Origin of the sequence: Acidovorax sp. Root275 (assembly GCF_001428965.1) — a bacterium.
GTDB lineage: Bacteria > Pseudomonadota > Gammaproteobacteria > Burkholderiales > Burkholderiaceae_C > Acidovorax > Acidovorax radicis.
Genome location: NZ_LMJH01000001.1, coordinates 467,780 through 522,880 on the forward strand (window position 1 = coordinate 467,780; position 55,101 = coordinate 522,880).

Annotated in this window: 50 protein-coding genes and 3 tRNA genes (2 of these 53 only partly in view); 26 read left to right on the forward strand and 27 right to left on the reverse strand. The window is 64.5% G+C overall.

Annotated features, from left to right (window positions below; translation table 11 throughout):
- Positions 1-613, reverse strand: partial view of an iron-sulfur cluster repair protein YtfE gene (gene ytfE / locus ASE52_RS02175; RefSeq protein WP_057223450.1) — the 5' portion only. 155 nt of this gene lie to the left of the window's left edge; 613 of the gene's 768 nt are visible here — the first part of the coding sequence; its start codon is at positions 611-613; the stop codon falls past the left edge of the window.
- A gap of 90 nt (positions 614-703) precedes the next feature.
- Here ytfE and ASE52_RS02180 point away from each other — a divergent pair, with 90 nt between their 5' ends.
- Positions 704-1,246 (forward strand): Rrf2 family transcriptional regulator, encoded by a 543-nt coding sequence (locus ASE52_RS02180; protein ID WP_057223453.1) that lies wholly within the window; start codon positions 704-706, stop codon positions 1,244-1,246.
- Positions 1,247-1,298: 52 nt separating this feature from the next.
- On the opposite strand, the gene ASE52_RS02185 is transcribed toward ASE52_RS02180, so the two are convergent.
- The 6 genes from ASE52_RS02185 to phnD form a co-directional block, all read right to left on the reverse strand.
- Positions 1,299-2,327, reverse strand: a complete 1,029-nt coding sequence (locus ASE52_RS02185; RefSeq protein WP_241776897.1) for a helix-turn-helix transcriptional regulator — start codon at positions 2,325-2,327, stop codon at positions 1,299-1,301.
- 31 nt (positions 2,328-2,358) lie between these two features.
- Positions 2,359-4,464: a molybdopterin cofactor-binding domain-containing protein gene (locus ASE52_RS02190; protein ID WP_057223457.1), complete on the reverse strand. Its 2,106-nt coding sequence runs from the start codon at positions 4,462-4,464 to the stop codon at positions 2,359-2,361.
- Positions 4,461-4,925, reverse strand: coding sequence for a (2Fe-2S)-binding protein (locus tag ASE52_RS02195; protein ID WP_057223459.1), 465 nt, complete (start codon positions 4,923-4,925; stop codon positions 4,461-4,463). The genes ASE52_RS02190 and ASE52_RS02195 overlap by 4 nt, the downstream gene beginning before the upstream one ends.
- A 166-nt stretch (positions 4,926-5,091) precedes the next feature.
- Positions 5,092-5,676, reverse strand: coding sequence for a redoxin domain-containing protein (locus tag ASE52_RS02200; RefSeq protein ID WP_057223460.1), 585 nt, complete (start codon positions 5,674-5,676; stop codon positions 5,092-5,094).
- A 29-nt stretch (positions 5,677-5,705) separates the two neighbouring features.
- On the reverse strand, positions 5,706-6,419 hold the full coding sequence (gene serB / locus ASE52_RS02205) for a phosphoserine phosphatase SerB (protein WP_057223461.1): 714 nt from the start codon (positions 6,417-6,419) through the stop codon (positions 5,706-5,708).
- A 143-nt stretch (positions 6,420-6,562) separates the two neighbouring features.
- Positions 6,563-7,621 carry a phosphate/phosphite/phosphonate ABC transporter substrate-binding protein gene (phnD, locus tag ASE52_RS02210; protein WP_057223463.1) on the reverse strand — a complete coding sequence of 353 codons (1,059 nt, stop codon included), beginning with the start codon at positions 7,619-7,621 and terminating at the stop codon, positions 6,563-6,565.
- Positions 7,622-7,985: 364 nt separating this feature from the next.
- On the opposite strand from phnD, the gene ASE52_RS02215 reads away from it, so the two are divergent.
- The gene (locus ASE52_RS02215; protein WP_010460793.1) at positions 7,986-8,204 is read left to right on the forward strand and encodes a hypothetical protein; all 219 of its coding nucleotides are present in this window, start codon (positions 7,986-7,988) and stop codon (positions 8,202-8,204) included.
- A gap of 117 nt (positions 8,205-8,321) precedes the next feature.
- Here ASE52_RS02215 and ASE52_RS02220 read toward each other — a convergent pair whose 3' ends face one another.
- The 3 genes from ASE52_RS02220 to ASE52_RS02230 form a co-directional block, all read right to left on the reverse strand.
- Entirely contained in the window at positions 8,322-8,729 is a 408-nt protein-coding gene (locus ASE52_RS02220; protein WP_010460796.1) for a carboxymuconolactone decarboxylase family protein, read from the reverse strand.
- Positions 8,656-9,138, reverse strand: coding sequence for a MerR family transcriptional regulator (locus ASE52_RS02225; RefSeq protein ID WP_057223467.1), 483 nt, complete (start codon positions 9,136-9,138; stop codon positions 8,656-8,658). Before ASE52_RS02225 ends, ASE52_RS02220 begins: the two co-directional genes overlap by 74 nt.
- Positions 9,139-9,301: 163 nt before the next feature.
- The gene (locus ASE52_RS02230; protein WP_057223469.1) at positions 9,302-10,093 is read right to left on the reverse strand and encodes a sigma-70 family RNA polymerase sigma factor; all 792 of its coding nucleotides are present in this window, start codon (positions 10,091-10,093) and stop codon (positions 9,302-9,304) included.
- Positions 10,094-10,180: 87 nt separating this feature from the next.
- Here ASE52_RS02230 and ASE52_RS02235 point away from each other — a divergent pair, with 87 nt between their 5' ends.
- Positions 10,181-10,780, forward strand: a complete 600-nt coding sequence (locus ASE52_RS02235) for an ATP-dependent Clp protease proteolytic subunit (protein ID WP_057223471.1) — start codon at positions 10,181-10,183, stop codon at positions 10,778-10,780.
- 136 nt (positions 10,781-10,916) lie between these two features.
- Here ASE52_RS02235 and ASE52_RS02240 read toward each other — a convergent pair whose 3' ends face one another.
- The 3 genes from ASE52_RS02240 to mfd form a co-directional block, all read right to left on the reverse strand.
- A complete protein-coding gene (locus ASE52_RS02240) occupies positions 10,917-11,687 on the reverse strand; it encodes an alpha/beta family hydrolase (RefSeq protein ID WP_082606730.1) in 771 nt (256 codons plus the stop codon).
- Positions 11,671-12,351 (reverse strand): hypothetical protein, encoded by a 681-nt coding sequence (locus ASE52_RS02245; protein WP_057223475.1) that lies wholly within the window; start codon positions 12,349-12,351, stop codon positions 11,671-11,673. The genes ASE52_RS02240 and ASE52_RS02245 overlap by 17 nt, the downstream gene beginning before the upstream one ends.
- A 78-nt stretch (positions 12,352-12,429) precedes the next feature.
- Positions 12,430-15,906, reverse strand: coding sequence for a transcription-repair coupling factor (gene mfd / locus ASE52_RS02250; RefSeq protein WP_057225097.1), 3,477 nt, complete (start codon positions 15,904-15,906; stop codon positions 12,430-12,432).
- Between the two features lie 100 nt (positions 15,907-16,006).
- Between mfd and ASE52_RS02255 the strand changes: the two genes are divergently transcribed.
- Both ASE52_RS02255 and ispF read left to right on the forward strand, forming a co-directional pair.
- Positions 16,007-16,927: a 2-C-methyl-D-erythritol 4-phosphate cytidylyltransferase gene (locus tag ASE52_RS02255; RefSeq protein ID WP_140426119.1), complete on the forward strand. Its 921-nt coding sequence runs from the start codon at positions 16,007-16,009 to the stop codon at positions 16,925-16,927.
- A gap of 97 nt (positions 16,928-17,024) precedes the next feature.
- A complete protein-coding gene (gene ispF / locus ASE52_RS02260) occupies positions 17,025-17,504 on the forward strand; it encodes a 2-C-methyl-D-erythritol 2,4-cyclodiphosphate synthase (RefSeq protein WP_057223477.1) in 480 nt (159 codons plus the stop codon).
- 47 nt (positions 17,505-17,551) lie between these two features.
- Here ispF and ASE52_RS02265 read toward each other — a convergent pair whose 3' ends face one another.
- Both ASE52_RS02265 and ASE52_RS02270 read right to left on the reverse strand, forming a co-directional pair.
- Positions 17,552-18,595 (reverse strand): LacI family DNA-binding transcriptional regulator, encoded by a 1,044-nt coding sequence (locus ASE52_RS02265; RefSeq protein WP_057223479.1) that lies wholly within the window; start codon positions 18,593-18,595, stop codon positions 17,552-17,554.
- A 124-nt stretch (positions 18,596-18,719) separates the two neighbouring features.
- The gene (locus ASE52_RS02270; protein ID WP_140426120.1) at positions 18,720-19,274 is read right to left on the reverse strand and encodes a hypothetical protein; all 555 of its coding nucleotides are present in this window, start codon (positions 19,272-19,274) and stop codon (positions 18,720-18,722) included.
- Between the two features lie 322 nt (positions 19,275-19,596).
- On the opposite strand from ASE52_RS02270, the gene kdgD reads away from it, so the two are divergent.
- From kdgD to gudD, 3 genes are all read left to right on the forward strand, one after another.
- The gene (gene kdgD / locus ASE52_RS02275) at positions 19,597-20,508 is read left to right on the forward strand and encodes a 5-dehydro-4-deoxyglucarate dehydratase (RefSeq protein WP_057225101.1); all 912 of its coding nucleotides are present in this window, start codon (positions 19,597-19,599) and stop codon (positions 20,506-20,508) included.
- Between the two features lie 83 nt (positions 20,509-20,591).
- The gene (locus ASE52_RS02280) at positions 20,592-21,566 is read left to right on the forward strand and encodes a tripartite tricarboxylate transporter substrate binding protein (RefSeq protein WP_057223483.1); all 975 of its coding nucleotides are present in this window, start codon (positions 20,592-20,594) and stop codon (positions 21,564-21,566) included.
- 45 nt (positions 21,567-21,611) lie between these two features.
- Complete coding sequence (gene gudD / locus ASE52_RS02285) at positions 21,612-22,964, forward strand: glucarate dehydratase (protein WP_057223485.1); 1,353 nt, start codon at positions 21,612-21,614, stop codon at positions 22,962-22,964.
- Positions 22,965-23,066: 102 nt separating this feature from the next.
- On the opposite strand, the gene ASE52_RS02290 is transcribed toward gudD, so the two are convergent.
- Complete coding sequence (locus ASE52_RS02290; protein WP_082606731.1) at positions 23,067-24,605, reverse strand: ATP-binding protein; 1,539 nt, start codon at positions 24,603-24,605, stop codon at positions 23,067-23,069.
- Positions 24,606-24,624: 19 nt separating this feature from the next.
- A complete protein-coding gene (ompR, locus tag ASE52_RS02295) occupies positions 24,625-25,356 on the reverse strand; it encodes a two-component system response regulator OmpR (RefSeq protein ID WP_010460834.1) in 732 nt (243 codons plus the stop codon).
- A gap of 217 nt (positions 25,357-25,573) precedes the next feature.
- On the opposite strand from ompR, the gene ASE52_RS02300 reads away from it, so the two are divergent.
- Entirely contained in the window at positions 25,574-26,287 is a 714-nt protein-coding gene (locus ASE52_RS02300) for an SIMPL domain-containing protein (RefSeq protein ID WP_057223487.1), read from the forward strand.
- Positions 26,288-26,449: 162 nt separating this feature from the next.
- On the opposite strand, the gene ASE52_RS02305 is transcribed toward ASE52_RS02300, so the two are convergent.
- On the reverse strand, positions 26,450-27,232 hold the full coding sequence (locus ASE52_RS02305; protein WP_057223495.1) for a 3-hydroxybutyrate dehydrogenase: 783 nt from the start codon (positions 27,230-27,232) through the stop codon (positions 26,450-26,452).
- A 117-nt stretch (positions 27,233-27,349) separates the two neighbouring features.
- Between ASE52_RS02305 and ASE52_RS02310 the strand changes: the two genes are divergently transcribed.
- The 6 genes from ASE52_RS02310 (at position 27,350) to rimO (ending at position 34,071) form a co-directional block, all read left to right on the forward strand.
- Positions 27,350-28,321, forward strand: coding sequence for an alpha/beta hydrolase (locus ASE52_RS02310; RefSeq protein ID WP_057223498.1), 972 nt, complete (start codon positions 27,350-27,352; stop codon positions 28,319-28,321).
- Complete coding sequence (locus ASE52_RS02315; protein ID WP_057223499.1) at positions 28,318-30,531, forward strand: bifunctional (p)ppGpp synthetase/guanosine-3',5'-bis(diphosphate) 3'-pyrophosphohydrolase; 2,214 nt, start codon at positions 28,318-28,320, stop codon at positions 30,529-30,531. The genes ASE52_RS02310 and ASE52_RS02315 overlap by 4 nt, the downstream gene beginning before the upstream one ends.
- A gap of 112 nt (positions 30,532-30,643) precedes the next feature.
- Positions 30,644-30,720: transfer RNA gene (locus ASE52_RS02320), tRNA-Val, on the forward strand.
- Between the two features lie 642 nt (positions 30,721-31,362).
- Positions 31,363-31,515: a hypothetical protein gene (locus ASE52_RS25900; RefSeq protein ID WP_158004135.1), complete on the forward strand. Its 153-nt coding sequence runs from the start codon at positions 31,363-31,365 to the stop codon at positions 31,513-31,515.
- Between the two features lie 425 nt (positions 31,516-31,940).
- Positions 31,941-32,501 carry a polyhydroxyalkanoate synthesis repressor PhaR gene (phaR, locus tag ASE52_RS02325; protein WP_010460875.1) on the forward strand — a complete coding sequence of 187 codons (561 nt, stop codon included), beginning with the start codon at positions 31,941-31,943 and terminating at the stop codon, positions 32,499-32,501.
- A gap of 178 nt (positions 32,502-32,679) precedes the next feature.
- Positions 32,680-34,071 carry a 30S ribosomal protein S12 methylthiotransferase RimO gene (rimO, locus tag ASE52_RS02330; protein WP_057223501.1) on the forward strand — a complete coding sequence of 464 codons (1,392 nt, stop codon included), beginning with the start codon at positions 32,680-32,682 and terminating at the stop codon, positions 34,069-34,071.
- 129 nt (positions 34,072-34,200) lie between these two features.
- Here rimO and efp read toward each other — a convergent pair whose 3' ends face one another.
- The 3 genes from efp to ASE52_RS02345 form a co-directional block, all read right to left on the reverse strand.
- Positions 34,201-34,755 (reverse strand): elongation factor P, encoded by a 555-nt coding sequence (gene efp, locus ASE52_RS02335; protein WP_057223504.1) that lies wholly within the window; start codon positions 34,753-34,755, stop codon positions 34,201-34,203.
- 153 nt (positions 34,756-34,908) lie between these two features.
- On the reverse strand, positions 34,909-36,063 hold the full coding sequence (earP, locus tag ASE52_RS02340) for an elongation factor P maturation arginine rhamnosyltransferase EarP (protein ID WP_057223506.1): 1,155 nt from the start codon (positions 36,061-36,063) through the stop codon (positions 34,909-34,911).
- On the reverse strand, positions 36,060-36,962 hold the full coding sequence (locus tag ASE52_RS02345) for a LysR family transcriptional regulator (protein ID WP_057223508.1): 903 nt from the start codon (positions 36,960-36,962) through the stop codon (positions 36,060-36,062). Before ASE52_RS02345 ends, earP begins: the two co-directional genes overlap by 4 nt.
- Positions 36,963-37,098: 136 nt before the next feature.
- Between ASE52_RS02345 and ASE52_RS02350 the strand changes: the two genes are divergently transcribed.
- From ASE52_RS02350 to ASE52_RS02365, 4 genes are all read left to right on the forward strand, one after another.
- Positions 37,099-38,304: a CoA transferase gene (locus tag ASE52_RS02350; protein ID WP_057223510.1), complete on the forward strand. Its 1,206-nt coding sequence runs from the start codon at positions 37,099-37,101 to the stop codon at positions 38,302-38,304.
- Positions 38,301-39,281 (forward strand): hydroxymethylglutaryl-CoA lyase, encoded by a 981-nt coding sequence (locus tag ASE52_RS02355; RefSeq protein WP_057223513.1) that lies wholly within the window; start codon positions 38,301-38,303, stop codon positions 39,279-39,281. Before ASE52_RS02350 ends, ASE52_RS02355 begins: the two co-directional genes overlap by 4 nt.
- A gap of 46 nt (positions 39,282-39,327) precedes the next feature.
- Positions 39,328-40,308, forward strand: a complete 981-nt coding sequence (locus ASE52_RS02360; RefSeq protein ID WP_057223514.1) for a tripartite tricarboxylate transporter substrate binding protein — start codon at positions 39,328-39,330, stop codon at positions 40,306-40,308.
- An 80-nt stretch (positions 40,309-40,388) separates the two neighbouring features.
- Positions 40,389-41,372 (forward strand): tripartite tricarboxylate transporter substrate binding protein, encoded by a 984-nt coding sequence (locus tag ASE52_RS02365; protein WP_057225102.1) that lies wholly within the window; start codon positions 40,389-40,391, stop codon positions 41,370-41,372.
- Between the two features lie 223 nt (positions 41,373-41,595).
- Here ASE52_RS02365 and ASE52_RS02370 read toward each other — a convergent pair whose 3' ends face one another.
- A complete protein-coding gene (locus ASE52_RS02370; protein ID WP_057223516.1) occupies positions 41,596-42,588 on the reverse strand; it encodes a hypothetical protein in 993 nt (330 codons plus the stop codon).
- On the reverse strand, positions 42,588-44,036 hold the full coding sequence (locus ASE52_RS25985; protein ID WP_057223518.1) for a hypothetical protein: 1,449 nt from the start codon (positions 44,034-44,036) through the stop codon (positions 42,588-42,590). Before ASE52_RS25985 ends, ASE52_RS02370 begins: the two co-directional genes overlap by 1 nt.
- Positions 44,037-44,099: 63 nt before the next feature.
- Between ASE52_RS25985 and uvrC the strand changes: the two genes are divergently transcribed.
- The 7 genes from uvrC to ASE52_RS02410 all read left to right on the forward strand — a co-directional run bounded on the left by uvrC (position 44,100) and on the right by ASE52_RS02410 (position 49,986).
- Complete coding sequence (gene uvrC / locus ASE52_RS02380; RefSeq protein WP_241776898.1) at positions 44,100-46,133, forward strand: excinuclease ABC subunit UvrC; 2,034 nt, start codon at positions 44,100-44,102, stop codon at positions 46,131-46,133.
- 45 nt (positions 46,134-46,178) lie between these two features.
- Complete coding sequence (gene pgsA, locus ASE52_RS02385) at positions 46,179-46,745, forward strand: CDP-diacylglycerol--glycerol-3-phosphate 3-phosphatidyltransferase (RefSeq protein WP_010460895.1); 567 nt, start codon at positions 46,179-46,181, stop codon at positions 46,743-46,745.
- A gap of 366 nt (positions 46,746-47,111) precedes the next feature.
- Positions 47,112-47,384 (forward strand): HU family DNA-binding protein, encoded by a 273-nt coding sequence (locus ASE52_RS02390; protein WP_008906675.1) that lies wholly within the window; start codon positions 47,112-47,114, stop codon positions 47,382-47,384.
- Between the two features lie 15 nt (positions 47,385-47,399).
- A tRNA-Val gene (locus tag ASE52_RS02395) sits at positions 47,400-47,475 on the forward strand.
- 60 nt (positions 47,476-47,535) lie between these two features.
- The gene (locus ASE52_RS02400) at positions 47,536-49,467 is read left to right on the forward strand and encodes a SurA N-terminal domain-containing protein (protein ID WP_057223523.1); all 1,932 of its coding nucleotides are present in this window, start codon (positions 47,536-47,538) and stop codon (positions 49,465-49,467) included.
- Between the two features lie 49 nt (positions 49,468-49,516).
- Positions 49,517-49,592, forward strand: a tRNA-His gene (locus ASE52_RS02405).
- Between the two features lie 190 nt (positions 49,593-49,782).
- A complete protein-coding gene (locus ASE52_RS02410) occupies positions 49,783-49,986 on the forward strand; it encodes a hypothetical protein (protein WP_010460906.1) in 204 nt (67 codons plus the stop codon).
- Between the two features lie 327 nt (positions 49,987-50,313).
- Here the strand turns inward: ASE52_RS02410 and ASE52_RS02415 are convergent, their stop codons facing one another.
- From ASE52_RS02415 to ASE52_RS24880, 4 genes are all read right to left on the reverse strand, one after another.
- Entirely contained in the window at positions 50,314-50,796 is a 483-nt protein-coding gene (locus ASE52_RS02415; protein ID WP_140426121.1) for a hypothetical protein, read from the reverse strand.
- Positions 50,797-51,540: 744 nt separating this feature from the next.
- Entirely contained in the window at positions 51,541-52,233 is a 693-nt protein-coding gene (locus ASE52_RS02420; protein ID WP_057223528.1) for a hypothetical protein, read from the reverse strand.
- Positions 52,230-52,520 carry a hypothetical protein gene (locus tag ASE52_RS02425; RefSeq protein ID WP_057223530.1) on the reverse strand — a complete coding sequence of 97 codons (291 nt, stop codon included), beginning with the start codon at positions 52,518-52,520 and terminating at the stop codon, positions 52,230-52,232. The genes ASE52_RS02420 and ASE52_RS02425 overlap by 4 nt, the downstream gene beginning before the upstream one ends.
- A 191-nt stretch (positions 52,521-52,711) precedes the next feature.
- Positions 52,712-55,101, reverse strand: the 3' portion of a protein-coding gene (locus ASE52_RS24880; RefSeq protein ID WP_082606732.1) for a DUF3987 domain-containing protein. It continues 22 nt past the right edge of the window; only the last 2,390 of its 2,412 coding nucleotides appear in the window; its start codon lies beyond the right edge, outside the window; it ends in the stop codon at positions 52,712-52,714.

A 55,101-nucleotide genomic window follows, 5' to 3' on the forward strand; every position in this document is an offset into this window, starting at 1 on the left:
ACAGCGCGCGCCAGGTATTGCAGGCGCCTTGGGGGGGCGTGGCGTCGTTGGTCAAGGCGTTGAGCTTGTCCAGTGCTTCGCCGTGGTCCACATGTTCGGCGCGCATCATGCCAATGGGTTGGCCCACAAACGGGTTGCTGCCGGCCTTGAGCATGGGGAACAGCACCTGTTCTTCCTTGAGCATGTGCGACAGCAGTTCTTCGTGCATTTCTTCGAGGTGGTCGGCCAGCCCGGCCGGCACATGCGGGTTGTCGCGGTGCACGGCTTCCACGCGGCGGGCCATGCGGATCAGTTCGGGCAATTGGGCCCGGTGCACCTCGTGGTAGCGGACCAGGATGTGGTCGATGAGCGCGCTGGGCGAGGCGGCTTCGGGCACGGCATCGCTGCGTTGCAGGGCTGCCAGTTCTGCCAGCACGGCGTTGGCATCCAGCCCCTTGTCGGCAGCAGCCTTGGCTAGGCTGACCTGGCCGCCGCAGCAAAAGTCGAGCTTGAGCCGCCGGAACACGGCGGTGGCGCCCGGCAGTTGCACCGCGATCTGGCCGATCTGCTGCTCGGTGCTGAGGGGGGCGGGGGCGAGAGGGGCGGCTTCCAGATGATCAACGCGGGCGTTCATGGTGGTCCTTTAAAGATTCATTTGATGTGAATATTTTATCCAATAAAATTCCAACGAGATGCATCTTTTAATTGACCTGGGGCAAATTCCATGCGCCTGACCCAATGGACGGACTACACGCTGCGCGTGCTCATGTACTGCGCGGCCACCGAAGGCCGCGAGCAGCCGGTGACCATCACCGAGGTGGCCGAGGGCTACGGCATTTCGCGCAGCCACCTGATGAAAATCGTGCAGCAGTTGTCTGCACAGGGCCTGCTGGAGACCACCCGCGGGCGGGGCGGCGGCATGCGGCTGATGCTGCCCGCTTCCGCCATCAACATCGGTGCGGTGGTGCGCGCCACCGAAACCGATTTCAACCTGGTGGAGTGTTTTGACCCTGCCACCAACCAATGCCGCCTGAGCAGCCATTGCCGCCTCAAAGGCGTGCTCTGGCAGGCCATGCAGGCCTATCTGGCGGTGCTGGATGGCGTGACGCTGGAGGATCTGATGGCCCCCCCTGCTGGGCCTGCATCGGCGGGCGGGGGCGCTGTGCGTGCCCTGCTGCCCGCCGTGGCGCTGCCACGCAACGGCGCCACGCCGCGCCGGCGCTTGCCGGTGGCGGGGTTGCCATCGGCAGCATCAGAAATTGAATAAAAATGGCTGCTAGCGCTTGATGGGTATGGGTTTTTAGCTATTCAATTTGTAGTTATCCACCGCCGGACGCGATGACTCCTGCAAAGGCCTGCCGATAGCGCGCGGGTGTCAGGCCCACGTGGCGGGCGAACTCGCGCGTGAAGTGGGGCTGGTCGGCAAAGCCGCAGGCGAACCCGATTTCTGCCAGGCCATGTGGACTGTCCAGCAGCCACTGGGCCGCCAGACGCGCGCGTGCCTCGGTCACGATGTGGCGGCAGCTCAGGCCGCGTTCGGTCAGCGCCCGCTGCAGGCTGCGGCGGGCCAGGCCCGTGTGCTGGGCCAGTGCATCCACCGTGTGCTGCGCTGCCGGGTCCTGCAGCACATGGCGCGCCAGCTGGTGCGCCAGCGGCGGCCAGGGCAGGGCGTCGCACAGGTGGGTGGCGGGCTGGGGCTCCAGGGCGGGGGCGACGGGGGCCTTGCCTTCGTCTGTGTGCACTTCCCAACGCAAGGTCCAATGGCCCATCTGCCCTTGCGCGGCCAGCGGTGCCAGTTGCGCGTGCAGCTCGGTTGGCGCCGTGGCAGGGACTCCAATCCGCAGGTTCACGCGTTGAGCAGGGGCCTCGGGTGCACCGAGGTCCACTTGCAGCCCCCGGACGCCCATGGCGTGGCTGGCGCCCATCAGCACGCCGAGCACGGCGAGGCTTTCCGTGGGCAGGGGCGTTTCAAGCACGCCGGGGCGGGCATGGTGGTGCAGCGCCAGGGTGCCGGGTGCGCTGGCCAGGATGCTGACCTGGTGGCGCGAATGTACGTACCGCTCCAGCCGTTGCCAGCGTGTCAGCAGCTCGGGCACGCAGGTCGCGCCCAGCAGGGCGCGGTGCACGGGGTCGCCCGCGAGCAGGTCCACCTGCTGTGCCAGCTGCAGCAGTGTGCCCAGGCCGCCCTGGTGCAGCACGGCTTCGACCACGCTGCGTTTGTAGGCCAGGGGCACGTGGCTCGCGGCCAGCCCGTCGGCACCCGGTGGGGGCGGTGGCGGCACCAGCCCGTGCGCAGCCACGGCGCGCACCAGCAGGCGGACCATGGCGGCGCTGGCAAAGTCTTGCATGGGCGGATTGTGCCGTTGCTTGTTGGGACGTTCAGCCGTGCGCGCCCAGGGCACGGAGTACATCCGCGCTGCGCACCGGCAGGCGGACAAAACGCACGCCTGTGGCGTCGCGCAGCGCGTTGGCGATCGCTCCGGCCCCGGCCACCATGGCGGTTTCTCCGGCACCGGTGGGCGGCGCGCTGCTGTCGATCAGGTGCACATGCAGCGGCGGAATGTCGCCCATGCGTGGCAGCGGGTAGTCGGCAAAGCTGGCCGCTGCCACGCCCGAGCGGGCGATGGGCAACTTCTCGTGCAGCACCATGCCCAGGCACCACACGAGGTTGCCCTCGGTCTGTGCGCGCACGCCGTCGGGCTGCAGCACCAGGCCACAGTCGTGCGCGCACCACAGCGCCACCACGCGCACCTGGCCGGTGGCGCGTTGCACTTCCACATCGGCCACGGCGGCGGCGTAGCTCACGCCCTTGTAGATGCCGCCCGCGATGCCGCGCCCGCGCAAGGTGCTGGCGTCGCTGGCGGGGCGCTCTGGCCAGTGGGCCTCAGCGGCGGCGCGGCGCAGCACCTGGGCCAGGCGTGCATCGGTGGTGTGCTGCAGGCGCCAGTCCAATGGGTCTGCCTCTGCGTGGCGCGCGCATTCGTCCATGGCGCTTTCCACCACCAGGGTGTTGGGCCCCGTACCCAGTCCGCGCCAGGGGCCGGTGTGCACGGGCAGGCGCTGGGCGGTGAACTCGATGCGCTGCTGGGGCACGTCGTACGGTATTTGCGCGCCGCGCGCCACGCCGCTGTCGCCCGCCAGGTCGGCCAGGGTCTGCATCCACACCGGCATGGCGGCGGGTGTGAACAGGATGTGGCTGCTGGCCAGCGCATGCCACCAGTGGGTGATGCGCCCGCCCTGCACCCGCGCCCGCACACGGTGGCTGGAGGGCGGGCGCTGGAAGCCCTGGGCAAACTCCTGCGCGCGGCTCCACTGCACCTTGACGGGGCCGTCCACAGCCTGGGCGAGCACGGCGGCTTCCAGCTCCACCGTACAAAGCGTGCGGCCGCCAAAGCCGCCACCGATGCGGCAGGCTTGCACCTCGATGCGTTCCGCATCCAGTCCCAGCTGGCGTGCGAGCACGTCGCGCACGTAGAACAGGTCCTGCGTGCCCGCCCATACCTTCAGGGCGATGCCTTTGTCTGCGGCGGCCAGCCAGTGCGCCGTGGCGCTGCGGGGCTCGATGGGTGCGTGGGCAGCCAGGGGGATGTCCATGCGCAGGTCCAGCGTCCAGGCGGTGTCTGCGGGCAGGTCGTCCTTGCGCAGGCGATGCTGCAGCGCGCCACGGTGCAGGTGGGTGTCGATGTCGATGCGCTCGTCGATCGCGGCCTGCTCGAACGCGTTGCCATCCACCTGCCACTGGACGGCCAGGGCGGCCTCGATGCGGTCAAGTGCCGAGGGCGTGCGGGCCACGATACCCAACCCCAGGCTGCCCATCTGTTGCAGGCGCGGGTTGTGCACCACCGCCACGCAGGCGGGATCGGCGCGGGCGGCGGTTTCGTCAAACACCAAGGGCCGTGAGGCAAGTTCGGCCGACACGGGCGCGCGCAGCACGCGGCCGTAGAGCAGGCCGGGCAGGCGCGTGTCACCCGCAAACAGCGGCTGGCCGGTGACGAGGGCGTGCAGCTGGCCCGGTGCCGCAGGCGTTGTTTTGGCCGCCCCGGTGCGCGGTCGCAGGCTGCGCAGCGCATTGGCCGGGAGGTCACGCGCGGCCAGCGTGCCCGTGGTCTGGCCTTGCGCCAGGGCCTCGCGCAGCGTGGCGCAGGCGCGGGCCAGGGGCAGGGCAAAGTCCTGCACGCTGGCGCTGCCCACGGTGGCGCGCACGCGGGCGATGTGGCGGGTGCTGGGCAGTTGCAGGTGTACTTGTGCAGGCGGCACGCCCAGCTCGGCAGCGGCCAGGCCCTGCATGGCGGCGCTGATCTGCTGGCCCATTTCGGCGCTGGGCAGCCACAGGGTGTAGCGGCCGTTTTCGTGCCGTATCCAGCCCAGCGCGTCATTGGCGGTGGAAGTGGGGCGCTTGGGGATCACCGGCACCAGGCTGCAGCCCGCGAGCGTGACGGTGAGTACCCCGGCGCCTGCCGCTGCCAAAAACTGGCGGCGCTTCATGGCTTCGCACCCTCAGCAGCCTGGTGGATGGCGGCGCGCACCCGGTGCTGGGTGCCGCAGCGGCACAGGTGGGCCGACATGGCGACGTCGATCTGTGCATCGCTCGGGCGGGGCGTGGCGCGCAGCAAGGCCACGGCGCCCATGATCTGGCCGCTCTGGCAGTAGCCGCACTGGGGCACGCGCAGGTTCAGCCAGGCCTGTTGTACGGGGTGCAGCGTGCCGTCGGGTGCCGCCAGGCCTTCGACGGTGGTGATGGAGCGCCCTTGCAGCCCGCGCGCCGTCTGCAGGCAGGCGCGCTGCGCCACGCCGTCGATGAGGACGGTGCAGGCGCCACATTGGCCCATGCCGCAGCCAAAGCGGGTGCCCGTGAGGCCTAGGGGCTCGCGCAGCAGCCAGAGCAGGGGTTCGTCCTCCCAGCCGGGAGGCACCGGCTGGGCTTGTTGGTTCAGGGTGATGTGCATGGGGCCTCCGTGGGTGTGACGGGGCCAGTGTGCAAAGGACGGGGGTGGCTGGTCTTGAAGATTTGCGCCACATGCAGCGCGGGGCGCATCAGGGCATAGGGCGCCCGGTGGAGCAAAAAATAGTGGTCAAAATGGCCGTCTGCGCGCGTCCATCAAGCGCAATCAGCTATTGTTTTGGAAGCAATACTTTCCACTGCGGCATGGTCTGCGCCCACCACAGCCGCAGGCGCATCGCCCATTCGGGCGTGTAGCCCGAGGTGGCAAACCGCACCTGGCCGTGCGCGTCGATCACCACCAGCGCGGGCACGGAGCGCACGCCCCAGCTGCGCGACAGGGTGGCCTGCGGGTCCACCGCCGTGGGCCACGGCATGCCGCGCTGGCGTTGCACCTGGGCCACCCGCTCGGCGTTGCCCGACTGCATGGCCACGCCCAGCAGGGGCCAGTCGGAGGAGAGGCTGGCGATGCTGGGCTCTTCGAGCTTGCAGACTGCACACCATTCGGCCCAGAAGTGCACGGCCACGGCCTGGCCGGGGTGCTGGGCACGCCACTGGGCCAGGGTGGTGGGGGCGGTGGCGCCAGCGCTGGGGGCCATCACCAGCGCCACATCGGGCGCAGGGCCCTGGGGCAGGTCGCGCGTGCGCCAGGTGTCCACCGCCACGATGGCGATCCAGGCGAGTACAAGGGTGACCATGTGCTGCTTCCAGCCCTTGCGCAGGGACTGCGCAGCGCGGGTGATGCGGACTTTCAGCATGAATGGGTGAAGGGAGATACCGCGGGGGATCAGCGCAGCACTTCCAGCAGCCGGTCCAGCCCGCCCTGGTTGATGGCCACCTTGGCCTGCGCGCGCACGGCGGGCTTGGCGTGGTAGGCCACCGACAGGCCGGCCGCGCCCATCATGGGCAGGTCATTGGCGCCGTCGCCCACCGCAATCGCCTGCTGCGGCGAGATGCCCATGAGCGAAGCCACTTCCAGCAGCGTGCGGCGCTTTTCGGCGCCATCACAGATGTCGCCCCAGGCCTGGTCCACCATGCGGCCGGTGAGTTGGCCATCTTGCACTTCGAGCATGTTGGAGCGGGCGAAATCAATGCCCAGCCCGGCCTTCACGCGGTCGGCAAAAAAGGTGAAGCCGCCCGAGACCAGCAGCGTGGTCAGGCCTGCGGCCTTGGCCGCGGTGATCAGCTCCTTGGCGCCAGGGTTGAAGCGCAGGCGCTCGGTGAACACCTGTTCCATGTACTGCACCGTCACGCCCTTGAGCAGGGCCACGCGCTGGCGCAGGCTCTCTTTGTAATCGGTGATCACGCCCTGCATGGCCGCTTCGGTGATGGCGGCCACCTCGGCCTTGCGGCCTGCGGCGTCGGCGATTTCGTCCACGCACTCAATGTTGATGAGGGTGGAGTCCATGTCAAACGCGATGAGCTTGTAGTTCGAGAGGGACAGCGGGGGCGTGATGCCCTGGATGACGAGGCCGGGGGCGAATTCGGTAGCGTGGGTCATGGCAGAACGTGGGGTTCGTTTTTATCGGGGGTGAACAACCCGCAATGGTATCGCCCGCGCCGATTGCCACAGGCGGCGGGCGAAGGTTGGCATGTGCGTCCGGGTGCCCGCTACCTGCCCTTCGGTCTGCAATGTGTGCCCTGCTACAGCACGCTGGGCGGGAGCTTCAGGCGCAGCTCCAGGCGCGAAGCCCGTTCGCTGATGGCGCGGATGCGCTGGGCTTTCTCGGCCTCGGACAGGTCCTTGCTGCGATTGACCTGCTGCCACGCCACGAACATGTCGATGTCGCCAGCGGTGATGAGCTGGGAGTTTCGGGATTTTCTGAAGGCTGAAAGGTTGTTGACCTGTTTCAAGACTTCTTCGTCCAGCGCATTGTGCTTCCCGAAAGAAGTAATCACCTGTTGAATCCTGCGGCGCAAATCCAGCGAAAGGGCTGTTGACCAGATCAGCGGAGATTGTGGTATTACCGGCGATGTCCACAGGATATTCAGTTGACTGGCCAGGTCCGGATCTTTGGCCTTGAACATCTTGAGTTCTTCATCATTGGCGGTGGCCAGGTCCACCTTGCGTTGCGCGGCCAGGGTCAGATTGTCGATGTGGCTGCCGCGCCGCACCTCCTTGTAAAGGCTTGCCGGGTCGTTGATACCCCGCTTGACGAAGGCGTAGTACAGCGGCACCAGGTGGCCCGAGAAGCTCTTGGTCTCACCATCGGCAAAGACCAGGCCCTTGCCGGGCTGCTGGGCCGCGTCCAGGGTCTTGAGGCCGCTGTCCTTGTGCGTCACGATGATGGCGTGGTAGCCGGTACTGCCGGTGTCGGTCACCATCTGGGCAAAGACCTCGCCCACACCCCGCTCCACCACCGCCAGTGCTGCGGAGTTGCCCACCCAGGCCAGGTCGATCTCGCCGTTGGCAAATGCGTTCGCCAACGCGGCTGAGTCGGGCGATACCCATGCCTTGAGGGTGATCGGCTGCCCCAGCTCCTGCGACACCCTTTTCACAAAGGATGTCCAGGCCGCCACAGCGGCGTCGGAGCCTCTGGGGGTGATCACTGCAAACACGAGTGGCGATTTGCGCGTGTTGCCTGTCGCAGCGGTGGCAGATGGCGACGATGGAGCGGCGTGGCCCCAAGGCGGCACCAACGGCAACAGCCCGCCGGCAACCAGCCAGCGTCTGCGGCTCCAATGCGCGTCGACATGCACCATTGAAAATCTCCTCAAGATTATTTGCTGAAATCCGGCACGCCGGATAATGGCTGCTTTAAATCCGTTGATCAGGTTTTTGGCATTGGTGTGGAATATAGTGACAGTGGCGCCACGTGCGCAAATCGGTGAGAACCCTTGGGTAATGGTTATCTTTCAATTGGCTTTCAATAATGCTTGGTATAAATACTGTGGTAGAGATATTGGTGATTATGGGATTAATGATTGCCGCTCAATGCCGGCGGCGAGGGGGCTGAGCGATTCGGCCGGGCTTGAGATCGACGCTGCGGACAGCATGTTTGTCAGGTAGCCTCAGCGGTGGTCCATGGGGGCCAGCCCCTACCAACCAACAAGCTAACAAGCCCCGATGAAGACCATTGACGAAATGCTGAACCTGGATTTGCTGACGAGCGAGCAGCACGGGGAGATCAGCGCATGGATTGCACGCTCTGCCTCGCCCGAAGAGATTCTTCAGATGCCCGCGCCGCTGTGGCAGGCCGTGGAGCGTGCCAGCCGGGTGATGGGCATCGACGAAGACCTGTTGCGCCCTCCTGCGCTGGATGCCGGCAGTCTGGCGCTGGGTTGACGCAGCCCGCCCTGTCGCTGGCGGGTTGACGCGCGCGCAGCGATACCGCCTGCCACGGGGGTATTCGCTACGTGGCTGTGGCCGTTTGCGCGGTGCTTTCGGCGGCAGGGCGGAGGTTTAGGCAGCCGCCGTTTCTGCTGGGGCATCGGCCGCTGCGAACACCTCGCGCGCCGCTGCCAGCCCGTTGAGTGCCGCCGGGAAGCCCGCGTAGACAGCCATCTGCATGATGACTTCCACAATTTCCTCGCGTGTGACGCCCACGTTCAGCGCCGCCTGCAGGTGCACTTTGAGTTGGGGTGCTGCGTTGCCGAGCGCCGTGAGCGCGGCCACCACCGCGATCTCGCGGCTGCGCAGGTCCAGCCCGGGGCGGGAATAGATGTCGCCGAAGGGGAACTCGATCAGATAGCGGGCGAAGTCGGGGGCAATGTCGGCCAGGCTGGCAATGACGTGCTCACCGGCTTGTCCGTCGATCTCGCGCAACTTGGCGAGGCCCTGGAGATAACGTGGATTGGTTTCGGGGGACATGGGTGCTTCCTTGGCTGGGTGACGGTTGTGGCGTGTGGCGAAGGGAAGCTTCCAGATCCCGGTAGTGCGCGATCTTGGCTTGCAGCGCCTGTGCGGACTGCTGCATGGCACTGATCGTGGCGAGCACTTGCGCGAGATGCTGCTCCAGCAGCTCGCGCCGCTCGGGGGTGGTTGTGTTCCCTTCGCTGCGCAGCCGCGCGAAGGCCTGCATCTGCCCGATGGGCATCTGGGTCTCGCGCAGGCGCAGCAGGAATCCGATCCATTCCATGTCCGAAGCCGCATAACGGCGCTGGCCACCGGGCGCACGCGCTACGGGCGCGATCAGGCCAGCGCGCTCGTAGTAGCGCAGGGTGTGCGCGGTCAGGCCGGTGCGTTTTGCGACTTCGGCAATGGTGAGGAGGGATGCCATGGGAACATTCTGAAAGTTGGAGCGCACTCTAAGTCAAGCGCTCATTGACGGCTTGTCCCGTCGCTGTCGATCAGCGTTGAGGGGGCACGGGCCCAGGTCTTCGTGACGGTGCAGGCAGTTGGCACAGCCGCTACCCGGTGATTGCCGCCGCTACAACAGGTTCTTACCGCAGCGCGGCTTCCAGGTCGCATGTCGCCCGCACACCCAGCGGCAGCACACACAGCATGACGCCGTCGAGCGTGAGCACCAGGCCCAGCTGGCCGCCCATCTGCACCATGCCGCTGGTGGTGGTGCGCGGAGCCACCGCGGCGGGCACTGCCATCGCGTGGAACCCCGCCAGCGCGCTGATCGGCGGCTGGTTGAGCATGGCCCACAGCGTTTGTGGGTCTCGCCATTGCAGTGACTGCAGGTACCGCCGCAAAACCGTCTCTTCACCGGAGTCGATCTCGGGCTGCGGTGTGTCGCCCGACTGCCGCAGCCGCAGCAAGGCCCGCCGCAGTTGTTGGCGGCTGGCGGCCTCGGTCTTGCCGCTGGCCAGGGCGATCTCTGCATGGCTGGCCTCGAACACTTCGTGCAGCAGCACGGCGGCGCCCTCGGCCGGTGCCAGGTGGGCGGCCAGGTGGCGCAGCGCTCGGGTGGCTTCTTGCGCCAACGCTGCATCCTCTTCGGCAGAGGTGTGCGCGGGTTCAACGCCGTTGCGGGCATCGTTGGCCTCCGCCAGCCAGTGCTGCATCCACTGGCGCCGCCGCAGGCGGTCGATGGCCAGGTTGCGCACCACCGTGAGCAGCCAGGCCTGTGCGGCGTTGAGTTCAGGTGTGGCGCCCACTTCCAGTGCGCGGACATAAGCGTCCTGCACGGCATCTTCTGCCTCTGCCGGGCCCAGCAGGCGGGTGGCGGCGCGCACCAGGCGGTGGCGGTTGGCTTCGATCAGGGGACGCAGGCGGTCATCGTGCATCGGCAAATCTTGCCATAGGCCAGCGGGCTGCGTGTCACGCAAGCCGCGTCTCGTTCGTCAAGGCAGTTCAACTCCCCGGACCTTTCCATGAACACCACCCCAGACACTCCCGAGCCATCCCGCAGCACCGAGCCACGCACGTCATACCTGGAAGAAAAAGCCTTCAAGGCGCGCACCCTGTTGATCTTTGGCACCGTCACCGACGCCATGGCGGCGGATGTGACGCGCCGGCTCATTGCGCTGGACGCTGAAAGCGCCGATCCCATCGATGTTTTGGTGAGTTCGCCCGGAGGCCATCTCGAATCGGGCGATGCCATTCACGACATCCTGCGCTTTATCGCTGCGCCGGTGAACATGATCGGCACTGGCTGGGTCGGCAGCGCGGCCACCCATCTTTTTCTGGCGGCGCCCCGCGAGCGGCGGTATTGCCTGCCCAACACGCGCTTCCTGATCCACCAGCCCAGTGGTGGCACGGGTGGGCCCGCCAGTGACATCGCCATCCAGGCGCAGGAGATCGTCAAGGCCCGCGAGCGCATCGCACGCACCATCGCGCGCGAGACCGGCAAGCCGCTGGAAGTGGTGCTGGTCGATATCGAGCGGGACCGCTGGCTGCCGGCCGAGGAGGCGGTGGAGTATGGGTTGATCACGCGCATCATCGAGCGCAAGACCGAGCTGCGGGGCGCTTGAGCCCTTTGCCGCGTAGGAAATCTCTTGTCGAGGGTGTCCGCCGGCACGGTGCCATGTGGGGCCATCCGCAAGTCCCGTGTCCGTCTCGGCGGGCGTGGCCCAGGGCCGGTTTTGGCCGGGGCAGGGGCCGGGCGGCTCAGTCCTGCTCGGCCGCCGCCAGCAGGGCGGCGATGCGCTGCTGCAGCGCCAGGGCCGCCACGGGCTGGGCCTGCAGCCAGGCGTGCAGGGCGTGGCCCGCGCCGGGCAACTGGACCACATCCACGCTGCGTGCGGCGGTGGCGACCTGGCCGTAGCCTTGGATGACGGCGGGCGGGATCACCACATCCTGCGCACCCCAGACCAGCAGCAATCGGCCGCGAAAACGCCGCAATGCCGTCCAGGCCAGAGCGTCGGCGAAGTCCGTGGTGGTGCGCAGGGTTTGCTGGAAAGCCGGGCCGAAGGGCTGGTGCTCGGCCACCGGCGTGTAGGCCGCGGGGCAGAACAACACCAGGGCGCGGGGCTGCAGCGCATCCAGCAGTTGGCAGGCCGTGTGGCCACCCATGCTGGAGGCGATCAGGGCCAGGGGCGGTCGTGCGGCCCCCAGGCCCAGGTGGGCCGCCACGGCCTGCGCCTGGGCCTGGCGGTCGGCCAGGCTGGAGCCCAGCAGGCTGCCGCCCGTGGCGCCATGGCCCACGAAGTCGAAGGCTGAGCCGGCCCAGCCTTGGGCGGCCAGGGGCTGGAGCAGGTAGTCCATGCGGCGGTGGTCGGTGGCCGCACCGCCGCCGTGCAGGGACACCAGGCGCGGCACCGCAGCGGCCGTGCGGCCCCAGGTGCTGCCATGCAGCCAGTGGGCGCCATAGGCCACGGTAAAAGCCGTGCGCACGGCGGCTGGCGCAGCTGCCTCCCGGGCGTCAGTTTTTTTCGCCATGGAGGTACAGATCGTCCGACCAGGTAGCCAGCCATTCGGGCTTGAACGCCACGAACACTGCGCACAGCATGCCGGTGACCACCGCGTCCCCCCAGGCCATCAGCCAGCGCGCCACGAGCGAGAGCTGGCCACCCACGCCCGGCAGCGTGTGGCCGTTCCATTGCGACAGCGTGCCTGCCACGAACAGGCACAGCGCCGTACCCAGAAAGCCCCTCCCCAGCACATAGACGAAGGCGCGCACGCCCGCAAGCGATCGTGCACCGGCCAGGCGGCGCAGCGCCACCCCCAGCAGCAGCGCCAGCGTGGCAGGCACCACGCCCTGCCACACGGCCATGCCCAGTGCATCCCACACGCCTAGGCCGGGCGAGACCAACGCCGCGATGGCGCCCACCGCCAGCAACGTCGGCACGGCCAGCGGCCAACCCAGCATGAGCAGCACCAGGCATGCGCCCGACCACTGCAGTTGCAGCGGCATGTGGTGCAGCGTGGGCAGGGCCCACATCCAGGGCAGAAACACCAGCGTGGCCAGCAGCGGTGTCCACAACGCAGATGGCGTGCCAAAGGCCCCGGGTGCCAGGGGCTTGCGGCTGGCCAATATGCGCCAGGGCCGCGCCGCCAGGGCGGCAACCAGAGCGACGAGGGCGAGGGCGGCTTCCAGCCACATGGTTCTGTTTACTACGCTATTGATAGCTAGCAGCGCTTTATGGATAAGCGCTAGAGGCCAATTTGATCCAAAAAACCCTTAGACAGCTATCAGCGGCTGCCCCAGGCTGCGCAAGATGTCCCGCACCATCTGCGCGCGGTCCTTCGGGTCCTTCAGTTCGCGCTCGATGCGCAGCTTCTCGTTGCCTGCCAGCTTGATGTGCTTGTTCTTCTGGATCAGTTCGATGATGCGCATGGGGTCGATGGGCGGCTGGGGCTTGAAGGTGATATTGATCACCCCGGGCGCTGCATCCACCTTCACCACGCCGTAGGGCTGGCTCAGCACGCGCAGGCGGTGCACGTCGATGAGGGTCTGGGCCTGCGGCGGCAGCTTGCCGAAGCGGTCCACGATCTCTTCGAGCAGGCCGTCGATCTGGTCGGGGTTCTTGGCGGTGGCAAGCTTCTTGTAGAACGACAGGCGCAGGTGCACGTCGCCGCAGTAGTCGTCGGGCAGCAGGGCGGGGGCGTGCAGGTTGATGTCGGTGGTGACCGACAGGGGCGAGAGCAGGTCCGGCTCCTTGCCGGCCTTGAGCGCCTTGACGGCTTCGTTGAGCATCTCGTTGTACAGCTGGAAGCCCACCTCCAGCATGTTGCCGCTCTGGTTCTCGCCCAGCACTTCACCGGCACCGCGGATCTCGAGGTCGTGCATGGCCAGGTAGAAGCCGCTGCCCAGTTCTTCCATCTGCTGGATGGCATCCAGGCGCTGGGCGGCGTGTTTGGTCAGGCCCTCGGTGTCGGGCACCATGAGGTAGGCATACGCCTGGTGGTGGCTGCGGCCGACACGGCCACGCAGCTGGTGCAGCTGCGCCAGGCCGAACTTGTCGGCGCGGCTCATGATGATGGTGTTGGCCGTGGGCACGTCGATGCCGGTCTCGATGATGGTCGAGCACAAGAGGATGTTGTAGCGCTGGGCCACGAAGTCGCGCATCACGCGTTCGAGCTCGCGCTCGGGCATCTGGCCGTGGGCCACGGCGATGCGTGCCTCGGGCAATATCTCTTCGAGCTTCTGGCGGCGGTTTTCGATGGTCTCCACCTCGTTGTGCAAGAAGTAGACCTGCCCGCCGCGCTTCAGTTCGCGCAGCACCGCCTCGCGGATCACGCCCGTGCCCTCGTTGCGCACGAAGGTCTTGATCGCCAGGCGCCGCTGCGGCGCGGTGGCGATGACCGACAGGTCGCGCAGGCCTTCCAGTGCCATGCCCAGCGTGCGCGGGATGGGCGTGGCTGTCAGCGTCAGCACGTCCACTTCGGCGCGCAGGGCCTTCATCTGCTCCTTGTGGCGCACGCCGAAGCGGTGCTCCTCGTCGATGATCAAGAGGCCCAGGTTGTGGAACTTGGTGGATTCGCTCAATAGCTTGTGCGTGCCGACCACGATGTCCACCGTGCCGTCGCCAATGCCCTTGATGGCCGCAGTAATCTCCTTGCCCGAGCGAAAGCGCGACACCTCGGCCACCTTGACTGGCCACTTGGAAAAGCGGTCCACCAGCGTCTGGTAGTGCTGCTCCGCCAGCAGCGTGGTGGGCGCAAGAAAGGCCACCTGCTTGCCGCCGGTGACGGCCACAAAGGCCGCGCGCAGGGCCACCTCGGTCTTGCCGAAGCCCACGTCGCCGCAGACCAGGCGGTCCATGGGGCGGGGGCTGATCATGTCCTGGATCACCGCGTGGATGGCGGCGTTCTGGTCGGCCGTTTCTTCAAAGCCGAAGTCGTTGGCAAAGGTCTCGTAGTCCTGCGGGCTGTAGCGGAAGGCGTGGCCTTCGCGCGCCGCGCGGCGGGCATAGATGTTGAGCAGCTCGGCCGCGCTGTCGCGCACCTGCTCGGCGGCTTTGCGCTTGGCCTTTTCCCACTGGCCGCTTCCGAGCTTGTGCAGCGGCGCTTCGTCGGCGCTGACGCCGGTGTAGCGGCTGATGAGCTGCAGCTGGCTCACGGGCACGTAGAGCACGGCCTTGTCGGCGTATTCCAGGTGCAGGAACTCCTGCATGGCGGGCGTGCCGTCGGGGTTCTTGTTGCCCACGTCCATGTTGACCAGGCCCCGGTAGCGGCCGATGCCGTGCGCGCTGTGCACCACGGGGTCGCCCACGTTGAGCTCGGCCAGGTCCTTGATCAGCGCCTCGACGTCGCTCACCTGCTCCTGCTTCTTGCGCCGGCGCGTGGTGGGGCCGGCGGCGAACAGCTCGGTCTCGGTGACGAAGTCGATGCCGTCCTCGATCCAGCTGAAGCCCACTGTGAGGCCCGCGGTGGCGATGCCCACCTTTTCGTCGGCCGTGCCCTGGAACTCGGCCAGCGAGTCGAAGGCCGGCGGGTTCACCCCGCTGGCGCGCAGAAAGTCGAGCAGGCTCTCGCGCCGGCCGGCGCTCTCGGCCAGCAGCAGCACGCGGTGCTGGGTGTTGCGGATGTGGGCGTGCAGCCGGGAGAGCGGGTCTTCGGCGCCGCGCACCACCGACAGGTCGCCCAGTTTCTGGAAGTGCGGGTTGTCGGCAATGTCCTCCACCCCAGGGCGGATGGACAGCTGCGCATGCTCCTTGGCGCGCGTGTAGAACTGGTCGGCCGAGAGGAACAGCTCCTCGGGCGGCAGCACCGGGCGCTCGGGGTCGCCCTGTACCAGGCGGAAGCGGTCTTTCGTGTCCTGCCAGAAGCGCTGGAAAGCCGGCTCCAGGTCGCCGTGCAGCACCACCGTGGCCTCACCGCCCAGGTAGTCGAACACCGTGGCCGTCTCGTCGAAGAACAGCGGCAGGTAATACTCGATGCCGGCGGTGGCCACGCCCGCGCCCATGTCCTTGTAGATGCGGCTCTTGGTCGGGTCACCCTCGAGCATTTCGCGCCAGCGGCTCCTGAACTTGGCGCGCGCGTCGTCGTCCATGGGGAACTCGCGGCCGGGCAGCAGGCGCACTTCGGGCACGGGGTACAGGCTGCGCTGGCTGTCGGGGTCGAACGTGCGGATGCTGTCGATCTCGTCGTCGAACAGGTCCACGCGGTACGGCACCAGAGAGCCCATGGGGAACAGGTCGATCAGCCCGCCGCGCACCGCGTATTCGCCGGGGCTGACCACCTGCGACACATGGCTGTAGCCCGCCAGCGTGAGCTGGGCCTTGAACTTGGCCTCGTCGAGCTTTTGCTTGACCTTGAAGTGGAAGGTGTAGCCGGCCAGGAAGGACGGCGGGGCGAGGCGGTACAACGCCGTGGTGGCCGGCACCAGTACCACGTCGGCCCCGGTGTCCTTGTCTTTTTGGCTGATGCGCCAAAGCGTGGCCAGCCGCTCGCTGATCAAATCCTGGTGCGGCGAGAACGTGTCGTAGGGCAGCGTCTCCCAGTCCGGGAACAGCGCGCAGCGCAGCCCGGGCGCGAAGAACGCCATTTCCTCGATGAGGCGCTGCGCATCGGTGGCGTCGGCCGTGACGATGGCGGTGGTGCGCCCTGCGGCCTTGTCACGTTCGGCCAGGCGGGCCAGCAGCAGCGAATCGGCGCTACCCACGGGGCGGGGCAGGGTGAAGCGTTTTCCGGGGGAGAGTTTGGGCAGTTCCATGCGGACGGTGTGTGTCGTCTGGGCCCGCCGCATCCCCAGGGGCGCAAAACGCGCACGGGCTGGATGGGTAGGCAACGGGAGATTTTAGAATGAGCGATCCATGACTGCTCCCTTGTTGCACCCCCCGCTCGCTCCTTTGTCTGCCCACGGGCGATTTTGGGCGCTGGTGCCCTGCGCCGGCATGGGCTCGCGTGCTGTTCCGGCTGGCGCCGCTTTGATGGCCCCGGCGCCGGCTTCAGGCAATGCTGTGCCATTGACATCGACGTTGGCCGCTTTCTCGGCCGTGGACGCTGCGCCAACCACGGCCCCGGCACCCCTGCCCAAGCAGTACCACCTGGTGGCGGGGCAGCCCATGGTGCTGCACACGCTGGCGGCTTTTGCCGGGGTGGGGCGCCTGCTGGGCACCCTGGTTGCGGTGGCCCCGGGGGACCGGTTTCTGGATGCACATGCGCACCCAGCGTTTTTTGTGGTGGAGTGTGGTGGTCCGACACGTGCTGACACGGTGCTGGGCGGTCTGCGGGCCCTGCTGGAGCGGGGTGCGCTGCGTGATGACTGGGTGCTGGTGCACGATGCGGCGCGCTGCCTGGTGACCGCCGACCAGATCGACCACCTCATTGACCAGTGTGCTGGCGACAGCGTGGGGGGGTTGTTGGCCCACAAGCTGGCCGACACGCTCAAGACCTCCATCGACGGCCCGGGCGGTGTGCGCGTGGCTTCCACGGTGGATCGCAGTGATAAATGGCTTGCGCAGACGCCGCAGATGTTCCGCATCGGGCCGCTCATGGATGCCATGGACAAGGTGGGTTCCAACGTGACGGACGAGGCCAGCGCCATGGAGGCGATGGGCCTGCACCCGCGCCTGGTGCAGGGAGGGGCGCAAAACTTCAAGGTCACCTACCCGGACGATTTCGCGTTGGCTGCCGCCGTGCTTGCTGCGCGTGCGCACGGAACGACGCTGGAGCGTTTTGGTGGCGACCGGGGCCAGGTGACCACCGCCCCTGGCAAGAAGAATCTGTTTTAGAACCGTTTCCTCCGGTTCATCGACCCCGGCCTCACGGCGCAGTCAGGGGCGCAAGGCAACACAACGCCGTAAGGCACGCACAAACAAAGGCAAACGGATGAATTTCAGGATTGGTGAAGGCTGGGATGTGCATGCACTGGTCCCCGGCCGCCGTCTGGTGATTGGCGGCGTGGATATTGCCCACCCCATGGGACTGCTCGGCCACTCGGACGCCGACGTGCTGTTGCATGCGATTACCGACGCGCTGCTGGGCGCAGCGGCCCTGGGCGACATTGGCAGCCATTTCCCCGACACCGACGCAGCCTTTCGTGGCGCCGATTCCGGCGTCTTGCTGGCCGAGGCCGCGCGGCGCGTGCGTGCGGCCGGGTACGAAATCGGCAATATCGACAGCACTGTGGTCGCGCAGGCACCGCGCCTGGCCGCGCACATTCCCGGCATGCGGGCTGCCATTGCACGTGCCGTGGGCATCGCCGAGGGGCAGGTCAATGTGAAAGCCAAGACGGCCGAGCGCCTGGGGCCGGTGGGGCAGGGGCTGGCGATGGAGGCACGGGCTGCGGTGCTGATCTACACCGTGTGACCGTGCTCACGCTGCCGTGACTGGCGGCGAAGATCCCACAGAGGGGTTCAGGCGCTCTCGCGCTCAATGATCGAAAAACCGATGTCCACCACAGGCTCTGCCACTGGCTTGCCTTCGGCACGATCGGCAATGAAGCCTGCCGCCGTTTGGCCCATGCGGGTGCCGTCGATGCGCACGGTGGTGAGGCTCGGGATCACGGTTTGGGCGAACTCCAAGTCTCCAAAACCGACGACGGCCAATTGGTCGGGGACTGCCATTGCGCGCGCATGCGCTTCGGTGAGCGCCCCCAGGGCCAGCATGTCGGAGCTGCAGAATACAGCGTCGATATCTGGTTGCACCGCCAGCAATGCGGCCAGGCCTGCACGCCCTTCGGTATGGGATGTGGGAGACTTCTCCAGCTGTAACGCTGGCTCGCGCAGGCCCAGCCGGTCCGCTTCGGCGTAGAAACCCTTGCGCCGCCGCGCGGCGCGTTCATCGTCTCCGCTGAGCAGCGCCAGCCGGCGCCGTCCCTTGGCATGCAGGTGCTTGCACACGGCGGCGCCCAGTTGTTCGTGCGATAGCCCGACCAGCATGTCGATGGGGGTGGGGGTGAAGTCCCAGGTTTCCACCACGGGGATGCCGGAGGCCTGCAGCAGGCGCCGCCCCTCTGGGGAATGCATGATGCCGGTGAGCACAATGCCATCGGGCCTGCGGCCCACGATGGCGCGCAGCAGTTCGTCTTCACGCGAATGTGCATAGCCCACCTGGCCCAGCATCACCTGGTAGCCACGCAGCTCCAGGGCATCGGTGAGCGATTGGACCATCTCGCCGAACAGCTGCCCCGTGGTGGTGGGCACGAGGGCCGTGACCAGATGGCTGCGTGCTGAACGCAGGCCCCCTGCAATGAGATTGGGCACATATCCCAGGCTGGAGACCGCTGCCTGCACCCGGGTGCGCGTAGGCTCCGACACCTGGTTCGGCGTATTGATCGCGCGGGACACGGTGATCATCGACACCCCCGCCTGTTCTGCCACCTCGCGCAGCGTCACTACGGGCCGGTCGCGGGTGGCTGACGATGCGGGCGCGCGGGGACTGGAGGGGTTAAGCGGCATGCGTCGAGTCTATATAAGGCAAAGGCCTTCAAGACCGCGCCCCCAATCGGTGACCGAGGTCGCCGTAAAAGGCTTCCAGGTGGCCACCAGGGTGTTTCGGAAAACGCCCCCTTGCGTTGTGGAGCTACCTGACTTCGTGCAGATAGGCCTCGAACAATTGTTGGTGCAAGGCGGTCGGAGTGGGCGTGACCTGCGGATTGCCAAGGTCATAGGGGTAAGTGGGCAGGGCGGTCAGGCCCAGACGCAGGAACCACTGGCGGGTCTCGTCGAATGTCCCGCCGTAGCAGCACTGGGTCAGGATGGCGCCAGCGATGTTTGCAGTTCCGCACACCGAGAACTGCCCTTCGCTGTCCAGTTGCACCACCACGCTTTCAGCAATGGGCTTCAACGACGGCCCACGCCAGTAGCCAAAATAGTTGCCTTCATCATCGGCCACCACAAAGGCAACGTGGCGGCAGACCTCGGCAATGGCCCGGATGTTTGCCGCAATCTCGGGGTCAGCCCGCTCGGCTTCAGTCAGGTAGCTGGTGTCCAGCCACGGCGTCCACTGGGGCTCTGCGCTCATCCGGACGCCCGTACGGCGCTGCAGTTCCTCCTGATGCAGGAGAAGGACCGCAAGGTCCTGCGGCAGAGGTTCGCCTTGCAATCTGAGAAGGGAGAACTGTGTGTGGATGCTCATGGGCTGGGGTGTGCTGATTCAAGCCGAGCGTAACGCAGACCGCAGGCCCGATCACGCGAAAGCCCCATGAACGAGCCACCGGCATGGCTTTAGTTGTCGCATGACATAGGGTTATCCACTATGCTTGATTAATTTGTTAACGTTAACATTTGGCATATCTGCTGTTGCTAACAGGTTCTGAAATGAGGTTCAGAGGCTGTTTACGTGCCCAGGCTCCTGGGATAAGCGGCTTGTATGACCTCTTGATTTTCGCGGAACCGGTTCTATTGCGTTGGTTCCCGTTCGTTTGTGACCCCTGACCTGTTGATCTGAATGAATGACCATGAACCCGCAAGAACTCAAATCCATCATGGGCTCCGGCCTGCTGTCCTTCCCCATCACGGACTTCGACGAGCAGGGTGAATTCCGCCCCAAGACCTACATCGAGCGCCTGGAGTGGCTGGCCCCCTACGGCGCCAGCGCCCTGTTCGCCGCCGGCGGCACGGGCGAGTACTTCTCGCTGTCCGGCCCCGAGTACGGCCAGGTCATCAAGACCGCCGTGGATACCTGCCGCGGCAAGGTGCCCATCATTGCCGGTGCCGGCGGCCCCACGCGCACGGCCATCGCCCATGCCCAGGAGGCCGAGCGCCTGGGCGCCCACGGCATCCTGCTCTTGCCCCACTACCTGACCGAAGCCGGCCAGGAAGGTTTGATCGAGCATGTGGCTGCGGTCTGCAACAGCGTGAAGTTCGGTGTGATCGTCTACAACCGCGACCGCACAAAGCTCACGGCCAATTCGCTGGCCATCCTGGCCGAGCGCTGCCCTAACCTGATCGGCTTCAAGGATGGCGTGGGCAACATCGAGACCATGTCCTCGATCTTCATGAAGATGGGTGACCGCTTCTCTTACCTGGGCGGGCTGCCCACGGCCGAGGTGTATGCGGCAGCGTACAAGGCGCTGGGCACGCCGGTGTACTCGTCGGCGGTGTTCAACTTCATCCCCAAGACGGCGATGGACTTCTACAAGGCGGTGGCGGCCGACGACATGGCCACGCAGCACAAGCTGCTCAAGGAGTTCTTCATGCCCTACCTGGACATCCGCAACAAGGTGGAAGGCTATGGCGTGAGCATCATCAAGGCGGGCGCCAAGCTGGTGGGCCACGACGCAGGGCCTGTGCGCGCGCCGCTGACGGACCTGAAGCCTGCCGAGATGGAGCAGCTCAAGGCGCTCATTGCAAAGCTGGGTCCGCAGTAAGCGCGACTCTCTGCCCCACGCAAACCCCCAAGGCCCCGCAGAGGGCTACCGCAACGACACCACCACCTCCGGAGACATCCACCATGTTCGTCAAGAAACACCTGCTGCTGCTTGCCAGCGCCTGCACCCTGGCTTTTGCCGCAACGGCACAGACCACCCCCTGGCCCGAAAAGCCCGTGACCATCGTCGTGCCGTTCCCGGCCGGTGGCTCCACCGACATGGTGGCCCGCGCCATGGCCCTGCAAATGGGCGAGAAGCTGGGCCAGAGCTTCGTGGTGGACAACCGCCCCGGTGCCACGGGCACGCTGGGTGCCGGTGCGGTCAAGCGCGCCGCGCCCGATGGCTACACACTGCTGGTGTCCTCGCTCGGGGCCTTCGTTGTGGCGCCGCACCTGCTCAAGAGCGTGCCTTATGACGCGCTCAAGGATTTCGACTACATCACCGTGCCCGTGCAGGCGCCCAACGTGCTGGTGGCAGCGCCCAATCAGAAGGCCCGCACCGTGAAAGAGGTGCTCGCCCAGCTCAAGGCCAACCCCGGCAAGGTGAGCTTTGCGAGCTCGGGCAATGGCTCGTCGGACCACCTCTCGGCCGAAGTGTTCTGGCAGCAGAGCGGCACCGAAGGCCTGCACATCCCCTACAAGGGCGGCGCACCGGCCATCAACGACCTGCTGGGCGGGCAGGTGGAGTTCTCGTTCCAGAACGTGAATGCGGTGCTGCAGCACATCCGCGCCGGCAAGCTGCATGCGATTGCCGTCACCGGCGACAAGCGCAGCCCCGTGCTGCCCGACGTGCCGACCCTGGCCGAGGCGGGTGTGGCCGGTGCCGAGGTCTACTCGTGGCAGGGCATGGCCGCGCCCAAGGGCCTGCCGCCTGCACTCAAGAAGAAGCTGTCGGACGCTGCCGTCGCCGCCATGAACGACCCTGCGGTGAAGAAGCGCATGCTCGACCAGGGCCTGGAGATCGTGGCCAGCACGCCCGAAGCCTTCACCGCCTACCAGGCACGTGAGTTCGCGCGCTGGAAGACGGTCATCGAAACCCGCAAGATCACTGCCGACTGATTTCTCCATGAGGCGCCTTCGCCTTCCAACCTGATTCTCGACACCATGAACACCTCTTCTACACCGTTGGTCACCAGCACCCCCGTCGTCACCGAGCTGCGCGTGGTGCCCGTGGCGGGCCACGACAGCATGCTCATGAACCTGAGCGGTGCGCACGGCCCCTTCTTCACGCGCAACCTGATCATCCTGCGCGACAGCGCGGGCAACACCGGGGTGGGCGAGGTGCCTGGCGGCGAGAAGATCCGCCAGACCATCGAGGACGCGCGCCCGCTGATCGTGGGCCGGCCCATCGGCCACCACAACGCCGTGCTCAACGCCATGCGCGCCCAGTTCGCCGACCGCGATGCGGGCGGGCGCGGCCTGCAGACCTTCGACCTGCGCATCACCATCCACGCCGTGACGGCGGTGGAGTCGGCCTTCCTGGACCTGCTGGGCCAGCACCTGAACGTGCCCGTGGCCGCGCTGCTGGGCGATGGCGTGCAGCGCGATGCGGTGCAGATGCTGGGGTATCTGTTCTACGTGGGCGACCGCGAAAAGACCGATCTGGCCTACCGTACCGAGCCCGGTGCCGACAACGACTGGTTTCGCCTGCGCAACGAGAAGGCCATGACGGCCGACGGCATCGTGCGCCTGGCCGAAGCCGCGTACGAGCGCTATGGCTTTGCCGACTTCAAGCTCAAGGGCGGCGTGCTGCGTGGCGAGGAAGAGGTCGAGGCCATCCGCGCGCTGCACGAGCGCTTCCCGGAGGCGCGCGTGACGCTGGACCCCAACGGCGGCTGGCTGCTGAAAGATGCGGTGCGCATCACGCGCGACCTGCACGGCGTGATGGCCTATGCCGAAGACCCCTGCGGCGCCGAAGGCGTGTTCTCGGGCCGTGAGGTGATGGCCGAGTTCCGCCGCGCCACAGGCCTGCCCACCGCCACCAACATGGTGGCCACCGACTGGCGCGAAATGGCCCACAGCCTGGCCCTGCAGTCGGTGGACATCCCGCTGGCCGATCCGCACTTCTGGACCATGGCTGGCTCGGTGCGCGTGGCGCAGATGTGCCAGGCCTTCGGCCTGACCTGGGGCTCGCATTCCAACAACCATTTCGACGTCTCGCTGGCCATGTTCACGCACGTGGGCGCCGCCGCGCCGGGGCGTGTGACGGCGATTGACACGCACTGGATCTGGCAGGACGGTGAGCGCCTGACCAAGGAGCCGTTCCAGATCAAGGACGGCTTCATCCAGCTGCCCAAGAAGCCCGGCCTGGGCGTGGAGCTGGACATGGACGAGGTCGAGCGGGCCCACCGCCTGTACCTGGAGCACGGGCTGGGCGCACGCGACGATGCGGTCGCCATGCAGTACCTGATCCCTGGATGGAAGTTCAACAACAAGGCGCCTTGCATGGTGCGGTGAACTTCGCGGTTTAGCCGTGCGGATGGGGAACGACCCCACCAAATCAAAAAGCCCCGACGGACGGGGCTTTTTGCTGGGTGGTGGTTCGCGGCAGCTGAGCGCTCAGGCTGTCCGGTCTTCGGCCCGGCGTCGGGGCAACTGGCGTTTGATGGAGGGCCGCTGCAGTCTCTGCTTGGGGTCCGCGCCATCGGGCAAGTCGGTGGCGCGCTGCAGTTGCAGGTGGGCCACCAGGCCGCCCGTGCTGGAGTTGGCCAGCGCAAAGATGCCGCCCATGCGCTGCACGGTCTTGTCCACGATGGAAAGCCCCAGCCCCGCGCCTGCCGCTGCGGTGCGAGCAGAGTCACCGCGAAAGAAGGGCTTGGTGAGATTCGACAATTGCTCCGGCGGCACGCCGGGGCCATGGTCGCGCAGCTTGATCAGCACCCAGTTCTCGCGGCCTTTGGCGGCAATGTCCACGTTGGTGATACCCGTGTCCTCGGCCTTGCCGTAGCGCCGCGCGTTCTCAAGCAGGTTGGAGATGACGCGGGCCAGTTCCACTTCGTCGGCCAGCACATTGAGGTCTTCGGGCACGGACATCGTGATCTGCAGTTCCCGATGGTCTTGCACGGCATAGACGCAAGACGACACCACGGCATGCAGGTTGACGGGTGTCAGCGTGACGTGGTCGGGCCGTGCGTAGTCGAGGAACTTGTCGATCGTGGCATCAAGCTGAACGATGTCGGCCACCATGTGCTCGCGCGCCACTTCATCGGTCACGCTCATCTCGGTTTCCAGCCGCAGGCGGGCAAGCGGCGTGCGCAGGTCGTGCGAAATGCCAGCCAGCATCACGGCGCGGTCTTGCTCCAGCTTGGCCAGTTTTTGTGCCATGCGGTTGAAGCCGATATTCACTTCTCGGATTTCGCTGGTCACCACTTCTTCGTCGAGGTGACTGGCTGCAAAGTCGCCGTCCTTGACGCGGTTGGCGGCGTAAGAGAGTTGCTTGAGCGGCCGGTTGATCAGCCGTGCAATGGCCGCAGCGCCAGCCAATGACAGCGCCCCCGCCGTGATCAGCCAGATCAGCCAGGTGCGGCCGCCCGCCGGGCTGAAGCGTGAACGGTCCATCAGCAGCCAGTTGGGGTCGCCATTGATGTTGAAGCCGACCCACAGGCCGGTTTCTCCATTCACGTTTTGCGCCACGATGGTGTCGGGCCCCAGGCGTTGCGTGAGTTCGTCGGTCAGGCGGTTGCCCAGGGCCGTGCCCTCCAGCAGCTCGAACTTGTCGCGTGGTTCACGCGGCAGGATGCGCACGCCTTCCTGGTCGGCCATGGTCTTGATGAGCGACACGCGGGCAATGGCGTCGGAATGCACCAGCGCCGCGCGGCTCAGGTTTACCAGCGATGCGATCTGCTGCGCGGTGTGGAGGGTGCGCGGTTCGAACTCCAGCGCCCGCAAAGTTTGCAGCCACGCCAGAATGCTGCCCACCAGCAGCAGTGCCAGCAGAAAGAAAGTGCGCCAGAAGAGATTGAGGCCCACACGCGCCCGCTGCTCCCGAGCCTGTCTCAAGGACTCCAGAGGGGCGGGGCTGGTGGCGTCGGGGGAAGCGGTCACGGACTGCCGGAACGATGATGATCTCGACCTCGGATTGCCGTCGGAATTGTGCATACAGGCAAGGAGAGATCGGTCAGCTGGTTCCGTCCGGCACGAACACGTAGCCCACTCCCCACACGGTCTGGATGTAGCGCGGTGCGGCTGCATCCACTTCCACCAGCTTGCGCAGGCGCGAGACCTGCACGTCCAGGCTGCGGTCAAACGGTTCGAACTCGCGGCCACGGGCCAGCAGGGCCAGCTTTTCGCGCGACAGGGGCTGGCGCGGGTGGCGTACCAACGCCTTGAGCATGGCAAATTCGCCAGTGGTCAGGGGCAACTCTTCGCCATTGCGCTGCAGTGCGCGGGTGCCCAGGTCGAAGGTAAAGGGGCCGAAGGTCACGACCTCGTTGTCGCCCGACGGTGCGCCAGGCGCTTCCTGCGCGGGGCGGCGGCGCAGCACAGCGTGGATGCGCGCGAGCAGTTCGCGGGGGTTGAACGGCTTGCCCAGGTAGTCGTCGGCACCCACTTCCAGGCCCACGATGCGGTCCACGTCCTCGCCCTTGGCGGTGAGCATGATGATGGGCGTCCGGTCATTGGCGGCACGCAGGCGGCGGCAAATGGACAGGCCGTCTTCGCCCGGCATCATCAGGTCCAGCACGATGATGTCCACGGTCTCGCGCAGCAGCAGGCGGTTGAGCGCCTTGCCGTCTTCGGCGACCATGACTTCAAAGCCTTCCTGCGTGAGGTAGCGGCGCAGCAGATCACGGATTCGTGCATCGTCGTCCACCACTAGAACTTTGTCGGTGCGATTGGTTGTTGTGGCCATCTTGATCCCAAGTCCAATTTGTAACAGAGCCGATTCTGACCACTTGGAACGCCGAAGTTCGGGTTTTGGGGGTGGGTTTGACCAACTGTTACAAGTTTTGCCCAGCTTCGCACGCGCGGTGGAGGGGCTTCATCGCAGTGGGCGGGCAGTGCGGTTAAGGTGGTGCCCCGCATGGCCCGGCCCCGGACCGTGCACCGATATCAAGGACACCTTTGTGATGAAAATTACTACTAAATTGATAGCTGTCAGCGCATTGATTGCATGCGCTGGAGCCTCTTTTGCACAAAATTCACCAACCACCGAACTGCGCAACATCGTTCAGTTGTCGGCCACGGGCACGGTGGAAGTGCAGCAGGACCTGCTGGTGCTCAATCTGGCTACCAGCAAGGAAGCCACCGACGCTGCCACGGTGCAGGCACAACTCAAGCAGGCGCTGGACGCGGCCCTGGCCGAAGCCAAGCGCAACGCCCAGCCGGGCCAGCTGGATGTGCGTACCGGCCCGTTCGGGCTGTACCCGCGCTATGGCAAGGACGGGAAGATCAACGGCTGGCAGGGCCGTGCCGAGCTGGTGCTGGAAGGCCGCGACTTCGCGCGCATTACGGCCACGGCCGGCAAGATCCAGACTCTGGCCATCAGCAATGTGGCTTTCGGCCTGTCGCGCGAGGCCCGGGCCAAGGTGGAGGGCGAGGCCCAGACCCAGGCCATCGAGCAGTTCAAGGCCCGCGCTGCCGAGCTGGCCAAGGGTTTTGGTTTCAGCAACTACAGCCTGCGCGAGGTGGCGGTGAACAGCAACGAGATGGTGCCTGGCCCCCGTCCGCGCATGATGGCCATGGAGGCCAAGGCGGGCTCGTTCTCCGATTCCGCCGTGCCGGTCGAGGCGGGCAAGGCCCAGGTTATCGTGAACGTGTCGGGTTCCGTACAGATGCGCTGATTTTTAGAAAAATTGGCCTCCAGCGCTTATTCGATAAGTGCTGGTAGCTATCAATTTTGTAGCTTCCTGCGGCGCCTGAACTGGCACGTCCCCGCCCAGCAGGTGCCGCGCAAGGGCCGCCAAGCCGCGTATGCGGCGCAGCCGCTCAGGGGGTTGTTGCCTTCACTGCGCTGCCCAGCCGCCGTCCATGTTCCATGCCACGCCACGCACATTGTTGGCTGCGGGGGAGCAGAAGAACACGGCCAGTTCGCCCAGTTCTTCGGGCGTGGTGAACTGCATGGAGGGCTCCTTTTCGCCCAGCAGCAGTTTTTTGGCGTCTTCGTTCGACAGGCCGTGTTCGGCCGCCTTGGCATCCACCTGCTTTTGTACCAGGGGTGTCAGCACCCAGCCGGGGCAGATGGCGTTGCAGGTCACGCCGCTGGTGGCGTTCTCCAACGCGGTGACCTTGGTCAGACCCACGATGCCATGTTTGGCCGCCACGTACGCGGCCTTCTGTGCCGAGCCCACCAGGCCGTGCACCGAAGCCAGGTTGATGATGCGGCCCCAGTCGGCGATTTTCATGGCCGGCAGCGCCAGGCGCGAGGTGTGGAAGGCGCTTGTGAGGTTGATGGCGATCACCGAGTCCCAGCGTTCCACGGGGAAGTCCTCCACATTGGCCACGTGCTGGATGCCTGCGTTGTTCACCAGAATGTCCACGCGCCCAAACTGCGCGGCGCTGTACTTCATCATGTCTTCGATGTCGGACACGCGGCTCATGTCCGCACCGTGGTAGGCCACTTTGGCACCAGCAGCTTCGCCAGCCGCCAACACCTCGGCGCGGGGGCCATCCACATCACCAAAGCCATTGAGCACGATGTTGGCACCCTGGCGGGCCAGCGCCTTGGCGATGCCAAGGCCAATGCCGCTGGTGGAGCCGGTGACGAGTGCAGTTTTGCCTTTCAGCATGAGAGTCTCTCCGAATGAATTACGATGCAACGCAAGGAAAAGTCGGCTTGCATGGCCTGGCGATGCGAGCCGACTTTCACTTGCATTATCAAGCGCTGCCCCCCGGATTTCGCACCCATGATTGAACCTACGCTGAACTACGTACTGTGCCCTGGCCCCGGGGCGCCTGTGGTGTCTTCCGGTAACTCTTCCACATCTGAGGCTACACACCACCGCATGGCGTATTGGGAGTGGAATGCCACGGGCAACCCGGCGCATCCCCATGTGGTGGTCTGTATGCATGGCCTCTCGCGCCAGGGGCGCGACTTCGACACCCTGGCGCGTGCGTTGAGCCAGCATGCCCGTGTGATCTGCCCCGACGTGGTCGGGCGCGGCCAGAGCGATTGGCTTGCCGACCCGATGGGTTACCAGATTCCCCAGTACGCCGCCGACATGCTGGCCCTGCTGGCCCAACTGCACCAGCAAGCGCTTATCACCACCCTCGACTGGGTGGGTACCAGCATGGGCGGGCTGATCGGCTTGGCCATCGTGGGGCAGCCAGGTTTGCCCTTGCCGGTGCCGGTGCGCAGGCTGGTGCTGAACGACGTGGGCCCCGTCATTCAGTGGGAGGCCCTGCAGCGCATCGGCTTGTACCTGGGGCAACTGGCGCGGTTTGAATCGCTGCAGCAGGCGGCCGACGCCATGTGGGCCATTTCCGCCAGTTTTGGCCCCCACACGCCCGAGCAGTGGCTGGATTTGTCGCGCGCCATGGTGCGCACGCTGCCGGAAGCTGCCGGTGGCGGCATCACGCTGCACTATGACCCCGCCATCGCTGTACCGTTCAAGACATTGACGCAAGAGTCTGCGGTGGCGGGCGAGGCCATGCTGTGGCAGCTGTATGACCACATCACGGCGCGCACCCTGTTGCTGCGCGGTGCGCAGTCGGACCTGCTGTCGCGTGAAACCGCTTTGGCCATGGCGCAGCGTGGGCCCCGCGCGCAAGTGGTCGAATTTGAAGGCGTGGGGCATGCGCCCACGCTGGTGGCGGCCGATCAGCTGGCTGCGGTCACGGGCTTCCTGCTGGCGGCGGAAGGTGCTGTGGCCGGATGAAAACCTACCCTCCCGCACAGGCGTCCCATACCCCTCAGACCGACGCCGTCCCCCAGCTCATTGCCGCCACCGCGCACACGCTGCCCGAGCAGGTGAACGCGCTGTCGCGTGCGCGAGCCTTTGCTGAACCCCTGATGGCCGGCGAAACGCTGGATTCCGGCGAAAACACGCTGGCCCACGCTGATGCCGTGGCTGCCATCCTCAAGGGCATTGGCGGCTCGGAGGCCATGCAGGCCGCCAGCTATCTGGTGCATGCATGCATCCACCTGAACAAGCCCGAAGAGGTGATTGCCAAGGCCTTCGGCGCAAATTTTGCAGCACTGGCGGTAGAGACCACCAAGCTCATGCGCGTGCAGCAGCAGGCCCGCACCGCCGAGCACCTGGAAGACCCTGCTGTGCAGACCGAGAACGTGCGCAAGATGCTGCTCGCTTTCTCGCGCGACCTGCGTGTGGTGATGCTGCGCCTAGCCTCGCGCCTGCAGACGCTGCGCTTTCATGCGGCGAGCAAACGCCCGGTATCGCCCAGCCTGGCGCGCGAGTCGCTGCAGGTGTTTGCGCCGCTGGCCAACCGCCTGGGCATCTGGCAGGTCAAGTGGGAACTGGAAGACTTGTCGTTCCGCTTCCTGGAGCCCGACACCTACAAGGAAGTGGCCCGCCTGCTGGATGAAAAGCGCGGCGAGCGCGAGGTCTACATGGAGCAGCTGCGCGCCCGGCTCGAAGCTGACCTGCGCGCGCGCAGCATCAGTGCCAGCGTGCAGGGGCGCCCCAAGCACATCTACAGCATCGTCAAGAAGATGCGCGGCAAGTCGCTCAACTTTGACCAAGTGTTCGACATCCGTGCGCTGCGCGTGGTGGTGCCCACAGTGAAGGACTGCTATGCCGCCCTGAGCTGGGTGCATGAGCAGTTCAAGCCCATCGTGGAAGAGTTTGACGACTACATCGCCAAGCCCAAGCCCAACGGCTACCAGTCGCTGCACACCATCGTGCGCGACGACCACGGCAAACCCATCGAGATCCAGATCCGCACCCAGGCCATGCACGACCATGCCGAACATGGCGTTGCTGCGCACTGGGCCTACAAGGAGGCGGGCAGCAAGGGCTATGCAGGGGTTTCGGCCACGGGCGAATACGACGCCAAGATTGCGGTGCTGCGCCAGTTGCTGGCCTGGGAGCGCGATCTCTCGGGCGCCTTGCCCAACCGGGGCCTGTTTGAAGACCGCATCTATGTGCTGACCCCGGACGCCGCCGTGGTGGAGCTGCCGCAGGGCGCGACACCGGTGGACTTTGCCTATGCAGTGCACACCAGTGTGGGGCACCGCTGCCGGGGCGCCCGGGTGGACGGCGCGATGGTGCCGCTCAACACACCGCTGCAAAACGGGCAGACGGTGGAGATTTCCACCGTCAAGGAAGGCCGTCCCTCGCGCGATTGGCTCAATGCCGAGCTGGGCTACCTCACCAGCAACCGCGCCAAGGCGAAGGTGCGCGCCTGGTTCAACGCCCAGGCCACCCATGAAACCGTGGCCCGTGGCCGCGAGGCGGTTGAAAAGCTGCTGCAGCGCGAGGGCAAGACCTCCGTCAAACTGGATGACCTGGCGGTGCAGCTGGGCTTCAAGTCCGCCGATGCTTTGTTTGAAGTGGTGGGCAAGGACGAGTTCTCGCTGCGCAACATCGAAACGGTGCTGCGCCCGCCCGAGCCGGTCCTGCAACCCGACGACTACCTGCTGCTCAAGAAGACACGCACCAACGATGCCGCCCCCAAGGGCGGGGTGCTGGTGGTGGGCATCGATTCGCTGATGACCCAGCTGGCCAAGTGCTGCAAACCCGCTCCCCCTGATCTGATCCGTGGGTTTGTCACGCGTGGCAAGGGCGTGAGCGTGCACCGGGCCGACTGCAGCAACTTTCGGGAAATGGCGGCACGCAGCGGCGAGCGCGTCATCGAGGTGGAGTGGGGTGCCTCCAAATCGGCGGCGGTTGCGGCCGTGTACCCCGTGGACGTCGCTGTGGAAGCCGCCGACCGCCAGGGCCTGCTGCGCGACATCTCCGAAGTGTTTGCGCGCGAGAAGACCAATGTGATTGGCGTGCAGACCCAATCGGTGAAAGGCACGGCGTGGATGACCTTCACCGTGGAAGTGGCTGACTCGGGCCGCCTGAACAAGGTGCTGGGCATTGTGGCTGGTGTGTCTGGAGTGCGCTCCGCGCGCAGGCGCTGAATTTCTGCTTCAGGGGGATGGGCAGCGCGCCGCCGGCAGTCTTTGCCATGTAGTGTTCTATTTTGAATGGAGCCTCGATTTTTATGGCTATAATTGAAAGCTAAACAACGACAGGCGCGTAGCTCAGCTGGTTAGAGCACCACCTTGACATGGTGGGGGTCGTTGGTTCGAGTCCAATCGCGCCTACCAAATTCTTCCGCTTGAGATCAACCAGTCTCAAAGCATGCGGGAAATTGATGAAGACAACCGGCCCTGAGCCGGTTGTCTTTTTTGTGGCTCAGCATAGCCTCTGCCTTTGCTTCTCCCGCCCTTCAACTATTGCCTGAAACAGGCTGCGTAACGCTTGAGCTTGGAAGAGGCTGCGGCATGTGCTCGTTGGTGTGCATCCAGGCAGGAGTCCGCCGAGGGGGGCCGGCGGAAAGTGTCCTAGTTTGGCAAACATCCAGTGTTTCGTGCCGGATGCTGTCGGTCTATCAAGCCGCACTCGTTGGGTCCCGGCCCCAGGCGGGCTTGATCTTGAGCGCTGATGGTGCCTCGTGCACCAATTTCGCGGGTGCGACCACTGTCGGCTCAGTCACGCGTTCGCCGGCAATCTTGTCATCACCTTTCAAGCCTCAAAAGACGCAGGGGTCATCGTTGCTCGTTTTCCTGCCTACGAGCATCGTTTTCTTTCCTGACCCCGAAAGTGCCATTGCTTGCTTGTGTCCCTGGGATAGGCGAAAGGACCAGGCAGAGAAGTGCCCCTGTGTAAGTTGATAGATTGGTTTTTGTCTGACACGAAGAGATTCGGGGCCGCGTTAACTTGGGGCTTCAAAGAGAAGGGGCGCAATCATGAAAACTTCAGCCAGTTCTTCGAGAGTCCAGCAAGGTTTTGTCGACACCGATCCTGAACTTGGCATGTACGACATTCGGGTCTTCTGGCTTGCTGCGGTGGCCTCCACCATGGCAGTGCTGGTGGTGGCGTATTTCAAGATGGGGTATTGAGTGAGCGAGCGCGGGCGGGTCAGTTGCCTCGCAGGTGTGGCATGAAGCGCAGCTCTATTGGGCGCTTGCATTGCTCACCTTGGATGGGACTAGGCCTGACGAGTGTGTGGATCTTTAGGGCGTGGGCAGAGTGGGCCGGTGGAAGCAGGCGCATTTGCAGGGCCCGTGGCCTGTCGAACACAAATAACACCGAAGCTCTCCTTGTTGGCGCTTGAGCGCCAGGGGCAGTCACTGCGCCGAGCAGGCGATTTTTCCTTGGTGACGCCGCCGAGCAGTCATGAAAACCTTCAAGTCGACACGCGCTGCCGCAACGCCGCGCGAAAAGCTGCTGTCGCGGCCGCGACAGCAGCTTTCAGTCCACGATCAGGGTATTCCTTTGCCGCTGCCGTGGCGCACTCTCCCTAGAATGTGCTGCACTGCAATACATGGGTTCTGAGCCCGAGGAGTTCGTTGTGTCCGAACAGAAAAGCGCTGCATCCAAGTCGGTCCAGCGTGTCATCAAGAAGTACCCCAATCGCCGTCTGTATGACACAGACACATCCACCTACATCACCCTGGCCGAAGTGCGCCAGCTTGTCATGGCCAACCAGCAGGTGGTGGTGCGCGACGCCAAGACAGGGGAAGACCTCACACGCAGCATCTTGCTGCAGATCATTCTGGAAGAAGAGGCCGGTGGCGCGCCGATGTTTACCGAGGCTGTCTTGGCCAACATCATCCGTTTTTATGGCCACGCCATGCAGGGCTTCATGGGCGCCTATCTCGAGAAAAACGTGCAGGCCTTCACCGACGTGCAGGCCAAGCTGGCCGAGCAGTCACAAAGCGTGACGCCGGAGATGTGGGCGCAGTTCATGAACCTGCAGTCGCCTATGCTCAAGGGCATGATGGGCAACTATGTGGAGCAGTCGCAGTCCATGCTCACGCAAATGCAGGAGCAGATGCAAAAGCAGACGGAGCAGATGTTGGGCGCTTTTGGCTTAAAAAGGTAACCACAGGGTCGCTTCGCGGCTTCTCCTCCCAAAGGGGGCGCCGTCCGTGCGGCGGGGCGGCCCTTGCATGGCGGCACTGGCTTTGATCGTGCTCTTTTCTGGGTCTGCAAGGCGCGGTAATCACTGCGGTGAAGGGGCAAACCCACGGTTCAACGCCGGAACTGGGACAATACGGGATATGAGCGAAGTACTGTCCCCCACGAAAACACCCAAAGTCGGATTTGTCAGCCTGGGCTGCCCTAAGGCGCTGACCGATTCCGAACTGATCCTCACGCAACTGAGCGCCGAGGGTTACGAAACCTCCAAGACGTTCCACGGTGCAGACCTGGTCATCGTCAACACCTGCGGTTTCATTGACGACGCCGTCAAGGAAAGCCTGGACACGATTGGCGAGGCGCTGGCCGAGAACGGCCGGGTCATCGTCACTGGCTGCCTGGGTGCACGCACCGTTGAAGACGGTGGCAACATGGTGCGCAAGATGCACCCCAGCGTGCTGGCCGTGACCGGTCCGCATGCCACGCAGGAGGTGATGGACGCCGTCCACCTGAACCTTCCCAAGCCGCACGACCCCTTTATCGATCTGGTGCCCGGCGGCTTTGGCATTGCCGGCATCAAGCTCACGCCCAAGCACTACGCCTATCTCAAGATCAGCGAGGGCTGCAACCACCGCTGCACCTTCTGCATCATCCCGTCGATGCGCGGCGACCTCGTGTCGCGCCCCATCGGCGATGTGCTCAGCGAGGCCAAGGCCTTGTTCGAAGGCGGCGTGAAGGAGCTGCTGGTGATCAGCCAGGACACGTCTGCCTACGGTGTGGACGTGAAGTACCGCACCGGCTTCTGGGACGGCAAGCCTGTGAAGACGCGCATGCTGGAGCTGGTGCAGACCCTGGGCGAGATTGCCGAGCCCTACGGCGCCTGGGTACGCCTGCACTACGTGTACCCCTACCCGAGCGTGGACGACGTGCTGCCCCTGATGGCAACGGGCCGCGTGCTGCCCTACCTGGATGTGCCGCTGCAACACAGCCACCCCGATGTCTTGAAGCGCATGAAGCGCCCCGCCAGCGGCGAGCGCAACCTGGAGCGCATTCAGCGCTGGCGCGAGGTCTGCCCCGAGCTGGTCATCCGCAGCACCTTCATCGCCGGCTTCCCCGGTGAGACGGAAGAAGAATTTGCGCACCTCCTGGACTTCGTGCGCGAGGCGCAGATCGACCGTGCCGGCTGTTTCGCCTACAGTGATGTGAGCGGTGCCGCCGCCAACGAGCTGCCTGGCATGCTGCCCATGGCAGTGCGCGAGGAACGCCGCGCCCGCTTCATGGCCGTGGCCGAAGAAGTGTCGATTGCCAAGCTGCAGCGCCGCGTGGGCGCCACCATGCAGGTGCTGGTCGATTCCGCCCCAGGCCTGGGCCGCAAGGGGGGCGTGGGTCGCACTTATGCCGATGCGCCCGAGATCGACGGGACCGTGCAGCTGCTGCCGCCTGAGAAGATCAGCAAGACCATGAAGGTGGGCGAGTTCACCAAGGCCCGCATCGTGGGCGTGCGGGGGCACGATCTGGTGGCGCAACCCATCTGATTGCTATGTAATTGATAGCTGCAAGCGCTTTGTAAATAAGCGCTGGCGGCCAAAATCAATAAAAAAGGCTTCCCTGGGGAAGCCTTTTTTGTGGGCGTTCTCCCGACAGGGAGAACTGCACAGGGGGAATTACACGCGCTTGCGGTATTCGCCGGTGCGGGTGTCGATTTCGATCTTGTCGCCTTGGCTGACGAACAGGGGCACAGGCACTTCGAAGCCGGTGGCGATCTTGGCGGGCTTGAGCACCTTGCCGGACGTGTCACCCTTGACGGCAGGTTCCGTCCAGGTGATTTCGCGCTCGACGCTGGTGGGCAGTTCGACCGAGATGGCCTTGCCGTCATAGAACACCACTTCCAGAGACATGCCGTCTTCCAGGTAGTTCAGTGCGTCGCCCATGTTCTCGGCTTCGACTTCGTACTGGTTGAACTCGGTGTCCATGCAGACATACATGGGGTCGGCGAAATAGGAGTAAGTGCACTCCTTCTTGTCCAGGATCACGTTGTCGATCTTGTCGTCGGCCTTGAACACGTTTTCCGTGCCGAAGTTGCCGATCAGGCTCTTGAGCTTCATACGCACGGTGGCGGCACCGCGGCCGCCGCGGGCGTATTCGGTCTTCAGGACGACCATGGGGTCCTTGCCGTGCATGATGACGTTGCCGGCGCGGATTTCTTGAGCGATTTTCATAGCATGTTGCTTGGGTTGGGGCCGCTCAACGCACGGGCCGGCAAACTGGCGGATGGATCTGCTGGTTTGCCCTGCCGATGCATGTTCCGCGGCGGGAATGCGCGGGGTGGGGGCACTGACATGCCGTACCTGTTTTGCGCAAAGCCTCGGATTTTACCGTTTTTCGGCGACAAAGCCCAAAAGTTGTGCGACGAGGTTGTCCTGCGTCACCAGGCGCGCGCGGGCAGCCTGAATGCATGCCGTCCACTCGGCCAGGGTGTCGTCGCCGGGCCATTGCAGCGGCGCGGTGTCCAGCCCGTTCCAGGTGGCGTGGAATTGCCGAAGGGACGCGGGGGCCTGCAGCCAGTCCAGAAACGCCCAGAGCTTGTCGTGGTGGGCGTTGTCGTGCTGCGGGTAGATCTGCCAGACCAGCGCCTGCCCGGCCCAGAGCGCACGCACCAGCGAGTCTTCGCCACGCACGGCATTGAAGTCGCAGGCCCACAACATCTCGTCAAACGCGGGCTGGGGGCGGGGAGGGAGGTATGAAATCAATAGCTGCTCGCGCCCGCCAGATAAGCGCTGGTGGCCAATTTGTTTCATATTTTGGACGCCGTGCTCCGCCAGCGCTGCCCGCACGGCGGCCGTGGGGCGGCCCGGTGTCACCAGCAACTGCGTGGGCTGTGCCTGGCAGCGCCACAACAGCTCAGGCAGGGCGGCGGGTTCGTAGCAGAACAGCGAAACCCAGCGCTGCTCTGGGCCACCATCGCCCAGCCCGAACGCCGACGCGTGCTTTGCGCGCCAGGCGCTGCGGTCAAACGCCTCCCGCCGCGCCATCAGGTCGTGCTCGCGCAGCAAGCCGCCCGTGGCGGGCGTGAAGCCCGGGTAGAAGAACCAGCGTGTCCAGCCTGCGCCGGGGCCGGACGAGAGCAGCGAGGACAGCTTGTGATGGCGCTCCACGTAGCTTTCGGCCGACAGGTATTCCAGGTTGACCCAGAGAGGTTTTCGGTCTTCTTGGCCTTTGGCGCTTGATTGGTAAGCGCTATAAGCTATGAAATCAGGAGCAATATCACAACCGAAGGCCTCGACCATCACATCGGGCGGTGCCTCATCGGGGCCTGGCGGTGGCGAACCCCAGGCGCGCAGCTCCACACCCGGGCAGCCTGTGGGCGCCATCCACTGCAGGGCCGAGGCATCATCCACCCACAGACGCACGCGGTGACCCCGTGCGGCCAGCTGCGCCACCAGGCGCCAGCACACGCCGATGTCGCCAAAGTTGTCGATCACGCGGCAGAACACATCCCACTGCAGGGGCGGCAGAGGATGGTTCATGGGGAGGGCGCCGGTGGCTGCGAGCGCAGGTGCTCCACCAGCAGCCGGGCGACGCTGGAGAGCGATTCTTCGGACCGCACACACAGCGCCAGCCGCCGCTGCGCCCACGGCTCGTTCAGCGTAATGGTGCGGATGGCCAGCGTGCCCTGGTACAGCGCGGCGCTGCCACGGGGCATCACCCCCACGCCCAGGCCGGCGTTAACCATCAGGCACAGCGCGTCGTAGCTGGTGACCTGCATGCGCAGGCGCAGTGGCAGGCCCGCCTCGGACGCCGCGCGGGTCAGCTGGTTGTTGATGGCGCTGCCCGGGTGTACGCCCACAAAGTCGAAGGGCAGGGCGTCTGCCAGCCGCACGGACTTGCGCCGTGCCAGCGCGTGGCCGGTGGGCACCACCAGCACCAGCTCGTCGGTGCGGTAGGGCAGCAGCGTCACGCGTTCGCCGTAGTGGCCTTCATTGAGGATGCCCACGTCGGCCGCGTTCTCGGCCACTGAATGGGCTATTGAGGTGCTGATCTGCTCCTGCAGACGCACGTCCACCTGCGGGTGTTGCGCCAGAAAGCTCTGCAGCTCGGCCGGCAGAAACTGCGTAATGGCCGAGATGTTGGCCACCACGCGCACATGGCCGCGCACGCCGGTGCCGTATTCGCGCATCTGCGTGGCGATGCCGTCCAGGTCGTTGAGCACGCCACGCGCCAGGTTCAGCAACGCAAAGGCGGCGGCGGTAGGCTCGGTGCCTTTGTTGCTGCGGGTGAACAGCGCCACCTGCAGCGCGTCTTCCAGGTCGGCCAGGCGGCGGCTCACGGCCGAGGCGGCCAGGTGCTCGCGCGCGGCGGCGGCGGCGATGGTGTTTTCTTCCATGACGGCCACAAACAGGCGCAGGGAGACGGGGTCGAGTTTCATGGATCGTGGATGTTACCCCCGCCATGCCGGTTTGCGATGGCAGCTTCGTGCTTGAGCGATTTACGGCGCCGCGCGTGCTGCGCATGATTCGCACCGAACCGCCTCTGTGCGAGGCCTGCAGGAGACACACATTTCCATGGATTCCATTGCTTCCCCCGCCGCACTGCAAGGCGTGCGTGTCATCGAAATGGGCCAGCTCATCGCCGGGCCGTTCTGCGGCAAGACGCTGGGCGAGTTTGGCGCCGACGTGATCAAGATCGAGGCCCCAGAGACCGGTGACCCATTGCGCAACTGGCGCCTCATCAAGGAAGGCACCTCCGTTTGGTGGCAGGTGCAGTCGCGCAACAAGCGCTCGGTGGCGCTGGACCTGCGGCAAAAGGAGGGGCAGGACATCGCTCGCCAGCTGATTGCAGAAGCCGATGTGCTGGTCGAGAACTTTCGCCCCGGCACGCTGGAAGGCTGGGGCATGTCGCCCGAGGAGCTGCACCAACTCAACCCCGGCCTCGTGATGCTGCGCATCTCTGGCTACGGCCAGACGGGGCCGTACCGCGACCTGCCGGGTTTTGGTGCCATCGGCGAAGCCATGGGCGGCCTGCGCCACCTGACGGGCGAGCCCGGCCGCGTGCCGGTGCGCGTCGGTGTCTCGATTGGTGACACGCTCGCGGCACTGCACGGCACCATCGGCGTACTCACGGCGCTGTACCACCGCAAGGTCAACGGTGGCAAAGGCCAGGTGATCGACGTGGCGCTGCACGAGGCCGTGTTCAATGTGATGGAAAGCCTGATCCCTGAGTACAGCGCCTTCGGCGCCGTGCGCGAGGCCGCAGGCAGCGCGCTGCCGGGCATTGCACCGAGCAACGCCTACCCCTGCCAGGGCGGCTGGGTGCTGGTGGCGGGCAATGGCGACAGCATTTTCAAGCGGTTGATGGATGCCATCGGCCGGCCCGACCTGGGCACTGCGCCGGACCTCGCCAACAACACCGGCCGCGTGGCGCGTGTGGAAGAGATCGACGCAGCGATTGGCGCCTGGAGCGCACAGCGCACCGTGCAGCAGGTGCTGGAGGCATTGGGCGCCGCCCGCGTGCCTGCGGGCAAGGTCTACACCGCCAAAGACATTGCCGAAGACCCGCACTACCGCGCCCGCGACATGCTGCTGACCCAGCAGACGCGCGATGGCTACAGCGTGGAAGTGCCCGGCATCGTGCCCAAGCTCTCGGCCACGCCGGGCAGCATCCGCAGCAGCGCGCCGCACCTGGGCGACGACACGGATGCGGTGCTGGCCGAGGCGGGTTTGACGGCAGAGCAGATTGCGCTGTTGCGCAGCAAAGGGGTGATTCAATGAGTGCATCCAACACGGTGTGGCAGGGCGCAGGCCACCGCATCCACATGCAGGAAGTCGGCCTGCGCGACGGTCTGCAGATGGAAAAGGCCTTTGTACCCACGGCCGACAAGATCGCGCTGTGCAACGCACTGTCGGCGGCGGGTCTGGCCAAGATCGAGGTGACCTCGTTCACGTCGCCCACGGCCATCCCCGCGCTGAAAGACGCCGAGATCGTGATGCGCGAGATCACGCGCCGCCCTGGCACGGTCTACACCGCGCTGGTGCCCAACCTGCGCGGTGCAGAGCGCGCCATCGAGTCGCGCACGGACGAGTTGAATCTGGTGATGTCGGTCAGCGCCACCCACAACCTGGCCAACCTGCGCATGACGCAGGAGCAGTCGTTCGCGGCGTTGGCGCAAGTGGTGGCCTTGGCGCAGGGCGCCAACGTGGCGGTGAATGTGTCGCTGTCCTGCGTGTTCGGCTGCCCGATGGAGGGCGATGTGGCCCAGGCCGACGTGTTCGGCTGGGTGCAGCGCTTTGTGGACTTGGGTGTGCGTGGCATCACGCTGTGCGACACCACGGGCATGGCCTACCCCACGCAGGTGCACCAGCTCACGGCGGCGGCCCGCGCACCCTGGCAGGGGGTGGAGTTCACCCTGCATTTCCACAACACGCGCGGCATGGGGCTGGCCAATGTGCTGGCGGCCATTGGCGCAGGTGCGGATCGGTTCGATGCCTCGCTGGGCGGCTTGGGCGGCTGTCCCTATGCGCCGGGCGCCAGCGGCAATGTGTGCAGCGAGGAGATCGTGCATGCGCTGGCGCTGATGGGCTATGACACCGGGGTGGACTTGGCACAACTGGTGGCGGCGGCGCAGCAACTGCCTGCGTTGATCGGCCACGATATCCCCAGCCAGATTGCCAAGGCGGGTCCGCGCCTGGCGCTGCATCCGGTGCCTGCCGATTTCGAGGCGATCCGCGAAAGGGCGCTTGCCCGCTGAATGCGGGCGAGCCTGCATTCATACATAACACCAGGAGACAAAAGCCATGACATTTCAAACGACGCTGTCCCGCCGCATCTTTACCGCCGCCGTGCTGAGCTCTGCTGCTTTGGCTGCGGGCGCGCAGGACAAATACCCCTCCAAGCCCATCACCGTGGTGGTGCCCCAGGCTGCGGGTGGCGCCAACGACGCCATTGCGCGCGTGGTGGCGCAAAAACTCAGCGAGCAGCTGGGCCAGAGCGTGATCGTGGACAATCGCCCTGGCGCGGGCGGCACGCTGGCCACCGGCGCCACGGCCCGCGCGCGCAATGATGGCTACACCCTGCTGCTCACGGCCGACAGCGCCCATGTGATCGGCCCTGCGCTGTACAAGAACCCGGGGTTCGATCCGGTCAAGGACTTCGCACCCGTGGCGCCCGTGGCCACGGCGGGCTATGTGCTGGTGGCGCATCCATCCTTCCCGGCTAACACCGTGGCCGAAATGGTGGCTTTGGCCAAGGCCAGCCCCGGCAAATATTCGATTGCCTCGGCGGGCAACGGCACGCTGAACCACCTTATTGGCGAGATGCTGCAGAAGGCGGCAGGCATCCAGCTGCAGCACATCCCCTACAAGGGTTCGGCCGCAGCCGCCACCGATGTGGTGGGTGGGCAAGTGCCGCTGTCGGTGCAAAGCCTGCCGTCGGCCATTGCCTTCATCAAGGCGGGCAAGCTCAAGGTGCTGGGCGTGGTCAACGAAAAGCGTGTGGCCGCGCTGCCCGACGCGCCCACGATTGGCGAGACGATCAAGGGCTTTGGCCAGGCGCCCTGGTATGCGCTGTTTGCCCCGGCCGGCACACCCGCGCAGATCGTGGCGCAGTTGCAGGCCGAGGTGGCCCGTGCGCTGGAGCACAAGGACGTGGTGGACAAGCTGGCCACCGTGGGCTGCGAGCCCTTCAAGGGCACGGCGGCGCAGCTGGCCGCGCTGGTGCAGTCCGACCTGCCCAAGTGGAGCCGTGTAGTCAAGGACACGGGCGCGACGGTGGATTGACCAGGAGCTTTCTCTGCGCCTTTTTGCTTCTCGCTACTCAGATTTTTGACAACAACGACAACGACGGAGACATCGCTTTCATGAAAACCACCCGCAAGCAGTTCACCACCCTGGCCCTTGCCGCACTGGCCACCATCAGCTTCATCGGCCACGCAGCGGCGCAGGGCGCCTACCCGTCCAAGAATGTGACCCTGGTGGTGCCCACCGCCGCCGGTGGCACTACCGACCTGTCGGCCCGCATGCTGGCGCAGGCGCTTGCGCCGGTGCTGGGCCAATCGGTCATCGCAGACAACAAGGGCGGGGGCAACGGCAACATCGCGGCCAGCGCCGTCAAGCGGGCCGAGGCCGATGGCTACACGCTGCTCATGCAGTACTCGGGCTACCACGTCATCTCGCCCCACATCACCAAACAAAAGCAGTGGGAGCAGAGCGACTTCCAGCCTGTGGCCAATGTCATCTCGGCTCCGCAGATCATCGTGGTGCGCAACGACCTGCCGGTGAAGACGCTGGCTGAACTCATCGCTTATGCCAAGGCCAATCCCGGCAAGCTCAACTACGCTTCGTCGGGCAATGGATCGTTGCAGCATGTCACGGGTGCCATGCTGGAGCAGCAAGGCGCCATCAAGATGGTCCACGTGCCCTACAAAGGCACGGGCCCCGCGCTGCAGGACCTGCTGGGCGGCCAGGTGGACCTGACCTTTGGCACTGCACCGCCCTTCATGCCCCACATCGCCAGCAGCAAGCTGCGCGTGCTGGCTGTGACGGGCAAGCAGCGCCTGCCCAGCCTGCCCGATGTGCCCACCACGGCCGAGGCGGGCTACCCCAGAGTCGATGCCACCTCGTGGTTTGCCGTGTTTGCCCCGGCCGCCGTGCCCAAGGCCGTGGTGGAAAAACTCACGGCCGACATCCGCACCGTGGTACAGAGCGCTGCGTTCCAGCAGAAGGCACTGGAGCAGGGGGCCACGGCGGACTACCAGAGCCCGATGCAGCTGGGCGATAAGGTGAAGGCCGATCTTGCGAACTGGGCGTCGGTGGTAAAAACCTCAAAGATTGAGGCTGAGTGAACGGAATTGCACACACCAGCCGATCGGCAAGGAGGTAACCTTGTAAGTCGACATAAGGCTCGATATGCCTATGGCTTTGTCTCCAGATGTATTGCCGTTTCAACGAGTGACGAGTGCAGCTGTACGGTCGTTGATGGGAGGTCGAGAAGCCTGAGTACTGGGGTGTAGCTGCATTCCTGGTGACTATGCCCTGCTGCTGGCTCCAGAGTGCTAGAGGATGCTGTCAGGTGGGCACGGGTTGCCCATACGCCCATACCTTGCAGCGTTGGTAGAACACTTCGCCTCCCCATGAGTTCCATATTGCTGTGTTGATGTCCTTGGGTTCAAATAGTCCGGTCAATAATTCAATTGCCCGTTTCCGGTCCTGGGCAAGGCAAGCCAGTGCTGCATGATGAACTTGGTTGATAGAGTTCGGACGTTGATTGCTGAGGTCGGTGAGGGCTGCGTCTATCGTTTCCCATTCTATGAGTCCGGGTTTGAACGGGTTGAGTCGCAGTGCCGGCATGTGGTGAAAGGCTGCTAGGTAGATGACAGCATGCATTCCCGTGCCCTGTGTTTTGGCCGTTCGTTGCACTGCGAGCTCAGATAGCTCCTTTAGCTGGGAAAGGGCATCGGTGCTCTTGAGGTCGAGCGCGGCCACCACATCCTCGAAGAACATTTCGCCGGGTTCTGACATGGCGGGTAGGTGGGCCTTGACCATCGCCAGCGTCTGCGCGGGCGTCGCGCCGCCCATGGTTTGCAGGGCGATGTAGGTGGAATTCCACATCGGGTCCGTGCGGCCTTGCTCTCTCACTTTGTCCAGGGCCTTGATGGCCTCGGTGGTCTGGCGTTCTTGGGCGGCCCAGTCGCGGTTGGCGGGGGCATCGCGCACCGCCAGCCGGCCCAGGAAGATGGCGGCCGGTACGCTGTTGGGCGATGCCTGTACCCATTGCCGGGCCAGGCCCCAGGCGGCCGTGGCCTCGGGCGTGTTGCCGCCCGCGCCACCGCTGCGCGCTCGCAGCGCACTGAAGAAGGACTCGGCACCATTGCGGCTGGATTTGGCTGCGGGCTGCTGCACCGCCGTAGCGTACAGGCTTTCGACCTGGGCGAATTCCTGACGTTGCAGGCGCGGGTAGGCGTCCATGTAGTCGTGAAAGCTCGGCTGGGCCAGGCTCGTGTCGGCCGTGCCGGGATACAGGAGCAGGGCGTAGGCCACCGCCAGCGACGCGCGCCGCATCACGAAGCGTTGCCCTGCGACCAGCTCTTGCAGCGCACGTACTCGTTGCGGCCTTCCCAGGCTTCGGGCACCACGTCCTGGCCAATGCGCTGCAGCACCTCGGCCGTAGTCTTCTTGTCCTGCGCGGCCACGCAGGCCAGGCGGGCGTACGAGTTGAGGTTGTAGTTGTCGGGGTAGCGCTTGACCAGGTCCTCGAAGCCCGCGCGGATGCGCGGCCAGTCCACGTCGGGACGGGTGAAGACCGCCGCGCCCTGGTGGTTCAAGCCGTAGTACACGTTCCAGTAGATGCGGGCGTAGAAGGTCTGCGCCTGTTCGGCCTTAGTGTTCTCCACTGCCTGCGCTGCCAGGTCAGCAATCGCCTTGTAGCTGCCGCCCCATTGCGGCAGCAGGCTTTGCGAGATGGTGAAGTAGATGTCGTGGTTTTTGGGGAAGGCGGCGATCGCGTCCTGGGCCAGCTTGGCATAGTCTTGGCGGCTGGCCTGGCCATACTGCGCGTAGGTCAGCAGCTCGGACCACCAGTTGGGGTCCTTGCGGCCGTACTCGGCATTCGCGAACAGGGTGCGCAGGGCCTGCTGGTTGAGCTCCAGGAATTTCTTCATGTCCTCGTCGCGCACGGTATTGGCGTAGCCGCCGCCCCGGTGCGCCCAGGCCTGCCTGCTGTAGGCGTTGGCCAGGGTCATGGTCGCAAGGGTGGACTGGGGGTTCTGCTTGAGCCAGGCCTGGGCCCGTTTCTGGTGCTCGACCCAGAAGGCGTCGTTGACGCGCGGGCAAGGCTCCTTGGCGCACGGTGGCAGTGGCGACGCGCCGCCGAATCCGCTTACGATGGAGCGCACCATCCGGTTGGCGCGGTAGACGCCGGAGGGCATGCGTGCATCGTCCAGCAGTGCCTTGGTGTACCAGGCGTCCAGCTTGGTGTAGTCGCCCGACGAATAGTTCTTGACGAACAGCACGACGATTTCGCTGCGCTCCTCGGCATCGCCCGCGTAGGCGGTGGTGCCCCATGGGCCGGCGAACAATGGCAGAGCCAGGGCAGCGGCAGCCGCCCAGCGTATGGTGAGTTTCCTCATGATTCCCTCTCTCTTTTTAGGTGGGGGGAATTTACACGGACTTGGTGCCGCGGTGCTATTGCACCCTCGCCGCAGCGGAAACGCCGCCCCTTTGAGCGCATCGGCATTGGCCAAGCGCTGCAGCATCAAGTCGCTCCAGTCCATCTCGGGCAGGCCTTCGCTGGCCCGGAAGTCGCGTAGCTGAGCGTCGTAGTCGCCGATCTTGGCAGCGAGGCTGGCGGGGGCGGTATAGCACTCGTGGTGCAGCACGCTGGCATATTGCAGGTGGTGAGGCTTGATGGTAGCGGGACGGGTGGGGTCGGGGCGGTCCATGACCAAGCCGAACACGGGGAACACGCCGGCCGGTGTGCCCACCACCTGGGCCACGGCGACGGCCGGCATCAAGCTATGCCAGGGCGCGCAGCGTGGGGATGTGTTTTGCTGGGCAAGGCACTTTGCATTGCCATGACAATAGCTCCCATGGCCGAAGACGAAGACCGAGTACATTCCGAAGAACTGCTGGCGCAAGTGGCTGCGCTCCCTGCGCTGCCAGGTGTCTACCGCTATTTCGACGCCCAGGGCGCACTCTTGTATGTGGGCAAGGCGCGCCACCTCAAGCGGCGCGTGTCGAGCTACTTCACCAAGAACCATGGCGGCACCCGCATTGGCCACATGGTCAGCAAGATCGTGCGCATGGAGACGACGGTGGTGCGCTCCGAGGCCGAGGCGTTGCTGCTCGAAAACAACCTCATCAAGACGCTGAACCCCAAGTTCAACATCCTGTTCAGGGACGACAAGAGCTATCCGTATCTCAAGATCACCGGCACACCTGCGGCCAGCGGCAATGCGCCCGGCCAGGTGTTTCCGCGGATAGCGTATTACCGGGGTGCGGTGGACAAGCGCCATCGGTACTTCGGCCCGTACCCCAGCGCCTGGGCGGTCAAGGAAACCATCCAGCTGCTGCAGAAGGTGTTTCGACTGCGCACCTGCGAGGACACCGTGTTTGCTAACCGCACGCGGCCCTGTCTTTTGTTCCAGATCAAGCGCTGCACCGGCCCGTGTGTGGATCTGATCTCGCCCGAGGCCTATGCCGCCGACGTGTCGCATGCCGAGGCGCTGCTGCGCGGCGAAACGCAGGAGGTACTGCAAGCCATGGAGGCGCGCATGATGGCGCACTCCGACAAGCTCGAATTTGAGCAGGCCGCCGAGGTGCGCAACCAGATCCAGGCGCTGTCGCGCGTGCTGCACCAGCAGTCCATCGAGATTGCGGACGACAAGGATGTGGACATCCTGGCCGTGCGCGTGCAAGGCGGCCGTGCCTGTGTGAACCTGGCCATGGTGCGCGGTGGGCGGCATCTGGGAGACCGGCCGTATTTCCCGGTGCATGTGGAAGACGCTGCTGCCGTGTTTGAGGAAGAGGGGGGCGAGGGGGCTGAGGTTGTCGATGAAAATGCGCCGGCCAGGCCCGTTCGCCGGGTCGAGGTGCTGGTGCTTGAGGCCTTCATCGCCCAGCACTACATCGGTGTGCCGGTGCCGCCGGTGCTGGTCACCAGCGAACCGGTGGACAAGGCGCTGCTGGAGGCAATGGGCGACCAGGCCGGTGTGCGCGTGACCGCGATCCACCAGCCCCGCGAGCAACGCCGCGCCTGGCTGGACATGGCGCAGAAGAACGCCGACCTGCAACTGGCCCGGCTTCTGGCCGAAGAAGGCTCGCAGCAAGCCCGCACCCGTGCACTGGTAGAGGCGCTGGACCTGCCGCCCGAGGACATCGACCAGCTCACCATCGAGTGCTTCGACATCTCGCACACGGCGGGCGAATCCACCCAGGCATCGTGCGTGGTGTTCCACCATCACAAGATGCAAAGCAGCGAATACCGCCGCTACAAGATCGAAGGCATTACCGGCGGCGACGATTACGCCGCCATGCGCCAGGTGCTGACGCGCCGCTACAGCAAGGTGGCCGAGGCGGCGCGTGAAGCCGGTGGCATCGACTTTGCGGTCAACCCCGCGCCGGGAGGGGAAGAACCCTCTAAGCCCAAAGGCGTGGCGCGGCTGCCGGACCTGGTGCTCATCGATGGCGGCAAGGGCCAGGTCGGCGTGGCGCGCGAGGTGTTTACCGCGCTGGGGTTGGATTTGACGCGCATTGTGGGTGTCGAGAAGGGCGAAGGCCGAAAAGTGGGCCTGGAAGAGCTGGTGTTTGCCGATGGGCGCGAGAAGGTTTATCTGGGCAAGGACTCGGCTGCGCTGATGCTGGTGGCGCAGATCCGTGATGAAGCCCACCGCTTCGCCATCACGGGCATGCGCGCTGCGCGCGCCAAGGTGCGCGTGGGCGGTGGCCAGCTCGAAGAAATTGCGGGGGTGGGGCCCAAGAAGCGGGCGCGGTTGCTGCAGCGGTTTGGTGGGGTGCGCGGGGTGGCGTCGGCCAGTGTGGAAGACCTGGTTACGGTGGATGGCATCTCGCGCGAACTGGCGGAAGAAATTTATAGGGCGTTGAGATAAGCCTTATCCACAGCGCCGCTGCCGCGCCGTGACACAATCGCCGCCATGTTCTGGACTATCCCCACCTTGATGACCTGGACGCGCATCGTCGCGATACCTTTGATCGTGGGAGTGTTCTACGCGCCGCTGGACCCGGCCACTCGCAACCTGATTGCGACGGTGATGTTCGTGGTGTTTGCCGCCACCGACTGGCTGGATGGCTACCTGGCGCGCAAGCTCAACCAGACCTCGTCCTTTGGAGCCTTCCTCGACCCGGTGGCCGACAAATTTCTGGTGTGTGCATCGCTCCTGGTGCTGGTGCACCTGCAGCGTGCCGATGTATTTGTGGCCCTCATCATCATCGGGCGCGAGATCGCGATCTCGGCCTTGCGCGAGTGGATGGCGCAGATCGGCGCGAGCAAGAGTGTGGCCGTGCACATGATCGGTAAGGTCAAGACCACAGTGCAGATGGTGGCCATCCCGTTCCTGCTGTACGACGCCCGCCTGTTTGGCGTGATTGACACGGGGGTGTGGGGCACCTGGTTGATCTGGGCATCGGCGGTGCTCACGGTCTGGTCCATGGTGTATTACCTGCAGAAGGCGCTGCCAGAAATCCGGGCGCGTGTGAAATAGCACGGGGTGGATTCCGCATCCCCCAGCGCTTCGGCGTGTGAATGCTAGGTGCAATCGCCCTCGCTGCATTGTCGGAACTGGGGTGTCAATACGGAGTGCTGCCCATACGGCGTGTTTGAGACAAAAACGCCCCACAAGCCCTGTCGCAGCGTGAAATACGACTAGAATTCACCCCAACGCTGCGCCAAACCAGCGTGTTGTATTGACACCCGGAAACTCGATGGCTTTAATCTGATGCAGCAGCCACTGCTGTGTATGCCAGTCATTCCCCCGTCTGTTTTCAACCAGCCTTCGGCTGCGCTTTCGGACGTGTGAAGACCAGATATCCGCGAGACATTCCATCAACTCTTTTCCGAGAGGCTTCTTGTGAACAAAACCGAACTGATTGAGCACATCGCTACCAACGCCGACATCTCCAAGGCCGCTGCTGCTCGTGCCCTGGAATCCACGATCGAGGCCGTCAAGAAGACCCTGAAGAAGGGCGGCACCGTTTCGCTCGTCGGTTTCGGTACCTTTGCGGTCGGCAAGCGTGCTGCTCGCACGGGCCGCAATCCCCGTACGGGCGCTACGATTAAAATCAAAGCTGCTAAAGTTCCGAAGTTCCGTCCTGGCAAGGCATTGAAAGATGCCTTGAACTGAGGATCAGTTTAGGTGGGGTCCTTAGCTCAGTTGGTAGAGCGGCTCCTTTACACGGAGTAGGTCGGCGGTTCGAGACCGTCAGGACCCACCATCACCGAACAAAGGCGAACGCAAGTTCGCCTTTTGTTTTTTGCCTTCTGAAAGATCGACCATGTTTGAATCCATCCGCAAGCACTCCAAGATCGTGATGATCTTATTGTTCTTGCTGATCATTCCATCGTTTGTGCTGGTAGGCATTGACAGCAACTACTTCTCTGAAAAGAGCCCTGTGGTGGCACGTGTCGATGGCGACAAGATCAACCAGACCGACTGGGACAACGCGCATCGCGTGGAGACTGACCGCATGCGTGCGCAGTCTCCCTCGGTCGATCCCAAGCTTCTTGACTCGCCACAGGCCCGCTACGCCACGCTGGAGCGTCTGGTACGCGACCGCGTGTTGGCTGCTGCGGCGAAGGAAATGCACTTGGTGACGAGTGATGCGCGCCTGGCGCGCAGCCTGCAGGAGATTCCCGCCATCGCCGGGCTCAAGCGTGCTGACGGTACGCTGGACGCAGAAGCCTACCGAGCATTGGTGGGTACGCAAGGTTTGACGCCTGAAGGTTTTGAGGCCAATGTGCGCCGCGACTTGTCGATCAATCAGGTCATCGGTGGCGTGATGGGTACAGCGTTCAGCACCAATACCCAGGTCAAGCTTGCACTCGACCCGCTTTACGAGCAGCGAGAAATTCAGGTAGTACGTTTCAAATCCACGGACTTCTCGACCAAGGTCGCGACCACGGATGCGGATCTGGAGGCCTATTACAAGGCGCATCCCGCCCAGTTCCTGCAGCTGGAGCAGGCTGCGGTGGAATACGTAGTACTGGACCTCGACAGCGTGCGTTCGGGAATCACGCTCAATGAAGACGATCTGCGCACCTACTACAAGGAAAATGTGGCGCGGATGGCCGGCAAAGAAGAACGTCGGGCCAGCCACATCCTGATCAATGCCCCCAAGGATGCCTCTTCTGCGGACCGCGAGAAGGCGAAGACCCGCATCACGGAACTGCTGGCGCAGGTGCGCAAGGCGCCAGCCACGTTTGCGGACGTGGCCAAGAAGGCTTCGGACGACAAGGGTTCGGCCACAGCAGGCGGGGACCTGAATTTCTTCGGGCGTGGTGCCATGGTCAAGCCGTTTGAGGAGGCCGCCTTTGCCCTCAAGAAAGGCGAAATCAGCGATGTTGTGGAGACCGATTTTGGCTACCACATCATCCAGTTGACCGACATCAAGGCGCCGCGCCAGCCTTCCTTCGAAGAACTGCGTCCCACCATGGAGGCAGAACTCAAGCAGCAGCAGGCCCAGCGCAAATTTGCGGAAGTGGCCGAGGCGTTCACCAATAGCGTGTACGAACAGTCAGACAGCCTCAAGCCGGTGGCCGAGAAGCTCAAGCTCAAGGTGCAGACTGTTTCCGGCGTTACCCGGGCGCCGGCGCCCGGTGCAGTCGGACCGCTGGCCAACCCCAAGTTTCTGGAGGCACTCTTCTCTTCGGATTCGTTGCAGAACAAGCGCAATACCGAAGCCGTGGAAGTAGGTCCGAGCCAGCTGGCTGCGGGCCGTGTGGTGCAGTACACCCCCGCCAAAACCCTGCCCCTGGACGAAGTGCGTGCTCGTGTGCGTGAGCTCTATATCGGGCAGAAGGCTTCGGAGCTGGCCCGCAAGGAAGGCGAAACCAAGTTGGCAGCGTGGAAGGCCACCCCGGCAAGCGCCAGCGGCTTGGGCGCTTCTGTGCAGATTTCACGGGAACAGGTTCAGAACCTGCCCCGGCCCTTGATTGATGCCGCATTGCATGCGCCAGCCGCGGATGCCCTTCCTGCCTGGGTCGGTGTGGACCTGGGGGCCGACGGCTATGCCGTGGTGAAGGTGAACCGCATCGTGCCTCGTCCCGCCCCTGAAGGACAGCGCGCGCAGCAGGAGCGCCAGCAATACATGCAATGGTGGGCGTCCGCTGAAGGGCAGGCGTATTACGAGATGCTCAAAAAGCGTTTCAAGGCCGAGATCAAGACACCTCGGCCTTCAGCCACCGTACAAGCGGCTGCAGAAAATTAAGTAAATTGGCTGTAGGGATCAAAATCCCAAGCTATAATACAAAGCTACGGTGGCTGTAGCTCAGTTGGTAGAGTCCAGGATTGTGATTCCTGTTGTCGTGGGTTCGAGCCCCATCAGCCACCCCAAATCAGAAAAAGCGCCGCAACAATTGTTGCGGCGCTTTTTTGTTTTGGGGCTTCAAAATGAGGACGCTCTAAGGGCAACGACCATCTGACCAATCCGAGAACTGCATTTCTTTGATGTGATTCGGGTTGTGCACGGTGGAGTGCATGGTGCACAGCGCATACTGTGCCTTAAATCTTTTTGGAGCCTTCAATGAGCCTTGTGATCCGCGATGCGTCGCCCAGTGAGAAACGTGGCAACGCCATGTCTGCAGCCCTTGCCAAGGAGCAGCTCGAATACGCGGTCCAGATCGTGCGAGAAGTTTTGCCCCAGAGTGCAAGTGATGGCGCCCTCATTGGAGCAGTGGTGCAGGCAATTGCCATGAACTACGCGGCAGTCCCGCAGCCAAACCGGTAGTGCCTCAGGTGTTCTGGTGCGCGAGTTAGTGCGCCCAGGTAACTGGCTCTTAAAAAGCGTTGGCTGGGTTGCCGTTGCTTTTTGAAGCGTGTTGCGTGGTTGGGTTGGGAAAAGCAGTTGGCTCCGCTGAGCGGGGGGAGCTGGCCCCGGAGGAGTTCACATAGTGGCTTGAAACCCGCATGAATGCTAGGTTTCATGTTTTCGATTTGGAAAAGTACCGTCAAAAGTACCGTCATTTGCGAAAGCGTCCCCTTTCCGTTGCAGTAAGTCCACGCCGGATTCGGTGTCGCTCTTGTCGTCCCTTCGCCCGTGTGCCTACACGCGCACTTATCGCGGGAGCAGGTCAAATCGGATCGGATCGCATAGGCCGACCATTACGCTACTTTTCTCCACTGCAGTTTGTGGGCCTGTTCTGCTGGTGAGAACGCTGTACCTATTGCGACCGTCTTTTTCCTGAAAGAACGAATAAATTTCCGTGGTCGCGCCCGGGTAGTGCGCAAGAATCGAAATTGACCTGTCGGATGACCTGAGCAGCACAAGCTTTGCGCCGTCCTGCGTCATGCTGATAGGTTTGTTGCGAACATCGATGAATAGCATGTCCAGCGTGCCTGTAGGTGTCCGCACGAGCGTCAATACGCCCTCGGAGATTTTTTCATCTGACCACCCCGCATCCGCCTTTTCCACAATGCCGCTGAAATGTCGGTACACCTTGCCTGCAGGACTTCTGCACGTTGCGATGTCCGCTTGTTGCGAATGTGCGCCCGCTGTTGCGAGCAATGCGCTAAGTGCGCAGATGGCTTTGAAGTACACGTTTTTTCCCAATCTGCGTAGGCTCACCAGCGGTGTCTATCGTTGATTGGCGAATTTTCGTTTGATTGTTTTCAAACGGGGGATTTTTTCTGCGAGTGAGGGTCGGCGGGGTGTCATCAAAGCCGCGAGTTCAGACTTTGCACGCTCCCCGTGTCCGTTTCCTCTCGCACGCAAATGAGTTACGAGCTCAAATAGCTTGTGTATTTGAAACGTTCCGTTACGATCTGTGAAAGGAGAGCTTTCATGACCCCTCAAAAATTGTGCTACTAGCCGCTGCTGCAATCTTGGCTTTCGGTGCCCAAGCGCAGACGTATCAACAGATTGGTAATACGACGTACGGGAGCAATGGAACTAGCTACCAACAGATCGGAAACACCACTTACGGCAGCAATGGGACCAGCTACCAGCAGATCGGAAACACCACCTACGGTAGCAACGGAAATAGCTATCAGCAGATAGGAAACACGACGTACGGGAGCAACGGAAGCAGTGCCAGCACGATTGGCAACTCAACGTATATTAACCATGGGAATGGCAAGACCAGCACTTGCAACCGCATTGGGCAGTCGGTGTATTGCAACTAGGTTTTTAAACGGTGCAACTGTTGAGCCCCTTGCATTCTTGCAGGGCTGTTCTCAGTGTCTTAGCTGCGTTTCGTTCAACGTATCACGCTGCGCCCGCAGCGCTTCGCGCAGCTCTTTGATTGCCCTTCGCATGGCATCCCGCTGCCCACCACGGTCAGCATTACGCGCTGCCACCGCTTTTCCTTCTAGGCTTACGGGGCCTGTGGACTGATTCCATGGCTTCCACCGCTGGATGGCCTCGCGCTGGCGTTGTCGTTGCTCCTGCGTCCATGTGCGTGCTGCCATGCCCTGAATCCTCTAATAGTTCGTTCTGCAGTGTTTCTGTTTTTCTCGCGCGCGTGCTGGTGTTTCTTGTTGTCGTTTTGTTGTTGATCTGTTGCGGCCCGTGGGCAATGTTGGCCTGTTTGGCAAAGATCACCGGCGGGTTCTTGATGGCGGCCAGTGTCTCCAGCGTGGCGCGGCACTGGCCCTGGGCCTTGAGTGCCAGCCGCATATAGCGCTCGGTGGCGTCCAGATACTCGCCCATGTTCAGCGCTGCCCGCCGGGCCATCTCGTTAAAGATGGCGTCCAGTGTTGCGGCCTGCGCCGTGAGGGTGGTTTCTGCGTGCTTGAGGTCGCCGCCGTGGGTGGCGTCCACGCGCTTCTTGAGCGTCATCACGCACTCGGTCACGTCCAGCGCACCAAACGTGCCCTTTGCGAACGTGCGTGCAGTCATCGCGTTGGCCGCAACGCTGCCCAGCGCCATTGCCGCGATCTGGGCGGCGTCAGTCTGCGCTGGGTCTTTGTGTAGCTGCAGGGTGTTGGGGTCGGGGTTGCCACTTGGCGCCGCCGGGGCCTGGGCCTTCTTCTTCATCGTGCTTGCTCCTTGAATCCTGTGCAGTGCTGGAGCATTACCACCAGCCCATGCGCCAGCCCGGCGTCCGCAGCGCGGGTGCCGATGGCCGCCTGCTTCCAGTTGCTGCAGCGCCATGAGTTCACGCATTGCAGATGGGCGCACTCCAGGCACAGTCGGCGGTTGTCGTTGTCCCTGTCCCGCGTCACCAGCTTGTCGGCCAGCGCTTCGGCATCGTCCAGGGTCAGCCCCTTGTCGGTGAAGCGCGCCAGCCGCGCTGTGAAGGTGTCAATCTCTGCCGTGTTCATCGCAGCGCCATGGGGCCAGCACCAGCGGTCAGGGTCTGCGTTCGCTTCGTTGGCCGGAGGCTGTTGCGGGGCTGTAAAGTTTTCAGAAGCCCCATCGGGGCACGCTACAAAACCTACGAAACCCGGTTCTGTAGGTTTCGTAGCGTCCGCTTTGGGGTGTGTTGCCAATTTCAGGCGCTGTAGCCACTTCATCACGCACCGCCTTTCACCAGCAGGGGGTGCAGCACGTAGCGTTCGCTGGGTCTGCCGCCTGTGGTGCCGCTGGGCGTTGCCTCGCGTTCCAGCCAGCCATAGTCGGCCAGCAGGTCGGCGGCCTTGCGCACTGCGTCTGGCGTGCCCAGTCCTGCCCAGTGTTTCACCGCGATCTGCCGGGGCGTGAAGGCATTCAGCAAAGCCCCGTCACTGTCGGCCAGCTTGCCCGCCTTGATCTTGTCCAGCAGTTGCTTGGCTGCGCTGGTTTCTGGCATCACCGCTGCGGCGTACAGGCGCTCGGCATGAGTGCGCAGGTAGTCGGCCCACGCTAACGCGCGGATCAGTTCGCGCTCATGGATCAGGTGTCCACTTTCGGGCGTGTCCACCAGGGCAAATATCAGCGCCAGGGCGGGCACCAGCTTGCGGTATTTGGCTAGGTGCGACACCAGCGCCGGGTGCAGTTCTTCGCCGCGTAGCTCTGTTTCAAACGGGATCAGCCACTCCTCAAACAAGGCTTGAGCATCGGGCGTAAAGCGCCATTCCTGTGCATCGCTGTCCGTGGCTGTCTGCAGTTGATTCAAGCGTTCAAACACCGCCCATGCAGCCTGCTTGGCGGGGGTGTCGGGCCACCGATCTACATAGACAAATTCGCGGTGCACATCCGGCCACACGATCAGCCCAAAGCGCTGCAGCAAGCCATCATCACCCGCACCACCTGCCACGGCGTCGCGCACGTAGCTCTGCACCTTGCCGGGCTGGATGCCGCCCAGCATTGCCAGACAGACGCGGGGCACAAACGATTCACCGCGCCCGATGCGGTCCACAGCGTGGCCCTGGTTGCCGTCATAGCCCGTCAGATAGAAGCCCCGCGCACCCTCCTGCCCCTGCTTGTCCATGCTGCACAGCAGGCCGTGGATTTCATCGCGATAGACCAGCGTGCCCCATGGGTTCACGGTCAGCAGCTCGGCCAGTTTCTCCACCGTGGCATCGTTGACCACGTAGCGCCGCATGGTGGGCTCTGGTGTCATGTTGTCCGCTGGCTGCAACAGCGCCCGCGCTTTGGCCGGGTCTTTGGCGGCCTGGGCTGCGGCCTGCTTTTCGTTGGCCTTGGCGGCCAGCTCGGCCACCTTGCAATCGAGTTGCCAGGCTTCGTGCGCGGCCTGCCATTTTTCCCGCTCTGTTTTTTCAATGCGCTGCAGGGGCTTCAATACCTCGCTCAGTGCGGGCGACTTCATCACACCAGGGCGGCCTACGATGGCCCCCCACAGGTTGGGCGTTACTGCCCAATCGTCGCGGGCCTTGGGTTTGACCACCGCACGCGCACCGATCAGGCTGGATAGAGCCACCACAGCCCCCACCGCTGTGAAGTCGGGCGGGCACTGCATACGGTCTGCAATGTCTGCCACCCAGCCGCGCAGGGCCTCGGGCAGCAGCTCTGCATCAAACGGTGCCACGGGCGGCAGGCCACTGGGCAGGGGCACCGGGTCAGGCCAGCCGCTGTCGGTGGATGCCGTCGCTGCACTATCAATGCACGCCTTCACCGCATCCAGCCCCAGCAGTTGGTGCAGGTCGTTAAAGTCCGTCGCCTTCTCTGGGCGGCTGTCGCCAAAGTGAGGTTTTGCGAGGTCGCCGCCCACCTCATGCGCCGCCTCGGTGGCTTTCGTCAGGCCGGGGTTTCCATCGGTGCGCCAGTCATCGTCGGCGGCCACGATGATCCGCAGTGCGGGGTATTTGCCGTGCAGTGCCTGGGCCACGGGCAGCAGGTTGCCTGCGTTGAAAGCCACTGCCACCGCGTGCCGTGTGGCCTCATGGATGCTTGCCCCGGTGGCGAAACCCTCGCACACCACCAGCACGCCTTGGGGCTTGCCCATGGAGTGATAGCAGCCTGCTACCCGCCCGCCGGGCAGAAAGCGCTTTTCACCATCGGGTGCAATGGTTTGCAGGCTGTGCAATGTGCCGTCCACATCGCGCAGGGGGACCACCAGCCGGTGCCCGTCACTTCGTGCGCCGTTGGGCTGTATGCCCTTGCGTGCCAGGTACTCATGCTGCATTGCCGGTGCTGCGGCCTGCCACAGCGCTGCCGCTGTCTGGCGGGCCTGTTGCTGGCGTTGGGCCTGCTCTGCATCGCGCTGTGCCTTCATGGCCTTGATGCGCTGGCGGTGTGCGTCGCGCTCGGCCTGGGTCATCGCCGTGTCGGGCTTGCTGCTCCAGGTCTGCGACCAGCCATTGCGCCAGCAGCCAAACACGCCCGCCGCGACGCCGTCCGGGTGCAGCACATACCAGCCCGAGTCGTCGCCACGCTTGCCGCTGGTGTTGAAGCGGTGCAGGCTTCCATCAGCCTCAATGGTGGGCGGTGGTGGCAGGCCCGCCGCCTCCATGGCGGTGCTGA

Coding starts and splice junctions, on each gene's coding strand:
- gudD (WP_057223485.1), top strand. CDS start 21,612: ATGAACACCTCTTCTACACCGTTGGTCACCAGCACCCCCGTCGTCACC.
- phnD (WP_057223463.1), bottom strand. CDS start 7,621: ATGGTGCATGTCGACGCGCATTGGAGCCGCAGACGCTGGCTGGTTGCC.
- ASE52_RS02180 (WP_057223453.1), top strand. CDS start 704: ATGCGCCTGACCCAATGGACGGACTACACGCTGCGCGTGCTCATGTAC.
- ASE52_RS02305 (WP_057223495.1), bottom strand. CDS start 27,232: ATGCTGAAAGGCAAAACTGCACTCGTCACCGGCTCCACCAGCGGCATT.
- pgsA (WP_010460895.1), top strand. CDS start 46,179: ATGTTCTGGACTATCCCCACCTTGATGACCTGGACGCGCATCGTCGCG.
- ASE52_RS02220 (WP_010460796.1), bottom strand. CDS start 8,729: ATGTCCCCCGAAACCAATCCACGTTATCTCCAGGGCCTCGCCAAGTTG.
- ASE52_RS02200 (WP_057223460.1), bottom strand. CDS start 5,676: ATGCTGAAAGTCCGCATCACCCGCGCTGCGCAGTCCCTGCGCAAGGGC.
- ASE52_RS02280 (WP_057223483.1), top strand. CDS start 20,592: ATGTTCGTCAAGAAACACCTGCTGCTGCTTGCCAGCGCCTGCACCCTG.
- mfd (WP_057225097.1), bottom strand. CDS start 15,906: ATGGAACTGCCCAAACTCTCCCCCGGAAAACGCTTCACCCTGCCCCGC.
- ASE52_RS02245 (WP_057223475.1), bottom strand. CDS start 12,351: ATGTGGCTGGAAGCCGCCCTCGCCCTCGTCGCTCTGGTTGCCGCCCTG.
- ASE52_RS02350 (WP_057223510.1), top strand. CDS start 37,099: ATGGATTCCATTGCTTCCCCCGCCGCACTGCAAGGCGTGCGTGTCATC.
- ASE52_RS02230 (WP_057223469.1), bottom strand. CDS start 10,093: ATGCACGATGACCGCCTGCGTCCCCTGATCGAAGCCAACCGCCACCGC.
- ASE52_RS02345 (WP_057223508.1), bottom strand. CDS start 36,962: ATGAAACTCGACCCCGTCTCCCTGCGCCTGTTTGTGGCCGTCATGGAA.
- ASE52_RS02310 (WP_057223498.1), top strand. CDS start 27,350: ATGATTGAACCTACGCTGAACTACGTACTGTGCCCTGGCCCCGGGGCG.
- ompR (WP_010460834.1), bottom strand. CDS start 25,356: ATGGCCACAACAACCAATCGCACCGACAAAGTTCTAGTGGTGGACGAC.
- ASE52_RS02265 (WP_057223479.1), bottom strand. CDS start 18,595: ATGCCGCTTAACCCCTCCAGTCCCCGCGCGCCCGCATCGTCAGCCACC.
- ASE52_RS02225 (WP_057223467.1), bottom strand. CDS start 9,138: ATGGCATCCCTCCTCACCATTGCCGAAGTCGCAAAACGCACCGGCCTG.
- ASE52_RS02420 (WP_057223528.1), bottom strand. CDS start 52,233: ATGAAGAAGAAGGCCCAGGCCCCGGCGGCGCCAAGTGGCAACCCCGAC.
- kdgD (WP_057225101.1), top strand. CDS start 19,597: ATGAACCCGCAAGAACTCAAATCCATCATGGGCTCCGGCCTGCTGTCC.
- uvrC (WP_241776898.1), top strand. CDS start 44,100: ATGACAATAGCTCCCATGGCCGAAGACGAAGACCGAGTACATTCCGAA.
- rimO (WP_057223501.1), top strand. CDS start 32,680: ATGAGCGAAGTACTGTCCCCCACGAAAACACCCAAAGTCGGATTTGTC.
- phaR (WP_010460875.1), top strand. CDS start 31,941: ATGGGTTCTGAGCCCGAGGAGTTCGTTGTGTCCGAACAGAAAAGCGCT.
- ASE52_RS02365 (WP_057225102.1), top strand. CDS start 40,389: ATGAAAACCACCCGCAAGCAGTTCACCACCCTGGCCCTTGCCGCACTG.
- ASE52_RS02400 (WP_057223523.1), top strand. CDS start 47,536: ATGTTTGAATCCATCCGCAAGCACTCCAAGATCGTGATGATCTTATTG.
- ASE52_RS02355 (WP_057223513.1), top strand. CDS start 38,301: ATGAGTGCATCCAACACGGTGTGGCAGGGCGCAGGCCACCGCATCCAC.
- earP (WP_057223506.1), bottom strand. CDS start 36,063: ATGAACCATCCTCTGCCGCCCCTGCAGTGGGATGTGTTCTGCCGCGTG.
- ASE52_RS02270 (WP_140426120.1), bottom strand. CDS start 19,274: ATGAGCATCCACACACAGTTCTCCCTTCTCAGATTGCAAGGCGAACCT.
- ASE52_RS25985 (WP_057223518.1), bottom strand. CDS start 44,036: ATGCCGGCCGTCGCCGTGGCCCAGGTGGTGGGCACACCGGCCGGCGTG.
- ASE52_RS02185 (WP_241776897.1), bottom strand. CDS start 2,327: ATGCAAGACTTTGCCAGCGCCGCCATGGTCCGCCTGCTGGTGCGCGCC.
- ASE52_RS02300 (WP_057223487.1), top strand. CDS start 25,574: ATGAAAATTACTACTAAATTGATAGCTGTCAGCGCATTGATTGCATGC.
- ASE52_RS02425 (WP_057223530.1), bottom strand. CDS start 52,520: ATGAACACGGCAGAGATTGACACCTTCACAGCGCGGCTGGCGCGCTTC.
- ASE52_RS02215 (WP_010460793.1), top strand. CDS start 7,986: ATGAAGACCATTGACGAAATGCTGAACCTGGATTTGCTGACGAGCGAG.
- ASE52_RS02290 (WP_082606731.1), bottom strand. CDS start 24,605: ATGCACAATTCCGACGGCAATCCGAGGTCGAGATCATCATCGTTCCGG.
- ASE52_RS02370 (WP_057223516.1), bottom strand. CDS start 42,588: ATGCGGCGCGCGTCGCTGGCGGTGGCCTACGCCCTGCTCCTGTATCCC.
- ASE52_RS25900 (WP_158004135.1), top strand. CDS start 31,363: ATGAAAACTTCAGCCAGTTCTTCGAGAGTCCAGCAAGGTTTTGTCGAC.
- ASE52_RS02410 (WP_010460906.1), top strand. CDS start 49,783: ATGAGCCTTGTGATCCGCGATGCGTCGCCCAGTGAGAAACGTGGCAAC.
- ASE52_RS02360 (WP_057223514.1), top strand. CDS start 39,328: ATGACATTTCAAACGACGCTGTCCCGCCGCATCTTTACCGCCGCCGTG.
- ASE52_RS02190 (WP_057223457.1), bottom strand. CDS start 4,464: ATGAAGCGCCGCCAGTTTTTGGCAGCGGCAGGCGCCGGGGTACTCACC.
- ASE52_RS02195 (WP_057223459.1), bottom strand. CDS start 4,925: ATGCACATCACCCTGAACCAACAAGCCCAGCCGGTGCCTCCCGGCTGG.
- ispF (WP_057223477.1), top strand. CDS start 17,025: ATGAATTTCAGGATTGGTGAAGGCTGGGATGTGCATGCACTGGTCCCC.
- serB (WP_057223461.1), bottom strand. CDS start 6,419: ATGACCCACGCTACCGAATTCGCCCCCGGCCTCGTCATCCAGGGCATC.
- ASE52_RS02235 (WP_057223471.1), top strand. CDS start 10,181: ATGAACACCACCCCAGACACTCCCGAGCCATCCCGCAGCACCGAGCCA.
- efp (WP_057223504.1), bottom strand. CDS start 34,755: ATGAAAATCGCTCAAGAAATCCGCGCCGGCAACGTCATCATGCACGGC.
- ASE52_RS02255 (WP_140426119.1), top strand. CDS start 16,007: ATGACTGCTCCCTTGTTGCACCCCCCGCTCGCTCCTTTGTCTGCCCAC.
- ASE52_RS02315 (WP_057223499.1), top strand. CDS start 28,318: ATGAAAACCTACCCTCCCGCACAGGCGTCCCATACCCCTCAGACCGAC.
- ASE52_RS02240 (WP_082606730.1), bottom strand. CDS start 11,687: ATGGCGAAAAAAACTGACGCCCGGGAGGCAGCTGCGCCAGCCGCCGTG.